The organism is Brevibacillus sp. FW306-2-1A-C05A (assembly GCF_058781555.1).
Window position 1 is genome coordinate 57,672 of sequence record NZ_JBYSWV010000008.1, and the last position, 57,671, is coordinate 115,342.

Here is a 57,671-nt window from a genome sequence, read left to right on the forward strand (position 1 = left end):
GAGGCTTTCCTATGTCTTTCGAGCTTTTGTTTGACCGCTATGCCGATCTCGCTGTAAAAGTCGGCGTCAATGTACAGCCGATGCAAACACTGGTTGTGACTGCTCCGCTCTCCGCTGCTCCGTTCGTGCGCAAGGTGGCGCGCAAAGCGTATGAAGCAGGAGCCAAACACGTACATATCGACTGGACCGATGACGAGCTGACCCGCATGAAATACGACCTCGCGCCGGATGAAGCTTTTGCCGATTATCCGCAGTGGAAGGCAAAAGGGCTGGAGGAGATGGCCGAAAACGGAGCGGCGTTTTTGTACATCAACTCGACCAACCCGGATTTGCTCAAAGGTGTCAAGCTGGAGCGAATCGCGACTGCGAACAAGGCAGCGGGACAAGCGTTGCGGACGTTCCGCAACTACACCATGTCGGACAAGGTAAGCTGGAGCGTGATTGCTGTCCCGTCGCCGGAATGGGCGGCCATGGTGTTTCCTGACTTGCCCGCCGACGAACAGGTGCCTGCCCTGTGGGACGCGATTTTCCGGGCGACGCGCGTGGACACGGACGATCCTGTTCAGGCGTGGCACGAGCATCATGCCACGCTGAACAGCAAAGTAGAGCAACTGAACGCCAAGCAGTACCGCTACCTCCACTACGAGGCGCCGGGCACGCAATTGACCATTGAGCTGCCTGACCGTCACATCTGGATCGGCGGCGGGAGCGTGAACGAAAAAGGCGCGGCGTTCATGGCGAACATGCCGACTGAGGAAGTGTTCACCGCGCCGAAAAAAGACGGCGTAAACGGAACCGTCCGCAGCACGAAGCCTTTGAGCTATCACGGCAATGTGATTGAAAATTTCACCTTGACGTTCGAGCAGGGCAAAATCGTCTCGGTCAGCGCGGAAAAGGGCGAAGAAGCTTTGAAGCAACTCGTTGCGACCGATGAAGGCTCGCACTATCTCGGCGAAGTCGCGCTTGTGCCGCACCAGTCTCCGATCTCGTTGTCCAACATCATTTTTTACAACACGCTGTTTGACGAAAACGCCTCGAATCACCTCGCGATCGGCAGCGCCTACTCGGTCAACATCGAAGGCGGCGCAGCGATGAGCCAGGAAGAGCTGGCAGCCCGCGGCATCAATACGAGCCTGGTGCACGTCGACTTCATGATCGGCTCCGCAGAGATGAACATCGACGGCGAGACAGCGGACGGCGTGCGTGAGCCGCTGTTCCGCAACGGCAACTGGGCGTAAGCCAAATGAGCCGAACGGCACGCTTTCAGCCAACCAAAAAGAGGATCAGGCCCTGTCGGGAGCCATGATCCTCTTTTTGGTTGCCTACGCAGGCGTGATGATCGGATACAGCCTGCCTTGCATGGCAAAGGACGCCTTTCCCGTCTCCTCGGAGACGACGATCACCAGCGCGTCGCTCTGCTCGCTCAGGCCCAGGGCGGCGCGGTGCCGTGTCCCGAGCTTTTTTTCGCCGACGGCAATGTGCGACAACGGCAGGACGTTCGCCGCAGAAACGATCTGATTGTCCCGCACGTACACCGCCCCATCGTGCAGCGGACTGCCCGGAAAAAAGATCGACTCCAGGAGCGAATAGCTCAAAACAGCCCCGATGGGAATGCCCGCCTGCAAATGCTCGGCCAGGGAGTCGTCGCGCTCGATGACGATCAGGGCCCCTTGGCGTTTTTCGGCCAAATGCTGCACGGCAATCGTCAAGTCTATGTATTTTTCCGTGTACGGCGCGAGATAGCATTGCAAGTAAAACGAGGCAGCCACTGTCTCCAGCCGGCTAAATCTGCTGCGTATATGGTCGAACGTACCGAGCAAGCAGCCTTCCTCTTGGTCGAGGGCGAGCAGACTTTGCTCCATCGCCTGGGAAATGCTGAGCAGCTCTTGCTTCAGCTCGGCTTTCAAGGAAGATGAATCGCAGTTTACGTGCACGCAGGAAACCTCTCCCTCCTGTGTTCTCGACTACCCGACTGCTCCTTGCCTTGATTGTTCCCCATCCCGTGCGCTTTCATCCTGCTATCCTCTCGCGAAAGAGCCTGGCGCGCCTCGTCGCAAAAGAAAGCGGGTCAGATGGAGGAAAGCGCCCTTTTTCCCAGAAAAACAGGCGGATTACCCTTCCTTATGACGAGCGGATGCAGCGAATAAAGACGCCCGCCGCTTGCAGCGCCTGGCGAATGCTCTCTGCAAATGCAAGCGCGTGCGCACCGTCCCCGTGGATGCAGATCGTGTCCGCGCGAATCGGCACGTCGACGCCTTGCAGCGACTGCACCTTGCCTTCTGTCACCATGCGCACGACCTGGGCTAACGACTCGGCTTCGTCGGCGATCAGCGCGTCTGGCTGCGTCCGCGGCGTCAGCGTGCCATCCGCCTGGTACGTCCGATCTGCAAACACTTCGTGCGCGGTGCACAGCCCGATTTTTTCCCCGGCCCGCGTCAATTCGCTGCCAGCCAGTCCGAACAGAACGAGCTCCGGATTGACCCGGTAAACCGCCTCGGCGATCGCCTCGGCCAGCGCGGGACGCGTCGCTGCCATGTTGTACAAGGCTCCGTGCGGCTTGACGTGCTGCATGACGCCTCCTTCCGCCTGGACGAACGCTTGCAGCGCGCCAATCTGGTAGACGACCAGCTCGTAGGCGTCCTGGGCGGAGATGTCCATGTTGCGGCGGCCGAACCCGACCAGATCGGCCAGTCCGGGATGCGCCCCGATTGCCACCCGGCTCTCGATGGCCAGCTTCACCGTTTTTCGCATCGTGGAAGGGTCGCCCGCATGAAAGCCGCAGGCGATGTTCGCGGAGCTTACATGCTGCAAAATCGCCTGATCGTTGCCCAGTCGATACGCCCCAAAGCTCTCCCCCATGTCACAGTTCAAATCGACAACCTTCATTTGCTCTGCCTCCATCCCGCGTTGATTTGGATTCCCAGCTTGATTTGTTGCAGCTCGGTTTCTTGCTCGTACAGCGCCTGCTGGGCTTTACGCAAAGACACTTCCTGAAACTGCACGCGATCGCCCGGCCGCAACTGCGCCAAAATCGGCAAGTCAACGGTCGCCACATGGCCGATTTTCGGGTAGCCGCCAACCGTTTGCCTGTCCGCGAGCAAAATGATCGGCTGGCCGTTCGGCGGGACCTGGATCGTGCCCGTAGAGACGGCGGCGGAAATCAGTTCCAGCGGCGACTCCAGCGCAAGCTGCGGCCCTTCCAAACGATAGCCCATTCTGTCGGATTGCGCCGCGAGCTGATACGGCGTCGCGAAAAACTGTCGGCGGCTCTCCTCGGAAAAATAGCCGAACTCCGCTCCGCGCATGACCCGGACGACCGCGTCTTTTTGGTACGGAAAAACATGCTGCGGGACAAACCAGTCCATCTCGCCGCAACCAGCGTTTCGCGCTTTGCTTTTCGCTTGCAACTGCTCTGCGAAAAACAGCGCCAGCTCGCTCGGCTTGCCTGGCTCGAGTCGGTCTTTTTCCCGGAGCGTCCTGCCCCATGCCCCGCCAAAGCCCGCCCGGACATTCGTGCTGCGGCTGCCCATGACGAGCGGAACCTCCCAGCCGCCCGCAATGGCAAGGTAGGCGCGACAGCCTTTTTTGGCATGGGCAAACTTCAGCGTGCTGCCTTTTTTCACCCAGACAGGACGGTTGCTGTGGATGCGCACGCCGTCTATAGCAGGCTGCATGTCCGCTCCACACACGGCCAAGAGCGCATCCTGGTGAAACAACAGCACTGGCCCTTTTACCGTCAGCTCCAGAACGGCGGCGTTCGGCTCGTTGCCGACGAGCATGTTTGCCATGCGCATCGCCAGCGTGTCCATCGCCCCGCCGACGATCACCCCGTGCCGCTGGTACCCGTATCGGCCCAAATCTTGAACGGTCGTGTACAAGCCTGGTGATAGGACTTCGATGCTCATGGTCATGGCCCGATCTGCCCCCATTTCCCGTATTGTTCCTCCGAGATCGGACAGAAGCGAACTCTGTCGCCTGCGCGCAGCAAGCTCGGCGGCTGTTCTTCCGGGCGGAACAGGCGCTCCGGTGTCCGGCCAATAATTTGCCAGCCCCCCGGACTCTCAATCGGGTAGACACCTGTCTGCTCTCCCCCGATTCCGACGCTTCCCGGCGCAATCGCGGTTCGCGGCGACTGCCTGCGCGGGGTGGCAATGCGTTTGTCCAGTCCGCCCAAATACGGAAAGCCAGGAGCAAAGCCGATCATGTGCACGAGATACTCCTGCCCGGAGTGAATGCGGATCAGTTCATCCGGGGTGATGCCGTGATACGCGGCCACATCCAGCAGGTCAGGGCCAAACGCGCCGCCGTAGCAGACGGGAATCTCCACCAGCCGCGGCTTCGTCTGTTCATCCGCGCGAATGTGCACAAGCTGCCCCGCGAGCAGCGCCTTGAACCGCTCGTACGGCATGTCCGCTGCGCGCGGATCGTACCACGCCACCGGATCGTAATACACCGTGACAGACGTGTACCCCGGTACGTATTCGACCATTCCCGGAAGCGGGTGCTCTTCGAAATAGTCGGCGAGCGCCTTTACTTTTTGCTGTGTCGCCTGGTCAATGGCGTCTCCGAGCTTGATGACAATTCCCGAGTCGCCGAGTGGAAAAAACGCGACTTGCTCCAACCTGCTCCCCTCCTATTCCATTTTCGTTCCGATAATCGGCATAATCATTCCGAATTTTAGAGTAAAGGAAAAGAGGAGTTGTCCTCCTCTTCGTATTAGCTGATTTGTCCGCCGCCTTCGACGATGTCTTGCTCCAGGCGCACCGCTGTTTCGATCGCGACTTGCAGTCCTTTGGCGATCGTCTCCACCGACATGCTCGGCTGGCCGGGGTGCTTCGCTGCCTGCTCGGGCAAGTACGGAATGTGGAGAAAGCCGCCGCGGATCGCCGCGTTTTGCTGCGCGAGCGTATGCATCAGTCCGTAAAAAAGGTGGTTGCACACAAACGTTCCTGCCGTTTGGGAAACGGAAGCGGGAATGCCGTTCGCCCTCATTTCCTTGACCATCGCTTTGATCGGCAGCGTGGACCAGTAAGCCGCTGGCCCGCCTTCCACAATCGGGGTGTCGATCGGCTGGTTTCCTTCGTTGTCGGGAATCCGCGCATCGTTAACATTGATCGCCACGCGCTCGACGGTAATGTCCGGCCGGCCGCCAGCCTGTCCAATGCAGAACACGAGATCAGGTTCCGTCTCGCGAATCGCTTGCTGCAAAAGCTCGATGGACTTGCCGAACACCGTTGGCACTTGTCTTGTTTCGATGCGATACCGTTCCGACCGGACGTCAGCCAGTCGCTTGACCGATTCCCACGCCGGGTTGATCGGCTCGCCGCCAAATGGGTCAAAGCCTGTTACCAAAATGGTTTTCATCGTCGCTCTCCCCTGTCCCTGCTATCTGTTTTATGAATCAGCTTCGCCTCGCTCGCCTCCAGCCCAGCGCCGTGGAAATGCGCTCTGCGGCAGCCGTCAAATGGGCGATCAGCGTTGGCAGCCGCTCCTCGGTGAACCGCTCCTGCGGTCCAGCGATGCTGATGCCTGCATGCAGACGACCCATGTGGTCAAAAATGGGCGCTGCGACCGCTACCGTATCGTTTTCCAACTCCGAATAGCTGATCGTGTACCCTTTTTCCCGCGCATCCGCCACTGCTTTGCGCAACTCGTCCCTGTCCGTGATCGTCCCGCGTCCAATCGGCGCAAGCTCCACTTCGCGCAAATACTGCTCTCTTTCCTTTTCTTCCAGAAAAGACAAAATAATTCGCGAACAGGCCCCGGCGTACAGAGGCGATCTGCGCCCGATCTTCGTATAGAGCCGTACCGGGTGTGGCGTATCGAGCTTTTCGATATAGATCGCTTCTTTTCCGTCCCGGACGATGAGATTGACCGCCTCTTCCACTTCGTCCCGCAGGGCGCTCATCACGGGCAAAGCGAGCTGGCGAATATCCAGCCGCTCGGACACCAACTGGCCGAACTGCAAAAACAACAGCCCGAGCGAAAATTTGCCGTCCTCGCCCCTCTGCAAAAAGCCCATTCCTTCGAGCGAGCCGATCATGCGATGGATCGACGTTTTCGGCATGTTCGTCAGCTCGACCATCTCGTTCAAGCTCAATCTGTCGTGGTCGATGAACAGATTGAGCAGCTCCATCGACTTCACGACTGTTTTGTTCTGGTTTTGTATCATGGACTTCTCCATCCTCGCGATCTGGTTGTTTTTGTCCATATTTTATCATTATTGTTGCCAGGAAGAAAAAACAACAGATGGTTTTTGCCTACAGCGAGACGAGATACAAAAGGATGATGTTGAACGCAAGCAAAACGAGCGCTGTCGGGAACTGCACGCGAATGACGTGGTTTTTGTCTTTCAAGTCGAGCAGCGCGGCGGGCACGATGTTGAAGTTCGCTGCCATCGGCGTCATGAGCGTGCCGCAGTAGCCCGCGAACATCCCGATTGCCGCCAGATGGTTCGCATCGACGCCGAACTGGCCGATCAATAGCGGAATGGCGATGCCCGCCGTCATGACCGGGAAAGCCGCGAACGCGTTGCCCATAATCATCGTGAACAGCGCCATGCCTACGCAGTAGGCGAAGACGACCCAGAACAAGGAATGCGTCGGAATAACGTGCGCAACCAGATCAGAGACGACCGTCCCGACACCTGCGCTGGTAAAAATCGTTCCGAGCGTAGCCAGCATCTGCGGCAGCACAGCCGCCCAACTGATCGCTTCCAGCAAGCGCCGCGATTCTTTGACAGGTGTCAACGGGTTGCTTTTGGTCAGCGCCATCCCGACGAGCAGCGAGATCAACGTCGCAAGCCCTAGCGAGACGAGCGTAATGTTTTTCTGGTCGAGCACGAACAGCTCGCCGATTTTCACGTCCTTGAAGCCGAGACTGCCGACAATCGTCAACAGCGGAATCAACAGCGCTGGCACGAACAGCCAGTTGCCCAGCCGCTGGCGGTTCTGCCTGCGCTCCTCAGCGGAGGCTTCGCCGTAGCTTCCCACCTTCAAGCCGCCCAAGCCGACGATCAGCACCATCACAATGACTAAAAGTCCCATGGCAAAAGGCGGGATGATACTGCCGAGCAGCAAGGAAATCCCGTAGAGCGCATAAAAAAGGCCAGAGGTGAAGCGGCGCGGATTTTTCTTGTCCACAAACGTAAACAGGCTGCCGCCAAGCGCAATCAAACCGAGAAATACATAGATCGCTTCCATCGAAATCCACATCGGTTATTCCCCCTTGCCTGTCGATGTGTGCTTGCTGTTGCGCTGTCCCAGCCGTCGGTCCAGCTTGCGGTCGAGCAAAATCAGGCGGATGCTGTGCACGACGAACGCGGCAATCGCGGTCGGAATGGCCCACATCGCCATTTGCAGCGGATCGGACGGAATGTTGTTCTGGTCGAAAAAGCCTTTCATCAATAAAATTGCGCCAATCGCGATAAAGACGTCCTCGCCAAAAAACACGCCGATGTTGTCGGCCGCTGCAGAGTGCGCGCGAATATTTTGCCGCACGTCGTCGGGGAGGTCTTTGCCGTACTTCGCCTCCGCCGCTCCTTCTGCCATCGGCGCGACGAGCGGCCGCACCATTTGCGCATGGCCGCCGATCGAGGTCAGGCCAAACACGGCAGCGACCTCGCGGATAAAAAAGTAGACGTTAATGATGCGGCCTGCCGTGGCGGCCTTGATTTTGGAGACGAGCGCTTCTGCCTGTTCGCGCAGTCCAAAGCGCTCCAATAGCCCGATGACGGGCAAGGTGGCGATAAAAATCGCCATGTAGCGGTTCGTTGTAAACGCCTTGCCAAATTGCTCGATGATCTCATACAGCGGCTGCTTGGCGAGCAGTCCGGTGGCAAGCCCCGCGACCGTCACCACCAGGAGCGGGTTGAGCCGCACGATGAAGCCGATAATCACGATTGCAACACCAATCAAAACCATGTTGGTAGTCTCCTCTCAAATGAGCGCTAATCTAAAGCGGGCGCTTGCGGATGAGGCCGATGCGAATGGTGCCATCTGCCTCGTGCTCCCGGATTTCCTCTATTGCTACTTTCCGATTTTTCATCCAGTCGGCAATTGCCTGGTGGACCACATGGTGGGCGTGTCGGCACGCTTGCAATTCTTTGCCATACACCGTCTCGTCGTTGACCTCTGTCATCAGGTCGGCTGTCACCCACTCCGGGAAACGCTCGATCAGATCATGAGAGTTGCGGTTAATCGGGCTGTCCCGCGTGTAGGCAATGCTTCCGTTCGACAGCTCAATCGGAAAATGCTGCGGGTCAAAGTCATGGCCCCATCTGCGGTATGTGGCGAGCCAATCGACGTTGTCCTGCGCGACAGCCGCGTCCTGGTGCAGCGAAGCGGTGAGGGCTGCGCGCAGCGAAGTGTAGGCTTCGCGCTGCTCGGGGGTCGCCTCTGTCAGCGCGCGCCAGATCGTGTACATCCGCGCGCTCGGAATCCAGTACGAAACCGGGAAGCGCGGCGGGCTGTTGTAGCCGCTGAACGGCTGAATCCATTCGTGCGACGGAATCCCGTGGTCGTCGAGCACGATGTCAGGCGCCCAGCGCTCCCATACTTTCGGATAAATCCGGCTCTCGCCAAACGGCACGCCGCTTTGAAACCGATACTTGGCAAATTCCAGTCCGCATGCGTTGTAGCGGGCGGCGTGGTGCTTCCAGCACGGGTTGTCCTGCGCAAGCTGCGCGTGCAGCGCGGCTCCGTCGACGTTTTCCAGCGGGATGATGACGAGGTTGACCGCCTCCAGGACAGAAGGATCGTCTGCAAGCTGGGCGATCATTTGCAAAGCGGCGTTCGTGCTCGATACTTCGTTGGCGTGGTGCCTTGCGTTGATGAAAAACGTCGGCCTGTACAGCGCGTGCTTGGCCGTGCTCGTCGCAAAGCTGTGCTGCGCTTTTCGGGCGAACAGCTCGACGGCCCAAATCCAGCGGCCGCTCAGCGAAAAATCGAGCGGCACGACCTGTCCGGGCACTTGCTCGCGGTGTTGTGCGAGCCACTGCTCCACATCCTCGCCTGTGAAAACGTCCTCCCAAAGCGACTTTCCCTTGGAAGCTTCTGTAGTAGCCTGCTGCGCGATTGGCTGCTGGTCGGCAGGCTGCGCTTGTGATTGCGCCATGGAAAAGCCCAGCCATGCCTGGCACTGCTCTCTCAGCGTAGCGTCCGCAATCCCTTCGAGCGTAACCGACCAGTCGGTTTCTTTGCGGCAAAGCCCGGTCGCTACCGCATCCCGAAACGGCATCCCCGCAAACGGGCGGATGACCGTCGCCGCGCCGCTCGCGTCGACCGCCGTGATCGCATGCTCCGTCGGAAAGGCGTACAAAGCGATCCGCGCCCACGGCTTGCCGCCCTGTTCGACGTGCATGAACGGCACGATTCCGCCAGGTGCGTCCCACTCCGGGTCCCCGACCTTTTTCCCGTGGTTGTGCATGGCGTGCAACGTGTAAAAGTAAATATCTTCGTGCAGCGCTTCCAGGACGGAGCTGTTCTCCTCCAGATGCGGCAGCTTTTTCTCCACGGCATCCATCCCGACATGGCATTCCAGCCGGGAAAACTTCGGCACGCCAGGATTGCCCCCTACCTGCCGGAAAATCATCGGCAGCACCTGCTCCTGGTACCATTGCCAAAAGCGATACGGATTGGTTGCAAACGGTTTCCTCGCAAGCTCGTTTTGCGTCTGCGCTTCCTTTACCCGGACGCCTGCAAACGGAACGAGCACACGACCGCGCTGCGGCTGATCCGGCATGTACGGCCTGCTCTCTGCCCAGCCTTCCCAGCTCCAGTCGGCAAGCACCTCTTTCGACTCGGCAAAAGCACACACGGAAAACATCGGAGCGGCAGAATCTTCTGCAAGCTGCAGGCGAATGCGTTCGAGCGGAAGCGACAGGCTGTCGGCCAAAATCGCATCAAACGGATACAGCTCCTGCAAAAAGCGGTGAACCAGGTCGAAGTGCTTGTCCGCTGGCCGAAACGCCCTCGCCCGCAGTTCGACGCTGTGCACGTCTTTGAGCTGGACGATTTGCGGCAACACCTCCTGCATGGCCCAGTTCAGCCCCGACTTGTTTGCGTCGCGAAACGCGAACCAGACTTCGACGCCGTAGCGCTCCCCGCATTGCCCGACCAGCTTTTTCGCCCACGCCGCAAACGTCTGCTCGCTCGCCGTGGTCGTCACTTCGATCTCCAAAGCGGCTCCCCCGGAATGTTCGGCATGCTTTTGCACAACGGCCAGCAAATAGTCTTCCATCTCTGCTAATTCGCCCGGATCGCTCCACTCCGCCGTCCAGACAGGCAGCTCTTCCGTAACCGCAAGCGGCACGGGGCCACCCGCTCGTCCACCGCCGCCCACATACTGCTCCCATACTTCTGTGGGGCGGGCCAAATGCTCCGGTACTTCCAGGCGCGCGATCTCTGTGCGCTCCCGCAGCGAAAACGTTTGCAAGCCAAGAGACGCGCGCAACGACAAATCTTGGCTGTCGCTCTTTAAGGCGAACAACCGCTGGCGCCAGCCGAAATGCTGTCCTGCGGAAAGCGGCGCAAATCCGTCTGCGAGCAGCTCGCGCACAAAACCGACCAGATGCAAAGCATCGCTCTCGATCCGCAACTGCTTGCCGTCCTCGAAAAGCTCCATACGGCTCTCTCCATGAGCAGCCGGAGCCGTTTTTGTTTCGAAGACAATCTCAAACCGCCCCGCCTCGTTTTCTTCCCCTGCACACCGCGTCACAGGCGTGCGTACATAGCCCGCAGACAAGGCGAGGCGCGCGCCAAGCTCCACGGCCGCCACCGTCTTCTCCAGCGAGCCATCCGGCATGGACAACAACACGTCCAGCGTCGGCAGCAGCTCCCCGTCGTTTTGCTCGTACAGCCCTTCTGTCGTAAACAGTTCGTGCAGCGAAAAAGTCCGGGAGCGGTTGTTGCCTGGATTGGTCGCCGTCTTTTCGGCGGTCAACGGAGCCGCCGGTTTTGGCGCAATCAAAATCGCGCGCTGATGGCCGAAGCCCGCCTGCTCTATTGCATCTTGCCTGTACTCCCCGGATACGAGCGCGCGTGCCGAAAGCAACGTCATTTGCGGCGATGTGCCTGTAATGACGAGAATCGACTCGTCTTCGCCCTCGCTCACATACAGAATGCCTGCCTCTTTTTCGCCGTTGTCCCGCAGCTTGTGCAGAGCGAGTAGCGCCGCTTTGCGTTCGCCCAAAACCGAAGCAAGCCATGCCTGCTCGTACCCTACGACGATCCGCAAAGTACGCGGCTTGTCCCCCTGTACCGGGAGAGCCTGTTCATCAAGCTGGTCGAAAATGAACAAGTGCTCAAAAATCGGCAGCGGCAAGTCGGTCAGGTGCAAACCGATCCGACTGGCCAGCTCTGCCATCGCGGCAGATTCCCAGCTCGTGCGCTCGGACGGAACCGTGATTTTCGAGACGATTCCGTCAGGGGCGCTGCTCCCTTTGCTGGCCCGAAAAAAGCCGTTCGTACTCCACAGCTCGTCTATCCTCACCTTGCCTCACCCGTCTTTCTCATTTTGTTCCGAATTTCGGAACTACTATTTCATATTCAGTAAACAAATCATAAATTCATAATGCTTAAAAATCAATAGATCATTTTCAAGTTTCAGAAAAGATAATCAGTTAGGAATGGCAGACACGCAGAAAAAAGCAAGCATCTGCTGCTTGCCTGTCCTGTTTGCGCCTGACTAGCCTATCCGGCCACGCTCGCCGTTAATGAATATTTTTTTTCTTGAACCGCCCTCCCGATACGTCGTGAATATGGCCGATCGCGAGAAACGCGGATGCGTCGATCTCCTCCACGATTGATTTGAGCTTGGCTTCCTCCAGCCGGGTGATGACACAGAAAATGACTTTTTTGTCGTCCCCGGAGTAGCCGCCCTCTCCGCGCAAATACGTAATCCCCCGTCCCAGCCTGGCAGACAGCGCGTCCCCGATTTCGTTCGGATAGTCGCTAATAATCCAGACCGAGCGCGATTGTTCGAGGCCGACCATCGTCAAGTCGATCATTTTGTACGCGATATAGTAGGCAATCAGCGAGTACATCGCCCGGTCCCAGCCAAAGATGAAGCCCGCGCTGCCGAGGATGAAAATATTGAAAATCATTACGACTTCCCCGACGGAAAACGGACTTTTGCGCGTCAGCAAAATCGCGACGATCTCGGTGCCGTCCAACGACCCGCCTGCGCGAATCACCAGTCCGACGCCAATCCCGATAATGATGCCGCCAAAGACGGCAGACAGCAGCAAATCGTCGGTCAAGCTGGGAACGTGGTGCAAAAAATTCGTCCCGAGCGACATGACGGCTACCCCAAACAGCGTGGAGATCGCGAACGTTTTCCCGATCTGCTTGTAGCCGACCAACAAAAACGGCAAGTTGAACAGAAAGAGGAAAATCCCCAGCTTGATTCCGGTCAGGTGTGACATCATGATCGACAGACCTGTGACCCCGCCGTCGATGATCTTGTTCGGCACGAGAAAAATTTCCAGGCCGACGGCAACCATCAGCGCTCCGACGATAATCGCAAGCGCCCTTGTGACGATTCTTCGCTTTTTGGCCCGCTTATGGGTAATCGGACCCGTTTTTGCGGCTTCCATCAAAATCATCCTTACCCGTTTTTTTCTTTTCTGCATTCAGCTTTCCCCGCTTGCTCCAAAAATAGCCAGCCTGCTTTCAGCGGCTAGTAAGTCCTGCGGCTGGCTGTATATACGCCCGCTTTCTGACATACGTGTTAGCGAAGGACCTTTTCGCGATCAAACCGTTTGGAGAAGAGGTGTGTTGGCATGGCTCCCTATCCCTCGCTCGGAAAAAGCCCGATCGATCAACTGTTTCTCGCGTACACAGGCTACAGCATCGGCACGGACGGCACTCCGCACTACCAGTTTTGGGAGTGCACCGACTTTTTGCCCTTGCTCTTCCATACCGATCCGGTGACCGGATTGGCGGACGGCGGCATGTTCACCGATTTTCTGTTTTTGGCGCTCGGGATTTTGAATCCGTCGGGGGAAGGCCGCTTTTTGGCGCGCAGCGACAAGGCTCCCGCTGGCTGGAACGAATGGCTGCGCTACATGGATGAGCTGTTCCTTGGCGACCGGAATCTCGACGCGCTCTGCCAGGCGGTGCGTTGCTCGCCGCTGTCGCGCACGAATGTGTGGGTGGCCCTGCCTTACCCGAATCCGCAGCAGTTTGGCGACGACGCCTACCGGATCGAGGCGGTCATCGAGTGGATGTGCCTGTTTCTTACGAGGTGGGCCAAAAAGCCGTGGAACGATTGCCTCTGCCTAAAAGGCTTCTACTGGCTACAGGAAAGCCTGTACTTCCAAGGGCCCAAGCACGACGACCGCCAAGTCATCCGGGCGGTCAACGACGCGATCCACGGCTGCACGCACGCCGGACGGATGCTTCGGAGCATCTGGATTCCGTATCAACAGGCGGCTGGCTGGAACGAGTGGGCACAGCTTGGCTTCGACCTCGCTTTTTTGCAACCGAACTACTACTTCAACCCGAAAAAAAGCGTGGATGCTTCCGCCGCCGCAAGCGAGGCAGCCGGAATGGGCGTCGAAATCGAGTTTGACCTCGGAGTCACCTACGATCGGGAAAAACGCGAGCGGCTGCTGGCGTACTTGCGGGCCGGAGCTTCCGGCGGGACAGACGGGCATGGCAATGCTTTCGGGCCTTTTCAATACGACGCGCCGCTCGCCTGGTACACGGGCGGCTGGTTTTTCGGCAAAAACGGGCGCAAGCAGGCGCTCGTCAGCTTGTACCAGTCAGGCGATCCGCTTTACGACGAGCTTTTCTCCTTTTTAAACGGAATCGCGCCGCCGTAACGATTCTTGCTTTTTCCATTCCCCGACTTTTGCGTTATAATGGAGGGATGACACTTCGTTCGGAGGACCAGAACACATGTTGCAAAGAGAGTTGACACGGGAACAGGCAGTAGCGGCTGGAGAGCAAGTCCTGCAAGGAATGGAGAGTGCGATCATCGAGCGTGGCTATTCGTACTTTTCCGATGGGGTTGTCTTTAATACACGCGTCGAAAACAACCGCATCCTGTGCAGCGATGTGCAAGGCACCCAGGTGTACCACGTCCAACTCGACCTGGAAGATGTGCAGGACAGCACCTGTACCTGTCCGTACACCCGTCTTTGCAAGCATATCGCCGCTACTTTTTTTCAAATGTACAGCGTCTTCGAAAACCCGCGCCACTTTTTATCCAGGGCGCAGCAACCGCGTCGGGTGAGCTTCACTCCCGCCATGCTCATCCCGAGCTATCGGCCAGTGGCAAGCGATTTGCACGGGAATGAGGCCGCCCCCGTTTCCTCCCCGCTGACCGCAGCCAGTTCCGTTTCCGACTGGTGGGCGTTTTTCGAAAGCTGGACGCGCAATTTGTTATCCGCGATGGAATCGTACCGCGCTTCCTCCGAAATGTTTTCCAGCTACCAAAACGTCCAGTCCGTCGCCGCGGGATGGCCACGGGAACGGGCCCAGTTGTTTCACATCCACGCCAATTTGTTTCACCTGCAAAAGTTGCAGCAATACGTCAAGAGCTACCGCCAGTCCAACTGGTATCCGGACTTGGCGCAGACGGCGGAACGGCTGCTCGAGCAGTTGGAGGGGGCCATCTACTTTGCCGATCGCCAGGCATTGTGGGCCGACCATCGCCCGGCGCTCGCTGAAACGGTGACGATCATCCAAAAATGGAAGGAAAACGACACGTCCTCCCTCTACTGGGTCTACGCCTATCGCATGATCTGGTGGTCGCTGCTCACCGACCCGGACTGGATCAAACAAGAGGTGGCGGAGCTGGAACAAGCCATGCAGACGTCGAATGCGCCCGCAGCCGAAAGCGAAAAATACCGCCTGCTGCGCGCCCACTTTTCAGTCATGGAAAACGAGGACGCGCTCGCCCTGCAAGTCTGGAAGCCGATTCGCCGCTTGCCTTTAAGTTTTTACTTGCCCTACATGAAAGCTTTCGCCCGCAATCAGGAGTGGCAGCGCTTTCTGTTTTGGACGGAGGCGCTGACCGAGTTGATCGGGTCGGCGGAGGCCGCACAATATCGCTTGGTCATCGCCATCTGGCAAGAAGCGATGAAGCAGGTCGGCCGCTCCGACGAGTGCGGAGCCATGCTGAAAAACTTCCTGCCGAGCAGCTATTCCGAGTACGCCCTGCATTTGTACGAGGAAAAGCAGTTCAAGCAATGGGTCGATTTGCAAATGTCCTATCAGGTGCCGCTTGCCGACATCTCGTCTGTGCACCTGAAAGAAATCGAGGACGCCGATCCGTCCTTGCTGTATCCGTACTATGTGCGCGAGATCAACCGCCTGATCCGCGAGCGCAACCGCCCCGCCTACAAAGAGGCGATCAAGCTGTTGAAAAAAGCGCGGGCCACTTACGCCAAGGCCGAGCAGGAGTCCGACTGGGAGCGCTTCGTGGACAAACTGTCCGCCAAGCACAACCGCCTGCGGGCATTTCAGGAGGAGCTAAGGAGAGGAAATCTGAACCTATGAACACTGTTACAACCATGGTGCTAACCGCAAAGCTTCTGGCAGACGGCCAGTTCCTTATTGCGGGAGCAGACCCAAGCGGGCAGGCGCTCGACCCGGATGAGCTCGCCGGAGCGCTTTTTGCCTGGGATGAAGCCTCCTACTACGGCACGTTCGTGGAAAAAAACGAGCAAGGCTTGCTGCTCGGCCCGACAGAGGCGCTGGCCTTTTTCGCCTCGCCGCCGTGGCTTTTGCACCGGGCTTATTCCGTCGACAAGCGTTTTCTGGAATACCAGGGCGTCGCCGTGTTCCTGCAAAAAACGCTGGCCGCAGGCGCCATCGTCCCAGACTTTGCCGCATGGAAGCAAGGACGATTCGGCTGGAGGGCGAAGCAGGCCCCGGCTTCGTTTGCGCCCTACGGCAACAGGTGGCTTTCGCATGTGTTGGAGGAAGCTGTCCACGCCTTTGGTGAGGTCGGCCGCGCCTGGGATCAGCTCACTGCCCAGTTTCCGGCGCTGCACGTCATGGGCGACAAGCTGTCCGTCCATTTGCAGGAGACGGAATGGCTGCAATCGATTGGCTGGCTGCCGGATGTGACGCCGTTTCGCACCTGTTTGCAAATTGTCGAGCCTGCGCACGCCGCCAGCGAATGGCTGCTCCAGGTTTATTTGCAGGATCGGGAAGAACCGGATCGGCTGTTTGTGATCGAGCCGCATCAGTTCGGCGCTCCAGACGCGCACACCGCGCGCATCCCTCTGGAATGGAAAGAGCACTGGCGGCGTTTTCAAAGCGACCTGGCCAAATGCCGCGACATTTTCCCTTGGCAAACGTCCGGCGCTGACGAACCGGACGGGCTGCGCACCCAGCTTACCAATGAGGAAGCGTGGCTTTTCCTGACGTCCTGCAGCCTGCAGCTCGTCCAGGCTGGCATTCACGTCTTTTTGCCGGCGTGGTGGGAGCAGGTGCGCAGAGTCAGACCGAAGCTCCGGGCGAAAGTCTCTTCCTCTGTCGGGGCGAGCAGACAGTCTTTTTTGGGCATTTCGCAGGTCATGGATTTCGAGTGGAAGCTCGCGCTCGGTCCTGTCGAGCTGAGCGAGGAAGAGTTTGCGCAGTTGATCCGCCAGAAGCAGCGGCTGCTGAAAATCAGGGGGCATTGGGTGCAGCTCACGCCTGACCTGTTCGCCGAGCTGCAGGAAGCGCTGAAAAAAACGAACGCAAAAAACGGCATGACCTTGCGCGACGTGATGAGCATGCACCTGACCGCAAATGTCGAAGCCGAAGAACCAGCGGACGACGACGATCTCGCTGAACCTTACCCGCTGACGGTGGAAGTCCAGCTCAACGCGCATTTGCTGGAGCTGATGCACCGCCTGCAGGAAACGAAGCACATCCCGATTTTGCCGCAGCCGGACACGTTTTGCGGCACGCTGCGCAACTACCAGTTGGAAGGAAGCTCGTGGATGCTGTTTTTGCGCCAGTTCGGTCTGGGAGCGTGTCTCGCCGACGACATGGGCCTTGGGAAAACCGTGCAGTTTATCACCTACTTGCTGCATGTGAAGGCGACAAAAACCGCCCAGTCCCCTTCGCTGCTCATCTGTCCCACCTCCGTCATCGGCAACTGGCAAAAGGAGCTGCAGCGGTTCGCCCCTTCGCTCAACGTGTTCATTCATTACGGGAATACCCGTCCGAAAAAAGAAGATTTTGCTCCGGCCATCGAGGGGGTCGATTTGGTCATTACGTCCTATGCGCTGTCCCACCTCGACGAACAGGAGCTGTCCTCCATCACCTGGAATACGATCTGTCTGGACGAGGCGCAAAACATTAAAAACGCCTATACGAAGCAAGCGTCCGCCGTCCGTGACCTGAAGGCGTGGCACCGGATCGCGCTCACCGGAACGCCGATCGAAAACCGCCTGAGCGAGCTTTGGTCGATTTTTGACTTCCTCAATCCCGGCTACTTGGGCAGCCTCGGCGACTTTACCCAGCGTTTCGTCCTGCCGATCGAGCGCGACCGCGACCAGGCGCTGATCCAGACGGTGCAACGGCTCATTCAGCCGTTCCTGCTGCGCCGCACCAAGACGGACCCGGCGATTCAGCTCGACTTGCCGGAGAAAAACGAAAGCAAGGAATACGTGCCGTTGACCGCCGAGCAAGGCGCGCTCTACGAAACCGCGATCCAGGACATGTTCGCCCGGATGGAAAACGTCTCCGCCATGGAACGGCGCGGCCTCATCCTCACGACATTGACGCGGCTCAAGCAGCTTTGCGACCATCCCGCGTTGATCTTAAACGAGATCACTACGGCGGATGAAGCAAGCCGCTCGCACAAGCTGGAGCGACTGCTGGAACTGGTCGAGGAAATTCGGCAAAAAAAGGAGCGCTGCCTGATCTTTACGCAATACATTGAGATGGGCAACCTGCTCCAGCGCGTGCTGACGCGCGAAGGCTACGGCCCCGTTTACTTTTTGAACGGCGCCACCAAAAAAGAAAAACGGGACGAGATGATCGCCCGTTTTCAGGATGCCTCCCTCCCGGATGAGGAGCGCGGCGCCATTTTCATTCTGTCCCTGCGCGCAGGCGGCACAGGTTTGAACTTGACGGAAGCGAACCACGTCATTCACGTCGATCGCTGGTGGAACCCCGCCGTGGAAAACCAGGCAACCGACCGGGCGCACCGCATCGGTCAGCGGCGGAACGTGCAGGTGTACAAATTCATTTCGCTCGGCACCATCGAGGAACGGATTGACGAAATGATGGAGCGCAAACTCTCGCTCAGCCAACAGATCGTCGGCAGCGGGGAAGGCTGGATTACCGAGTTGTCGACGGCCGAGCTTCGCGAGCTGTTCGCCCTGCGCCACGACTGGAGCAATACGAAAGGATAGTGTCAGATGGAGCCTGTGAAGGAAACCAAGCCCTCTTCTCCCCCGGCTACAGAACACGAGAGCAAAGACTTGCCCGAAGCGTGGAAACGCTTTTTACAGGCAGTCCAAAGCCAGTTCTCCGCACAAAAGCCGCCATCCGCCAAATAAACCACGCCAAAAAGTCCGATCCGCCTCGCCAGCCGATCGGACTTTTTTTTGTTGCTGTCGCCGCAGCGCGTCAAGCGGTATCCGTCGGCCTGTTCAGCGGCAAATACACTTCGACCTTCGTTCCCTGGTTGGGGGCGCTGGAAAAATGGATGTACCCGTCATGGTACTGAATAATTTTATAAGTAATCATTAGGCCAAGCCCCGTCCCTTTTTCCTTCGTGCTGTAAAAAGGCTCCCCGAGCCGCTTCAATCGCTCTTCGGACATGCCGCAGCCTTTGTCCACAATCTGGATCATGACCTGATCGTGCCCCGAGCGCAGCGCCCGGATGCGTATCGTCCCCCCGTCCGGCATGGACTCCACGGCATTGGAGAGCAAGTGGATGAACACTTGCCTGATCTGGCTTTGATCGCACCACAGACACGTCTCTTCGACATCGTCGATCTCGAGCACCATCTGATGTGCCGGCGCTTCCTCCTGCGCGACCTGCGTGACGCTGCGCAGCAGTTGCGCCAGATTTTGCGACTCAAACTGGTGGGACCTTTGCTGGGTCAAAAAGACAAATTCGCGCAAAATGCTTTCGAGCTGGTGAAACTCGGCGAGCATGATATCAAAGTATTCGCTTTTCCACTGGTCGCGCCGCAGCAACTGCACGAAGCCTTTGATCGAGGTCACCGGGTTTCGGATTTCATGTGCGACTCCTGCTGCGAGCTGCCCGACGACGTCGATCTTGTCCATTTTGCGCAAAAATTCCTCTGCCTGCACCTGCGCCGTACTGTTGCGGATGATGAAGACGATCTGCTCCACCTCGGCCTGCTCGTTTTGCACAGGCGTTCCTTTTGTTTCCAAAATCAGCTTGCTGCCATTGCGGTGCTGGCAGGAAAAGGTAACCGCCCTGGGAAGCTTCCACTCCATAATTTCCTGAAACGTCTGCCAGACGCGTTTGAGCTGTTCGCTCGGCAAAATGGTTTGCAGATGCTGATGCAAAAACACCTCCGGGGATACCTCCAAGACGGTGTGAACGGACGGCGACACGTATGTAACATATCCATGGCAATCAATGACCACGATCATATCCGAAATGTTTTCCGCAATCAGCCTGTATTTCGCTTCGCTTACCCGCTGGGCTTCCTCCGCTTTTTTCAGTTCCGTGATGTCGACACAGGAAGCGATCACTTCCTTCACCCGCCCATCCCGGAAGATCGGGCGCATGACAGCCAGGTAGCAAACGCCGTTGACGACGCCCTCATAGGTGACGTTTTCTTCGCCGCCCCAGGCCCGCTCGTAATGCTCTGTCTTGCGCAGCGCTTCCTTGCGGGGCAAGATGTCGCACAACTCGTTCCCTACGACCTGCTCCGGCGTCAAGCCGATCCGGTAGATCAACTCCCCCGCGCAAAACGTATGGATAAACCGCTCGTCCTGCTTGCGAAATGTAAACGTCATTCCTTGCTGATTGCGCAGCACCTCGCGCAAACAGTTGTGGTTCTCGCCCGCTCCCTGCTTTGCGCGCGCTGGCGCATCGGCAAACGCCTTGCCCTGTGAGCTCATCTTCGCGACAAGCCCCTCTTCCAGCAGCGGCTCGCAAAAGTAATTTCCTTGGGCAAGGTCGCACAGAAGCTCCCCCAACAACTCTGCTTGCTCGCGACTCTCGACTCCTGCAGCCGTCGCCTGCAGGCCCATTGTCTGCGCGATCGCCAATGCGGTTTTGAGCGCAGCCTCTTGCGCAGCGTCGGTCAGCGCTTGCTGGATCAAGGTTGAATCGAGCTTGAGCTTGTCTACAGGAACACGCGATAAATACGGGATTGAAACCGGATCTTTTCCGAACTCGTCCAGACTCACCTGCACACCGAGCTGCTTGAGCTGGGCGAGGACGCCAATCGTACGCTCCATATCGCCCCCGGCCAATTCCGTTATTTCCAGCTCCAAATAGCGCGGCGGCAACTGGATTTCCCGCAAAATCGTCTGGATCGTATCCCCGAATACGACAGACTCGAAAGCATGCGCGGACAGGTTGACCGATACGACCAGCGGCCCGAAGCCGATGTCGATCCATTCCTTGCATTGCGTGCACGCGGCTCGCAGGACCCATTCCTCCAACAAATGAATCACGCCGCTTTTTTTGGCAAGCAGCAGCAATGTCTGTTGCGGCAAAAGTCCCCACTTTTCATGATGCCAGCGAACCAGGGCCTCGACCCCCGTCATCCCTGTTGTTCGCAAATCGAAAAAAGGCTGGTAATAGAGTGTGAGCTGCTGGTTCACAATGGCTTGAAACAGATCTTCATCGGTCTGATTCAGCTCATCCTGGTCGATTGTTTGAATACGAACCACGTCCCTCCTAAAGTTTGTCATCAAACGGGACAGCGACAGCAAGTCCCACAATTCCGAACTATTCTGACACTTCCTCTCTTTCTACTTTATAGGAAGAATGCGCCCCCTGTCCAGAGAAGGAAAAAGCACACCCCCCTCTCCTGGCTGGAGGGGGGTGAACTCATGCCTGCAGCGCCGCCTGGCGACGGGCTGCGCGCTCGTCTTCCTTCAGCCGTGGACAGGTGTAGCAGTACTGTCCATCCCCGGTTTGATAGTACAGGCAGCATTGATTTTTCAGGCGCACCTGCTTGTTCGGGTCACGCATGTCCTCCACCCAGCGCACTTTGACCGCGAACGGATTTTTGGGCAGCCCGAAGCACTCCCCGTCCAGTTCGTCGCAAAGCGCCGCGTAATCGTCGCGCAGCCGTTGGCGGATCGCCTCTTCCCGAGCCTCCTGGACGAAAGTATCGAGATAATAGTTAAATCTCGTCGGCAGTTGGCCCCAAATCATTTTCAGCGGATTGCCAGTCGCATCAGCCAGCACCTGGAACAACGGCCGGAGCGTATGTCCGTAAAACTGCCGATACTGCTCGGCGCGCCAGGCAGAACGCGCTGTGCTTGTGCTCGGACCCTCCGCCTTGTGCCACTCGTCCACGACGAAAGAGAACTGGACGTAGCCATCCTCGTCGTACAGCTCAATCGTCAACTGGTCGAGCGGTGTGCGAATCGCTACGTTCCATACAGACAGCGCGTACTGCAAGCCGAGCGCGAGCCCAGACAGCCAACTGGCCGCATAAGTGCCGACAGGCTTTTGGTCATGTGCCTTGATAAGCGGCGCGTACGTCTGCACCAACTGTTCCGCATGTCTGGCTTTTAGCAGATCGCTTGCCTTGATCGAGAGCAGCGCGTCTGTTCGGTGCGTAGTCGTCAGGTGAAACTGTTCCGCCAAAAACGGTTCATTCCATGTTTGCAAGACTCTCTCCCCCGTTTTTTGATTGAAAAGCTCGCTTCCAAAACGCCTCCGCCAGCGCAAGGACGGGCGCTAGCTGGAAAAAGCGTTTTGCGGCTGCTCCAGATACGAGCCGAACTGCGCCTGATACAGCCGGCTGTAGATGCCATCCTGTGCCAGCAGTTGCTCATGGTTCCCCTGTTCGGTAATGCCCTGCTCTGTCACGACGACGATGCGATCCGCGTTTTTGATCGTCGCCAGCCTGTGCGCGATCACCAGCGTGGTGCGCCCTTGCGACAGCTCCGCGAGCGACTGCTGAATCGCCGCTTCCGTCTCCGTATCGAGAGCGGACGTCGCTTCGTCCAAAATCAGGATCGGCGGGTTTTTCAAAAACATCCGGGCAATCGCGAGCCGCTGCTTTTGTCCGCCAGACAGCTTCACCCCGCGCTCCCCGATAATCGTATCAAGCCCTGTCGGCTGCGCACGGATAAAGTCTTCCAGCTTGGCCCGGCGCGCCGCTTGCCAAATCTCTTCTTCTGTTGCGTGCTGCTTGCCATAAGAGATATTTTCCCGAATGGTGCCGGAGAACAAAAACACGTCCTGCTGCACGATCCCGATCTGGCTGCACAGCGAAGCCAGCGTCATGTTGCGAATATCCAGTCCGTCAATCGTGATGCTGCCTCCGTCAATCTCGTAAAACCGCGGCAGCAGGCTGCACAGCGTCGTTTTCCCCGCGCCGGACGGACCGACAAAGGCAATCGTCTCTCCCGCGCGTATGCGCAAATCAATGTTTTGCAAAACGCGCGAGCCTTGCTCGTACCCGAACGAGACGCCTTTGTACTCGATATCGCCCTTCAGCGCCTCTACCTTGACCGCATCCGGAGCGTCTGCGATGTCTGGCGCCGTATCCATAATTTCTATGTAGCGCTTGAAGCCGGCAATGCCTTTCGGATAACTTTCGATAATCGCGTTGATCTTTTCCAGCGGACGGAAAAAGACGTTCGTCAACAGCAGGAAGGCGACGAACTCCCCGTAGGTGAGAGAGCCTTCGATGACAAACCAACTGCCGCAGATCAGCACGAACAAAATAACGAGCCGCATCAGAATATAGCTGACCGAGGCGTTCTGGGCCATGATTTTGTAGGACAACAGCTTGGTCAGACGAAAACGCTGGTTGTTTTCCGCAAAGCGCTTGTTTTCAAAGCTCTCGTTGGCAAACGCCTGCACGACGCGCATGCCGCCGACATTGTCCTCGACGCGCGCATTGAAATCCGCCATGTCTTCGTACGTAGTTCATTCCCGCATTGATGGCATAAAGCGCAAGCAGCCCAAGACAGGCCCAGACAATCAGCTCCCAGTCTTTGCTCGGCAGAAGCTGATCGACTACCATGTTTACCGCGAGCGGAAATCCCAGCTCCAGAACAGCCACGAAGATCGCACAGGTGAAATCGAGTACGAACAATCCACGATAAGGCCGGTAGTAAGAAAAAAATCTGCGAAGCATCGCAGCAGCACCTCCTTTTTCATTGACAAGCTACATGACACAGCTCCTCACGCTTTTTTTGAAAATCATTTTCATTATAGCTGGATTGGTTGGCAAGATCGATCATCATTTTGCAAAAGAACGCGTCCCTTGCAGTTTGCAGCACGGCTCGTCCCGCTTGCGGCTGCAAAAGGCCACCCCTTTCTGTTTGGACAGATCACGGCCTCTTTTGCCAATATACTTTCGGTCCGCAAAGGGGCACGGCGAATCGCCATAGACTGGACAATCGCCTCCTGTGAAAAAAACGCGATCCTCATCTTCATGGCACAGCTTCCGCATTTCGTCGGAGCTTCGGGGACCATGTACGCGATGCTGGCGGGCACGCTTGCACTCCACCAGCTATTATGAGGGAAACAGGTGAAAACGTGTACGCGATTTCCGGGCAACTGTTTTTCGGTACGATGACGCACTTTGTCGAGCAATTCGATGTTCCAAACGATCTCGGCCAGATTGTCATTGATTTTTCCCGCTCGCATGTCTGGGATATGTCAGCCGTAACCGCCATCTCCAAAGTAGTCGCCAAATACCGCGATGCCGATAAATTCGTGCTCATCACGGGATTGAATGAAGAAAGCAAACAGCTTGTAGATCGGCTTGGAATCACGGTTCCTGCCGGGCATTGACAGACAGCAACTCCCCCTTTTCGCTCCGTCAAAAGGGGTTTTTGTATGCGCCAGACGCGTTGCTTGTGCCCGTTTCGTTTTTTCCTTATTTCATTTTTGCAATAGTACGATCACATTTCTTTATTGGTCAGCGCCAAAAACCAGTGCTAGAATAATCAATATCAAATTTCCGGCTTTTCTACTGCAAAGGTTGTGAACAGAAAGATGGAGTTTTCATGGAAGCGTAATTTGTTTGTGTTATGGGTCGGCGTCTTCTTCTGCAGCACAGCCTACTCGATCTCCATACCATTCTTGCCCATCTTCCTCCATACATCTTTGGGTGTTCACGAGCATTTGGAAGCCTGGTCTGGTATCTCGTTTGGCATTACCTTTTTGGCAAGCGCCCTGATCTCGCCGTACTGGGGTTCGCTCGCCGACAAATACGGGCGAAAACCGATGTTGATCCGATCCGGTTTTAGCCTGGCTTTGTTGTACTTCCTGACTTACTTCATTACAGATCCTTACCTTTTCCTGGTGCTGCGCGTGTTTCAGGGGCTGCTCGCCGGCTACGTGCCTGCCGCGATCGCGCTGGTAGCGACGAATACACCGGAAAAAAACGTCGGGTACGCTCTCGGGGTGATGGCAACCTCTGGAGCCACGGGCGGGATTGTCGGGCCGCTCGTCGGCGGGGTAGTCAGTCACCTCTGGGGAAACGCAGAGGCTTTTCTTTTCTCCGGCTGTGTCGTGCTCGTAGCGGCGCTGATCGCGACCTTCCTCGTCAAAGAGACCAACATGAACCGCTCCGGCAGCCGCTCCAACGTGCGGGAAGACTTGCGGGCTGCCATCGCCAACCGCTCGCTCATGACGATTCTCGGCCTCAGCCTGATGGTCACGATCTCCGTCATGCTCTTGGAACCGCTGTTGACCGTCTACGTGTTGCAGCTCGGGGCCTCGCAGCAGGAAGCCTCGCTCAGCGCCGGGATCATTTTCGCTGCCGTCGGTATTGCCACCGTGATCGCCGCTCCGCAATGGGGAAAACTCGGCGGCAAGGTCGGCTACACGAAAATTTTGTTCATCGGCTTGCTCGGCGGCGCCTTCGGCAACCTGCTGCAATTTTTCTTCACCAACCTGTACGGCTTCGGGGTTTTGCGCTTCGCCTACGGCCTGTTTTTCGCGGCGGTTTACCCTTCGATTAACGCGATGATCGTCAAAGTGACCGAACCCGAGTTTCGCGGCAGAGCCTTCAGCCTGAACCAGTCCGCCAACCAGCTCGCGACGATGCTCGGCCCTGTGCTCGGCGGCGTGCTCGGTGGCGCCATCCCGATCCGCTACGTGTTCATTATCAACGGAATCGCCCTGCTCGCTACCGCCATCCTGATTCGCTCGAAAAAACCGGGCCTGGCCGGGAAGCAAGCCCAACAGCAGTCTTCCGATCCGCAACTGGCTGCGAAATAACGCAGCGCACGCCCAAAAACAAAACTCCCTTTCGCTTCGTCAGACAACGCTTGCCTGGCGGTGGCAAAAGGGAGTTTCTCGTATGGACGATGCCGCTTTTTTCCTGCTTTACTTTTGCTGCAGCGCTACTTTTAACCCGAGCAAAATGTAGACAGACCCGATCATTTTGCCGCTCCAACGACCGATCCAGGAGATGCGTCTGACGAGATGCCCCAGCGGCCGCACAGAGAGGGCGATCAGCGACGTGTAGAAGAAGCCGAGAATGGAAAAAATCAGGCCCAACACAACAAACTGCATCACGGACGCTCCCCGCTCCGGGTGGACGAACTGCGGCAAAAACGCCAGAAAGAACAAAGCCGTCTTCGGATTCAGCACTTCCGCGATGATCGCTTGCACATACGCCTTCCCCGGCGGCAGCGGCGATACTTTTGGCAACTCGGGGTCTGTCGGTTTCTCCAGCAGCGCCCTTATCCCCAGGTAGATGAGATAGGCGGCCCCGGCGAATTTGACGAGCTGGAACGCCCAGGCGGATGTCATCAAGATCGCCGACAAGCCGACAGCGGCAAAAATCGTATGGATGAAGTCGCCTGTCGCGATTCCAAGCCCCGCCATGATTCCCGCACGTCTGCCGCCCTGAACGGTGCGTGTCGCCGTCAGTAGCACGGCAGGGCCGGGAATTAAAAACAGGCCGATCACGACAGCCAAAAACGTGCTCAACGTCGCCAGATCAAACATGTTCTCCTCTCCTTCTTCTCTTGTTTGTCTATGGATGCTCCCATTATAGCGCGCCCTGGCATTCGTGGCGACAAGATCATGTCCGGGCCTCGTCCCCGCCCGGAAAGCGCACCGTGACCGTCGTTCCTTTGCCCAGGCTGCTTTCCAGCGCGATCTGTCCGCCGTGCGCCTCCACGATGCCTTTGGCAATCGTCAGCCCGAGGCCAGCCCCTCCGCGCTCTCTCGCCCGCGAGCGGTCCCCCCGGTAAAAACGCGCAAAAACGTGCGGCAAATCGTCCGGGGCGATGCCTGCGCCGTTGTCGCGCACCTGCAGCTTAACATGTCCGCCCGCTTTTTCGATCGTCACACAGATCGTTCCGTCGGGCGGCGTATGCTTGCACGCGTTTGCCAGCAAGTTTGCCACGACTTGCGCGATTCTTTGCCGATCGCCTGTCATCCAGGCGTCTTTTGGTCCTTCCAACTGAAAGCGAATCTGGTTGCGCGCAAAAGCGACGTGCATCGCTTCGCTGACTTCCTCGGCGACATCCCGCAAATTCACCTGCTCGCGCCGCATCGGCAGGGCGCCTGCCTCGACCTGAATCACCTGATCGAGATCGTTCACGAGCCGGATCAGGCGGAGAACTTCGGCGCGCGTGCTCTCCAAATGCTTAGGCGTCGCCTCCCAGATGCCGTCGATCATCCCTTCTGTCTGGGCCAGCAAGGTGTTGAGCGGCGTACGCAGTTCGTGCGCAATATCTGCGGTCAGCCGTTTGCGCAACTCCTCCTGTTCGTGCAAGCTCGTCACCAGGTTGTTAAAGGCGACGACCAGCGCGGCAATTTCGTCTTGCCGTTCCGGTACAGGCACGCGCACTTGCAGATCGCCCTGCGCGACCTTTTGCGCCGCCGCACTCACCTGCACGACAGGCCGAACCATCGTGCGGGCCAGCGGAATGCACAGCACGACGACGATCACAAGCAAAACCGCCATCGTCCACAGCGCGGTATTTTTATGCGCCCATTGAAAATGGGCTTCCAAAGCCATGTACGCATTTTCGTCATCGTGGCTGATGACAAGCTGCCCGATTTTTCGACCGCCGTCATAAAGCGGAATCGTTTCGGTTGCGCGCTCGGCATGTTCGGCGTGCGTGTCGTGCTCGCCCTCCCGTCCAGCGCCCGGCGCTTGCCCCCATTCGCCCAGCTTTTCCCCCCGCGCGTCGTGCAGCGCAATGTGCAGGCCGAGCACAGACGAGACGGCCTCCAGTCGCAAAAAAGCGGATTGGTCCCACGCCTGGCTGGCGCGGTAGGAGGCGAGCGCCACCTGGGAAATTTCTTCGTTGTGCTGGCTTTTCACCTCGTTTGCGTACATCATGAAATGCTCGTCCATTTCCTTGATCGCAAGCCATGTCGTAATCAGTACGGCACCGACGCCCATCGCCATAAAGGCGAGCGCCAGCTTCATCCATATGCGCTTCATCGCAAACCTCATTTCCTCACCGGGACGTCAAACCGATAGCCCAGTCCGTACACCGTCTTGATGTAGACAGGCTGCTTCGGATCGTCCTCGATTTTTTGCCGCAAATTTTTGACATGCGTATCAATCGTGCGGTCGTAGCCTTCGAAGTCGTAGCCGAGAACTTCGCGCACCAGCTCGTCTCTGCTCCACGTCCGACCGGGATGGCGGGCCAGCGTCGTGAGCAGCCGGTATTCGTTCGGGGTGACGTCGAGCGCGACCTTGTTTTTGAGAATTTTTTTGTCGCGAATCGAAATCGTGAGCTGGCCTGCCTCGAACTCGTCGCAGAGCGCCGAATAGTCGCCGGAGCGCCGCATGACGGCCCGCACGCGCGCCACCAGCTCGCGCGGACTGAACGGCTTCATCAAGTAATCATCCGCCCCGATTTCCAGCCCATAAATCCGGTCAGCCTCCTGACTCTTGGCGGTGAGCATCAGAATCGGGACGCGGGAATGCTTGCGGATGCGCTGGCAAACTTCTTCACCGCTGACGTCCGGGAGCATCAAATCGAGAATAATGCAGTCGACGGCCGCCGAGCTGGCTATCTGGATAGCCTCCCCGCCTGTCATCGCCGTCAGCACGTGATAGCCGTCTTTTTGCAGATAGGAAGATAAAATCTCCAAAATTTTGTGTTCATCGTCTACCAGCAAAATCGTAGACATGTCCTGGCCTCCTTTTGCCCCTTATTCCGACTGGCTGGCCTGTCCCTTCCCGCGCTTCCAGAACAGCAGGAAAACAAGCGCGCCTGCTGCAAGCGCGATCACCAGCCTGAGCTTGTTTTCGCCAAAGTAGACGAGATCGTGCCCGACGAATGTCTCAAACACCATCGAAGGAATTTTGCCCACGAGTGTCGCGAGAAGAAAATCGGCGAACGTCATGTTCGTCATCGCCGCCCCGAGATTGATTACCCCCGAAGGGAGCAGCGGATTGAGCCGCAGCAAGACGACGGCGAGCCCTTTTCGCACCCGGGTCGCCCCGTTAATCGCCGCTACCCATTGGAACGACGCCAGCTTTTTGCGCCGATCGGCTTTTCGAATGACATAGCGGTACAAGAAAAAAGCGATGCCCGCACCGAGCACCTCCCCTGTGAGGGAAAGGAAAAAACCTCCGTACAAGCCAAATACAACGGCATTGGCCGCAGACAAAAAAATGGACGGCAGGACGCCTGCCACGCTGATGGCAATATTCAACAAGATGCTGCCGATTACTCCCAGCATTCCCCACGAGCGAATCCATTCTGCCAAGCCTTCTATATTCGTCAATCCATCCATGTTCGCTTGCGGACTCCCCTCTGTTGCCTGTTCCTTTAAGCCTATACGAAAATTGTGAAGAAATCATGGAAAAAAACAAACAATCGCTCCCGTTCTCTGGAAGCGACTGTTTGCGGAAGGCGGCATTAGCGCCTTATTTCTGCTCGATGGCCACGTAAATATCGACTTGCGCCTGATTCGGGTCGGCGCAGCGCACGCCGTCGTAGCGCTCAAAATCCGAGACGAACGTCCGCTTGACGCCTGACTCCTGCGCCCACGCCTAGATGCGCGCCCACGCCTCCTGAATGATCTCGACCATCGGGCCGACTCTGGTTGTAAAGACCGCATATGTAGCTGCCGGGATCGTTTTCACGGTCAGCTCGGCAGACAGCTCGCCCCCCGCTTCCACCTCAACGCCAACGAGCAACGAGTACGCTCCCTGTTCATCGCTTGCGTAATCCGAGTAGACGCCATAGACGACTCCCGGCTCTTTTTGCCCGGGCGTACGCGCCGGATACCCTTGCTCGTAATAGCGGTGCCACAAAGGCCCGATTTTCCCGTTTGCTCCGCATTCAGCCTCGTTCGTGGTCCGAATTTTCAGACCAGCTACACGCATTTCCCCCAGTTGGACGATCGTCGGATTCATCTGTTTGCACGCTCCTGTTCAAAGAATGGATTACATGCCTAGTATAGCTATCCTACCTTGACACCTGTCTGTCAACGTTTCTGGTCTGTCTCGTAGCATGCCAACATTTTTTTCGCCGTATCCGCGATCCGCTGGCGGATGAAATCCGGCGCCAGCACCTGCACGCTGTCGCCGTAGCTGAGCAGCATGCCTGTCAGCCACTCATCGTCTGCCATCGTCGTGCGGACAGTCATCTCGCCGTTTGGCGCGGTTTCAATCGTTTGCGGATCAAACATGTCTCGTACCCGGACGTGGACACGCGGTGCGCAGCGATACTTCAAAGCGGTCGGCCAGCTCGCGAGCGCTCATCCGGCGTTTGTTCAACAGCATCATGACAATCGCCAGCAATCGTTCTACTTTCAACTCTCGTTCCACCTTTTGGCGGCTCCGCTACCGGCGCTTTCTTACGTGTAAAAAGGAGAATCCGCAGCAAAAAATCCATGCTGCAAATTCTCCTTTGTTCGTTTCTTTCCACTTGAAAACTAGACTAGACGCCCATACGTCTGCGCTGGTTGTTCGGCTTTTTCGTCAACTGGCTTTTCATCGACTGGTTTTTCGCCTTCTGGTTCACAGGGTTGTTCGCTTGGGCCTGTGCCTGCTTCTTTTCCGCCAATTTGCGCTTCATCGCTTCCTGCAGGCTGATTTTTGGCTTTTCCGCTTTTGTTTCCAGTTCGTTTTGGTTTGGCTCCGTCATGCGTAGCAACTCCTCATAGAAATTGGTTATCTTCTATGTATTCTAGTGCAAGACGGGAGGATGTGCCAGTAGGAATCTAACTGTTTTGGGCGCGGAGTTGCATATATTTGACTCCGCTCGCCTGGTGCTTCAAAATGTCCTCCAGCAGCTCTGCGAGATAGGCTCCCGCTTCAATCGGCAAAGTCCCGCCCCGATGAATATTAGAAATAACCGTTCGATCTGATTCTACCGTATGGGCGTCCGGTTTGTAAATCATGTAAGCACTGAGACTTTCTGCCGTCGCAAGCCCCGGCCTTTCCCCGATCAGGGAGATGACGACTTTGCAATTGACGATTTTGGCGACCTGGTCCTGAATCCACACCCGTCCCTTGTGAATGAACACCGGCTTGCCCACGCTGATGTTGCGCATCGCCAATCCTTGCTGCAGGGCGGGCAGCAAATCCGGAATCGTCGCCTCGCAGGCAGACGTGCTCAGTCCGTCGGAGATGACGATCTGCACGTCTTTGCCTTTGTCGCCGTGCTGCTCCAGCCATCTGACCGACTCGTCGGACAGCAGCCGCCCCGAGTCGAGGTTCATCAAATATTCCTGCATGCTCGTCGCCCGCGAATGCAGCTCCGGGAGTTGCAGCCGCTGCAGCCATTCCGGGCTGATCGATTTCATGACCGCATCGTGTGCCGCCGCCTGGTCGATGCGAAACTGCAAATAGCTCGTCGTCTTCATTCTGGTCCCTGCGCGGCCGATCCCGATGCGCGCCGGCGTTCTCGCCATCGCCCGCTCCAATGCTTCCAGATTGTGCGGATTTTCTACGCCGCGCACCTTTTGCTCGGGAAAGTGAATCACTTCCCCCGTCTTTTTGGAAAGCTCATCCATGACCCGCTGGATCAGGTCATCCATGTTGATCTGTTTCATCGTGTGTGCCCTCCCCGCTCGTTAGTCGAAAACCGATAAATCGCCTGCCCGCTCTGTCAGCCGTCCGTTTTCCATCAGTCCCATTTTTTCCAGCCATTTTTCAAATTCGCGCAACGGGCGCAGGCCCAAAAGCTCGCGGTAGCTGGCATCGTCGTGGTAGCTCGTATCCTGATAGCTCAGCATGACGTCGTCGCCGCCGGGCACGCCCATGTAAAAATTCGCTCCGGCAAGCGTCGTCAGCATCCCGGCAATTTCCTGGTCGTTTTGGTCCGCGTACATGTGGTTCGTGTAGGTAGGGGCAATTCCCATCGGCAAACCGTGCAGCTTGCCCATGAACAAATCCTCCAGGTCGGCACGGATCATCTGTCTGCCGTCGTACAGCGTTTCCGGCCCGATGAACCCGGAGACGTTGTTGACCATGAACGGCTTCCAGTGGCGGCAAAAGCCGTACGTACGCGCCTCCAGCGTCTGCATGTCCACGCCTTCGTGCGAGTCCAGCGACACCTCCGAGCCTTGCCCGGTTTCAAAGTACATCACGTTCGGCCCCGAAGCCGTGCCTTTTCGCAGCATCAACTCCATCGCTTCGTCCAGCAAATCTTTGGAGACGCCAAACGCTTCATTCGCCCGCTGCGAGCCAGCCAGGCTCTGGAACATCAAGGAGATCGGCGCTCCGCCGCGCAATGCTTGCATCTGGGTGGTAATGTGGGCGAGGACGCAGTTTTGCGTCGGGATCTCCCATTTTTGCATGAAATCGTGGGACATCTTGAGCAGTTTGGTAACGCTTTCAACCGAGTCGTTGTTCGGGTTGATCCCGATGACGGCATCGCCGGAGCCGTAGGACAGACCTTCCTTCATCGAAGCGAGAATGCCCTCCGGATCGTCAATCGGGTGGTTCGGCTGGCACCGGAACGCCAGTCTGCCCGGCTCGCCGATGAGCGTGTTGCAGTACGCCTGGTGCCTCATTTTTTGCGAAGCCATCACCAGGTCAATGCTCGACATCAGCTTGGCGGTCGCGGCAATCATTTCACTGGTCAAGCCGCGGCTGATCCGGGTAAGCTCCGGCATGCCTGTCGAAAAGGACAAAATGTACTCGCGCAGCTCCCCGACCGTCCAGTTTTTGATTTCGTTGTAGATCGACAAATTCAAATCGTCGTAAATGATGCGGGTGACTTCGTCTTTTTCGTACGGAATCACCGGATTTTCGTAGATGTCCTTGAGCTGCATCTCGCTCAGGACGACTTTGGCCGCCATCCGCTCCAGTGCGGAGTTGGCTGCAATTTTGCTCATCTGGTCGCCAGACTTCTCTTCGCTCGCTTTCGCCAATACATCGCGAACGGATGTGAACTGGTAATGTTCTTTACGGATGACGCATGCCAATTTCATCTCGCTTCACTCGCTTTCTTTGGTAGGGCTTCCTTGCTTTCCTGCCCGCCCGGCACAATGGGAGCGAAAACGGTCATCCTGCTTTTTCGCGTTTCTCCCCGGAAAAAACTCGTGCGGGACCAGCTCGTCGTTGAGCAATCGCGGCCATGCAGATGATGTGACCCAAAATTTGCCTGGTGGGGATAGAAGCGGTAGTTGTTCGAGCGCTCCTTTGCGCTTTTTTTCTCGCTCTTATACGTCAAAAAGACGCTTGAAAAAGGAGACGGCAGTCCGTCTTCGTTCAAGCGCCATTGCTTTTGTTGCGATTCACTTTTCCAGCGAACTTTGTTTTTCCAACAGGATCGTCTCTACTGCGGGCAGCAGCTCTTCCTCCATGACGGGCTTGACCAGGTAGGCGCAGACGCCTTTTGTCTTCGCTTTCGCTACCAAGTCTTTTTGACTGTACGCCGTCAGCAGCAAAATGGAAGCGTCCGATTGCCCTTTGATAATCCCGGTAGCCGTCAATCCATCCATGACAGGCATTTTTACATCCATGATGATGAGGTGCGGGTCCCACAGTTGCGTCAGAGAAACGGCTTCTTCGCCGTTTTTCCCGTCAGCCACAACGTTGTAGCCTTGTTCCTGCAACATCTCGACCAGGTCCATTCGCGTGATGGGGTCGTCGTCTATGATGATAATTCGATAACGATGACGCAATACTCCACCTCCCATCAAAGAGAATGGACGTGCCAACTGCTCACCAAAATGTCAAGCTTGCACCGACGCCGTTGTCGGCTTTTTCGCAGCTTTTTGAATACTTTTATTATATCCATTATTTTTCGCCATTTCTAGCCTGAATCCTGTCCGCTGTTCCCGGCTTCTCTCGCAGGAGAAGCCGGGCGGACGAAGCGTGTTTTGCGTCATCGTCTGCCGCCCTTTTGCCCTTTTGGATACGGGAACTTGCTAGTACTGCCCTTTGTCCCGCTCCTATACCGTACACCGCGTTTTCTTCGGCTCACCTGGACGAGCCATGGCGGATTGCTTACCGGGCTTGCTCCGTCATTTTTTCCCGCAAGTCCGTGACCAGCTCGTGCATCGTTACGCTCTGCAAAATCGCTTCCATCGCATGCTGCGCGCGATGCAAAATCAGCTCCAGGACGAACTGGATATTGGCTCCGACCGGACAGGCAGGGTTCGGCTGCTCGTGGATGTGAAAAAGCTGGCCTTCCTCCACGACCTCGACGGCGCGATATACGTCCAGCAATGTGATTTGCTCCAGCTCTTTCGCAAGCGTTGCGCCGCCCGCCCCGGCCCGGACGTGTACAAGCCCTGCTTTTTTCAGTTGTCCGAGCACGCGGCGGATAATAACCGGATTGGTGTTCACGCTGCCGGCGATCCATTCCGATGTATGGTGAGCATTTGCATCAATGGAGAGCAGAGATAAAATATGAACCGCAATCGAGAAACGGCTGCTGATTTTCATGTCGGTCACCCTTTCGTTGTAATGATTATAGTTACATCCCTGTTTGGAAGTCAAGTTAACCGTTCCGTCACATTTCCGCCTGTGGCGCATTTGTGAATTCTACTATAATTTACGTTGTTATCAGATTCCATATTTTCAATGGGGAGTGTTGCCTGCATGATGCATCCACAGATTGATGTCTCACCAGCAACGGCCTTACTCGATGTACCTGTCCATATTACACTAAGCGGTTTTATGCCGCATCAATTAATCACGCTTCATGCCACCATGACGAACGGTTTGCCGGGCGGAGAGATGTCGGCCTCTTCCCATGCCATTTTCCAGGCAGACGAGAACGGCTTTGTCGATCTTGTGTCCCAGGCGCCTCTGTTCGGCACGTACGAAGGCATTGACCCCATGGGACTGTTCTGGTCGATGAACGTGCAGACGCTCCGCTATTACAGCTCGTATTCCCTCGAAGACTTTCAGTTTACCCCACGCTCCACAGAGATTCACCTGACGGCAGAGGTGAAACAAAAGCCTGTCGCCAAGGCTGTCGTCAAGCGCATCTTCGTCTCACGCGACGTTTCCATCCAAAAAGTCAGGGAGGACGGCTTGGTCGGCCTCTTTTTCAGCAAGCCTCACCCAGAACCGCGTCCTGCCGTGCTCGTGCTCGGCGGCAGCGAAGGCGGAATCGGCTCCTGCTCCCAGTTTGCCGCCCTGTTCGCCTCTCACGGCTATCCGGCGCTGGCGCTCGCCTATTTTCAATGCGATGACTTGCCGACAGACATCCAGCAAATCCCGATCGAATATGTACAGCGCGCCGTCCAGTGGCTGAAACGGCAGTCTACGGTGCATCCCGGGCAAATCGCCGTTTTCGGCCGCTCCAAAGGCGCCGAGCTGGCGCTGGTCACCGCGTCGCTCGAACCGGACATCCGCGCTGTCATCGCGTCCAGCCCCAGCTCCACGGTCAACATCGGCACAGACCGGGCGTTCACGGACGCGGAAACGTTTTCGCCGCAGTCCTCCTGGTCGTTTCGCGGAGAACCGCTCCCGTTTGTCACCTGGACCGAGGCGCAATGCCAGGAGTCCCGCGAACGGCTGGATGCCGGCCGGCGCATCGACCAAATCCACAAAGCGGCCTGGCGTGCCTGCGAGTGGCTCGAAGACGCAGAAATTCCCGTGGAAAAGATCAACGGCCCGATTCTGTTGCTGTCTGCCGACGACGATCACTGGTGGCCCGCCGCCGAGCATTGCGAACGGATGGTCGAACGTCTGAAAGCCAATCAGTTTGCCCACCCCGTCGTTCATCTGCGCTACGCGGATACGGGGCACAGCATTCGTTTTCCGTATATCCCCACCACGCGGACGCAACTGAACGGCGGAACGCCGAAAAACAATGCGCACGCTTCCGAGCATTCGTGGCAGGAGGTGTTGGGGTTTTTGGAGCGGAGTTTTTCATAAGAAGCCTGAGCGAACTGCACCGATGAGCCTTGCCAGTAAAGGAAAGGCAAGGCTCTCTCGCCTCCAAAGTGATCGGCCGATCTCGCAGGTGAGCTTTGCCGCTTTTCGAAACAAGCTTCTTGAGTTTCGCTATAGTAGAATTACTTTACTATCAGCCAGCGCTCGGAGCCAAACAGGAAATTTTTCGGAAAGAAAGCAAGTGATCCTTGGTGGGAAAAGCTAGGATGGATGTCCCTGCCAGACCATTTCCCCAATGAATGAAAGAAGGCCCCATTCGCACGAGGAAAGAGGCCATGATTTTGAAAAGACTGCCTCCGACTCCGCTGCCAGTCTCCTCGTCTTTCTATTATTTTTCCCAATCGATTGGACGTCATCCCGATGCGCTTTTCGTAAAGATGTCGTTTTGCGAAAACCCGCAAGTGGAGGGAGAGCGTCCCCCTGTAAGGATAATCTCCTGACTTCGCCGACATTCTTGACGTGGATTGGCTCCTACTCTGTTCCTTGCAATCTTTTTGTATCAATATGCTTGTATTTGTCTTGATTCCCCTCAATTTCTCCATCGCTTGGCCCCAGTTGAAACCACTCTTTTCCATCATACAAGGTGTAATTGTAGGTCACATTTGGTTCATCCTTGAACACGGCATCCACCGAGTAGGTAGGCATTTTGGAATATTTTGCTTTTATTTCCATTGTGTCTGATTCCTTGTAATGATTTGTTGCCACGAGATAGTGCAGCATTTCCTTTTCTAAGTTGTATAGCTTGAATTGAATATATCCATGTTCCCAGCATGTCCGCCAGCCAGCGCGCTGCCGTTTCAGCCAAAACGAACGCCTTTCGTTTCTGTTGAAAATCCGAAGTCACCCCCATCCAAAAACTTCCCCCGCCCAAACAGGTAAAGCCTACTTCCATGCCGAAGTAGGCTTTATACCTTCGATTGATTGAGAAAGGATGAAGAAGCAAATGGACTGCATTTTTTGCAAAATCGTAAACGGGGATATTCCTTCCAAAAAAGTGTACGAGGACGAGCATGTGCTGGCTTTTCACGACATTAACCCTGTCGCACCCGTACATGTCCTGATGATCCCGAAAAAGCATATCCAGTCGGTCATGGCCATCGAGCCTGAGGACAAGGAGCTGATCGGCCACCTGCATCTGTCGTTGCAAAAGGTAGCCGAAATCATGGAAGTAACCGAGCCAGGCTTCCGCGTCGTGACAAACATCGGACAGCATGGGCAGCAAACGGTTTTCCACCTGCACTACCACCTCATTGGCGGCAGACAGTTGGAGTGGAAGTTCTAGAGCTAGACAAAACCTAAACGTTTCCTTGCGAGACGATGTGGCGGGCAATCCCTTCTCCATGAAATCTGCCGTTTTCGATGAAAATGGCATTGGCGTGGTGGCCCGCCGCAATCACTCCCGCTATGTAGAGGCCGGGAACGTTCGTCTCCATCGTCTCCGGATCGTGCTGCGGAACGCCCGTCTCCTCATCGGTGTGCACCCCGAGCGAATGCAGAAACGTCCGGTCAGGCCGATAGCCGATCAGGGCAAACACGTGGTCGTTTGCAAGCGTGACCAGCCCTTCCGCTGTGTTGACGTGGATGGCGCGCTCTTCAATCGAAGCGACAGTGGCTCCGAAAAACATCTGGATGCGCCCTTTTTTGACCAGGCTCTCGAAGACAGGCCGGGTCCACGCCTTCACTTTGTCGGACAGCTCGGTTCTGCGGCAAATCACCGTCACCTGCGCCCCCGCCCGTTCCAGCTCCATCGCGGCATCGACAGCAGAGTTGTTTCCGCCGACGATGGCGACTTTCAATCCCGCGTATGGGTGCGCTTCCTTGTAAAAGGACGAGACTTTCGGCAAGTCTTCGCCTGGCACGTTCAACCGGTTCGGATTGTCAAAGTAGCCGGTGGCAATGATTAGCTTCTTCGCCTGATACAGATGCGTCTTGGCAAAGCGGTCTGTCGTCGCAACCTGAAAGCCATCCTCCGTCCGCTTCGCTTCGGTCACCGTTTCGTAAACATGAACCCGCAGATTTTCGCGGGAAGCTACCAGCCGATAGTAATTGAGCGCTTCCTGTCTCGTCGGCTTTTCGTTGGCGGTGGCAAAAGGAATGCCGCCAATCTCCAGCAAATCCGGTGTGCTGTGGAACACCATGTACGTCGGATAGCGATATATCGAATGTACGAGCGATCCTTTTTCGATGATGAGCGGATCGAGTCCCGCTCTTTTGCAGGAGATCGCTGCCGCCAGACCACAAGGACCTCCGCCGATAATCAGTACGTCTTCCATTTCTCTTCCGCCTCGCTTTTTGTTTCTCTCACGTTTCAATCTTATCATACCATATTGGAATTCCCCCCAAATCATTTTCCGTGTTTGCTTTGCATACCCGTTCCGTCCCCTTGCCTGCTTGACCGCACCGCCATGATCGAAAAAGCTTCACCCAACCTAGTATGGCTTGGCACATTCGAAAAGCTTGCCTCACCTACTCCATCGTTCTCTTGTCGTACTTTTCCGACCTGATATCCAACACTCTTTCGTTGATCTTGATGTGTGTCCCGTCCAGCCATTCCCCCACTCTTACCAAAAAATGACCAATGAAAGATTGGTTCTGCCTCCTTATACTGGATGTATGATGAAAAAACAAAACATACATATTTGGTTGGTTTCTCTGGCATTTCTGACATACTGCCTCACGCTGGCCGTCGGGGTTCCCGCGTCCACGGCATCTACGAACAGCCTGAAGGATATTGCCAACAGCTACGCCAAAGAGCAAATTCGCTCCTTGCAGAAGGCAGGCGTGATCGCGGGGGATGAAAACGGGTACTTCCATCCGACGCGGCCGGTGACGCGCGCCGAGTTCGTCGCGATGCTCACGCGGACGCTCGGCATCCAGCCTGTGGCGGGCAATATCGCGGCTTATGCCGATGTCCCGAAAAATTCGTGGGCGTACGGGTCCGTACAGGCTGCGGCTGCGCTCGGCATCGCCAACGGGATCAGTCCTACGGCGTTCGGGCCGAAGCGCACGATCTCCCGCGAGGAAGCCGCCGCGTTTTTGGTGCGCGCCCTGGAGCAAAACGTTTCGGCACAGGCGACGCCGGCCGTGCAAGATGCCGCTTCTGTCTCCGGCTGGGCAAAAGCTTCTGTCGCCAAAGCGATCCAGAAAAAATGGCTCGTCGGCTACCAAGGCAGCTTCCGCCCGCAAAAAGCGCTGTCGCGTGAAGAGACGGCCGTGATTTTGCAGCGCATTTCAGATGAGCTGAAGACGCAAAGCACGGCGGCCAAGCCGCTGATTTCGCTCGGCTGGCAATACCAGTCCACGACCGACGAGTTTATCGCGCAGGTCAAGAAAAGCGGTGTCAACACCTTGTCGCCGCGCTGGTACTTCCTGCAAAAAGACGGCACGGTCAGCGACTTGTCCGACGCGGCCCTGATCCACTGGGCACATGCAAACGGCAAGCAGGTATGGCCGCTGTTCGGGAACCGCTTCGACTCCGCCGCCACGCATGCCGCGCTTGCGGATGCGGCAAAGCGGAAGGCCATCGTCCAGAAGCTGTCCGCCTACGTGGACAAGTACCAACTGGACGGGATCAACGTCGACTTTGAAGGCTTTTCCCCGGCCGACCGCAACAACTTCACCCTGTTCATCCAGGAGCTGTCGGCTGCCCTGCACGCCAAAGGCGCTGTCGTCTCCGTCGACATTCCACCCGATACCAAAACCGATTGGAGTGAACCTTACGACTTTGCCAAACTGGCGAAATCTGCGGACTATTTGGTAGTCATGGCCTACGAGGAACATTGGGTGGGTGGCCCGAAAGCAGGCTCAGTAGCCTCGCTGCCATGGTTGAAAAAAGTGATCGTCGACCTGTTGGACAAAGTTCCGGCCCAGAAGCTGATTGTCGGCCTGCCGCTCTATACCCGCGACTGGTATCAGGCAAAAGGCAGCCTGCAATCGACAGACCTGACGATTCCTGCCTCCTACCAGTTGCTCTCCCAGTACAGGGCAAGCACGGTCTGGGATGCGAGCATTGGACAATACCGCTCGACCTACCAAAAGCAAGGCGTAACCCATACGATCTGGCTGGAAGAAAGCCGCTCCATGGGACTCAAGGTCCAGGCGAGTCTGGAGTGGCAAATCCCGGGACTGGCGTATTGGTACGTCGGCTCCGAGTCAACCGACATGTGGACCGCGATCGCCAACGCGATCAAGCTCAAGCAGGTGCGGGCAAAGCTGTCCTGAACGCTTGCTGCTGGAACGGCCACAAAATCGAACGAAACGCCTCCGCTGTCCGAAGACGCTGCGGAGGCGTTTTTGCTATCTCGCTGTACTGGTAGCGTGGTGGGCAATGCCGAACGCCAAAGCAAAAGCCAAACTCCCTCCCTGGCACTGCGGAGGCATTCGGCTTTTGTGGCATGCGCTGCCTAGCGCAATTTTCGCTCCATAAAAATGGCGCCGTCGAGCGGATTGAAGATGTACGGCTCTATTTCATAAAATCCGAAAGCGCGGTACAGCGCCTGCGCGCTGGTCATCCTTGCCAACGTATCGAGCCGCATGTAGTCGTACGAAAGCTGCTCCGCTTTTTCGATAATCATCTGGACCAGCGTTTTCCCGATTTTCAAGCCGCGATACCGATCGCGGACGTACAGCCGCTTCATCTCGCAAATCCGCTCGTCGCTTTTGCGCACGGCAATGCAGCCCGCCGCCTCCCCGTCTACCAAGGCGAGGAGCAGGGCGCCATCTGGTGCTGCGTACTTGCCGGGCAGCGCCTTGCACTCTGCTTCAAAATCTTGAAAGCCGAGATCGAGTCCGAGCGATTCCGTATATTCGCGAAACAGTTGCTTCACTGCCTCGAGCTCTTCCTTGTTTGCTTCGGTCAAAAAACGATACTCCACCATGCTTTCTCCACCCTTTCCTCTCTGTAGCTCCGCTGTGCCTATTTTTTGATGTTGTGGACGATGTACGTCAGCAAATCGTCGCCTTGCCACAAGGAATCCAGCGATTCGTTGCCCAGCTTGGCGCTCACGACCTTGAGCACCATGTCGTGGCGGATGTATTCCTTCGCCAGCAAAATCAGCATCGGGTCGGTCGTCTGAATGGCCTGCGGCACTCGCCCGTCCAAAAAGCTGCCGATCAGCACCTCTTTGTCGTCCTGAATGACAATCGTCAGCCTTTGGCCCATCCTCTGCCGCTCAATCGAGGACGAGTCCTGGCGGTGATAGAAGGCGTGCCCGAACGAAGGCGTTTCCTGGTCGGCAAACAGCAGCGAAAACATTCTGACTCCTTGGGCAGCCGCTTCCTCGGAAGCCTCGCGCAATTCGTCCAGCTCCTCTTCCCACGCCGACAGCCACACCTCTTCTTTTGCCGAGCGCAGCAAGCTCTGCATGGCAGCCAAGATGTTCGCCCGCTCCTCCATATGCTGGATGACATGAACCTCGACCGGCTTTTCAATGACTTGCAGCACTTGCTCCAAATAGTCAATCGTTTGTTCGTGCTGCTTTTTCAGGTTGGTCATCAGCTCTTTGATCGGCACGGGACGATAAGTCGGCGGCTCCGTCCGCAGCTCGACAATCGCCTGCTTGCTCACCAGCTTGGCAATGACCGCATACACCATCGAGCGCGGCACGGCACTTTTTTTGCTGATCTCGTACCCGTTTAAAAGCGGCTCCTTCAGCAGCGTCATGTACACCTTCGCTTCATTTTTGGAAAAACCGATTTCCTCAAACTTGTCCAGTAACGGTTCCATAGCTACTCCTTTTTAGTAGTAATAGATATTACAACTATAAAAGAACGCGCGCTGCAATGCAATATCGTTTTGCTGATCGGCAATCGAGATTCACGGAGGCCGCTTCTCAAACGGTCTGGAATCATGCCCGCCTGCGATCTGCTCTGTCACAGAACCGATCCTTTTTGCGTTTGCTTCGTATGTTATCGTAACGAGATCGTCTCGCTTCGGAGGTGTTCCATGGGTTATTTCTCGCTTGCTTGACCATTGGCTTTCGTTCGAGCTGCTTTCGCCAGTGGCGACAGTCCTGCTACTGCTCTATTGGGGACGACTTCATGGCGGTTTCATTAGAAAAATTCGCTGCGCCAATGGCTTGGCGAGCCTTCGTTGCCCTTATACTGGAACAATCTTATCAATGCCTTATCTGTACAAAAAAACCGTCGCTTTGCACATTGCGCAAAGCGACGGTTTCGTCTCGTGTGTGATGCTATTCGTTTAGCCGACTTGCTGCAGCAGCTTTCCCCGCAGTTTGGCGAGCATGTCTTCGGTCATTTTGTCCAGATCGTACTCTGCTTTGAAGCCCCATTCGTTCATGGCGGCGGTCGCGTCGATCGAGTTTGGCCAACTGTCCGCGATCGCCTGGCGCACCGGGTCTACCTCGTAGGAGAGGGTGAACTCCGGAATGTGCTTGCGGATGGCAGCCGCTACATCTTCAGGCTCGATGCTCATTGCCGTTACGTTGAACGCGTTGCGGTGAATCAGCTTGGAGGCGTCGGCTTCCATCAAGGTGATGATCGCGTTCAAGGCGTCTGGCATGTACATCATGTCCATGTACGTGCCTTTGCCGATGTAGGACGTGTACGCGCCTTCCTGAATCGCCTTGTAGTAGATGTCAACCGCATAGTCGGTCGTGCCTCCGCCTGGAGGAGCCACGTACGAGATCAGGCCAGGAAAACGAACGCCACGGGTGTCTACGCCGAATTTTTGATAGTAGTAATCGCACAGCAGCTCGCCGGACACTTTGTTCACCCCGTACATCGTCGTCGGGCGTTGAATCGTGTCTTGCGGCGTGTTGTCTTTCGGCGTGGAAGGCCCAAAAGCGCCGATGGAGCTTGGGGTGAAAAACTGGCAGTTCAGCTCGCGCGCAGCCTCCAGCGCATTGACCAGCCCGCCCATGTTCAGGTTCCAGGCGAGCAGCGGCTTCGCTTCGGCTGTAGCCGACAGCAGCGCAGCAAGATGCATGATCGTATCTACCTTGTGTGCTTTTGCCAGCTCGAACATGCGGTTTCCGTCTGTGACATCCAAAATCTCAAATGGCCCGGACTGTACCACAGGATCGTCTTCTTTTTTGCGGATGTCGGTCGCGACAACCTGATCGGCTCCGTACACTTCGCGCAGCTTCATGATGAGCTCCGAGCCGATTTGTCCCAATGCTCCCGTTACTAAAATCTTTTTCATGACAGGATCCCCATTTCTTTCCCAACTTTTTCATAGATGCCAAGGGCGCGATCCAGCATTTCCTTGGTGTGGGCAGCCGTCGGCATGTTGCGCACGCGACCTGTTCCTTTTGGCACGGTCGGGAAGACGATTGCCTTGGCGTACACACCTTCTTCGTACAGGCGTTTGCTGAATTCCTGCGTCTTTTGTTCGTCGCCGATGATGCAAGGCGTGATCGGTGTTTCGCTGTCCCCGATGTTGAAGCCAAGCTCCTTCAAGCCTTTTTTCAGGTAGTGGCCGTTATCCCACAGTTTGTCGTGCAGTTCGGTGCTGCTTGTCAAAATGTCAATAGCGGTAATGCAAGCCGCCACATCTGCTGGCGTCAGCGCCGTCGAGAACAGGAACGGTCTGCTGCGCACTTTGAGCCAGTCGATCAGCTCCTGGCGTCCTGCCACGTAGCCGCCGACTACCCCGATCGCTTTGGAGAGCGTACCGATCTGGAAGTCGATTTTGTCAGACAAGCCAAAGTGTTTGACGGTTCCAGCGCCTTTGCCAAGCACACCCGAGCCGTGGGCATCGTCTACATAGGTGATGAGGTCAAATTCTTCGGCAACCTCCACGATTTCCGGCAGTTTGGCGATATCGCCGTCCATCGAGAATACGCCGTCCGTAATGACCATCAGTTTTTTATATTTGCCGGACTCTTTTGCTTCCTTCGCTTTGGCGCGCAGGTCGTCGATGTCCGAGTGGTTGAAGCGAATAATTTGCGCACGCGAGAGACGGCAGCCGTCGATAATCGAAGCGTGGTTCAGTTCGTCGGACAAAATCGCATCGTCCTTGTCCATGACGGCAGAGATGGCTGCCATGTTGCAGTTAAAGCCGGACTGATAAGCGATAGCTGCTTCTGTATGTTTGAAGGCAGCGAGTTTTTCTTCCAGCTTCACGTGCAGATCGAGCGTACCATTGATGGTGCGCACCGCTCCTGCCCCGACTCCGTATTTTTGCGCAGCGGCAATCGCGGCATCTACCAGGCGCTGGTCTGTCGCCAGTCCCAGGTAGTTGTTCGAGGACAGGTTAATCAGTTCTTTTCCCGCAATGGTGATGACAGGGCCGTTTGCGCTTTGCAAAGGATCGATGACGTTGTACAGACCTTTGCTTTTCAAATCAGCCAGATTTTCATGTAAAAAGTGCTCCAATGTTTTGCTCGCCAACGAGAATCCCTCCAGCATCCAGCCATCGGGCCTTACACCTGTCCGATCGGGGAAGTAATTTCCACGAAAACAAATGTACACCCTATGCGGACATATTTTTCTTGTATAAATCGCATGAAATCAACCTTATTTACTGATAGGTTACCACCATTTACTCGAAATGTCCATATGACAAAGACATAAATGGCGGCGCTTTCACCAAAAATGCCTAATGCGCTCTTTCATAAGTTCTCCTTTTGCTGCGATCTTAGACAAAACAGCGGCGATGATCCCGGCGGCTTAGAAAATTTGGCTGTGTGGTGTCGTGGCATGATGATTCGAAAATGACGTTGTGGGGCCTTTGGCTTTTAAAAGCCTCCTTCATCGGGGCTTTGGTGTGGCGAGGAAAGAGACGAAATCGCTGTAGCTTCTTGGGCTCCCTGCTGGGGGTATCACTGCCCGGCTCCGGGGAAAAAGCGAAACCGCGTCCAAAAGTGGTTGATTCAGGTAGCCTCTCAGAGTTGGACGCTAAAAGCGTGTTTCGCTTTTTTCCCGGAGCCTCGGTTGGGAACCCAAAGAGCTTTCGCGGATTTCGTCTCTTTCCTCGTCAGGGGCTAAGGGGGATGGTCTTTGGGACTCCTACCGAGCAGGAGGGGAAAAAGGAAAACACGCTTTTAAGCGTCAACGTGAACCTACTTCTTTTGAATCCTCTACTTTTGACGCGGTTTTCCTTTTTCACCGGAGGCGGACAGTTCCCGCTCCCCCGCTAGAGGCCCAAGTACCTGTAGCGCTTTCTCCTGTTTCCTCCCACCACTATCGCGACGATCAACCGTATTCCAAGCTGCCAGTCCGCCTTGATCCCCGCAGCCCGTAACAAAAACCTCATTCTCGCCTAAATATAAACCACCTTAGCTGCACCAAATCGCCAAGCAATCGCTAAAAACCTCTGTCCCCAAAGGCCCAACGCTTGCTTTCCCCCTACACTCGAAGTCCCGCTATGTTGCACGACTACTGGATAAGAACAAAAAAACCACGCCCCCTTTATCAGACGGAGCGCGGCCCTGGACTACTTTTTGACTTTTTCCGATTTGAGAATGCCTGGCTTGCAGTCCGACGTGCGGACAAAGCCGTCGCCTTGAAACCGATGGGTCATCAGCGACTCGACCGGCTGCCCCAGGCGAAAATGCTGATCGACCAACAGCCCCGCATCTTCTGGCGTCACGTTCTGGTACCAGATGCCTTCCGGATAGACGATCACGACACAAGCATCCTCACATCGTCCGTTGCAGCGCGTCCGGCTTGTATGTACGTAATCATCCAGGCCCGCCTCCGCAATCGCTTCCCGAATCGCAACGGTGACCTCTTCTCCCCCGCTGCGCATACAGCTTCCGCCATTGCAGAGCAAAACATGGTGGCGCGTCCGCGACAAATCCCATGTAGCCACTCTACATCCCTCCCAGCCAAAAAATCGTAATCATTACGTTTTAAACACCTTCCTACTATACCTGCTTCCCATCATGACTGTAAATAGCGCAATTTGCAATTCCCAGAACGTTGCCTTTTTGCTAGAATATATGTTCGTACACAACGATTACAAAAATGACGGGTGGTGGATCACATGTCCGTAACCAAACAGCGGGATGCCTTGCAGTTGCTCCAGACAGTCGGATCGTTTCCCTGGTATGTAGAAAAATTTATCGACCACAAAAAAACGAAAAAAAGCTCGCCTTCCACCTTGCTTGGCTATTTGCGCGACATCGCCTTTTTCTTTCGCTGGATGATGACCGAAGGCTTGACCACGGCAACAGACATCAAGGACGTGTCCCTCTCCGACTTGAACGAGCTGAAAAAGGAGACGGTGGAAAGCTACATCTTATATTTGCAGGAGTCGCACTTGTACGAGCGCTCCGCCCTGCTCACCAACCCGACGCGCAGCGCGAAAAAAGAGTACAGCGACCGGACGATCAGCCGAAAAATTTCCAGCTTGAAGTCGTTGTTTCATTATTTGGCTGCGCTGGCTGAAGATGAAAACGGCGACGCGTATTTGAAGCGCAATGTGCTGGCAAAAATCGAGCTGGATGCGACTGAGCTGACGCCGCTGGCCCGCGCTCACGCCATCCGCGCAAAAATTTTGATCGACGAGGAAATTTACCAGTTTGTCGACTTCGTTTACAACGGCTATTTGGCCCACTGCAACACCGAAAAGAAGCGGCAGTACCACCTGCAAAACCGCGACCGCGATACCGCCATGATCGCGCTGATCCTCTCCGGCGGCTTTCGCGTCTCCGAGATCGTCAGTCTGGACTTGTCCGACATCGTGATGGAAAAAAACCAACTGAAAATGGTGCGCAAAGGAAAAAAAGAGGACGCTCCCTTTTTCAGCGACTGGGGCAAGGAGCATTTGGCCCGTTACCTTGCCTTGCGCGACAAATACCATCCTGCCCCGCAAGAAACGGCCGTTTTCCTCGCCGTATCGCCAACGAAGCCACACGGCCACCGCATCGAAATCCGCTCCGTGCAAAAGCTGGTCAAAAAATATGCGAAAGCGTTCGGGATTCCCGATTTGTCCGTACATAAGCTGCGCCACAGCTTCGCCACGCAGTTTTTGCGGCTGAACCCGGACCCGCATCAGTTGCAAGCCCAGCTTGGGCACTCGAAAATCGAAACGACGATGCAGTACGCCCACGTCCTGGAAGACGCGCTGGAAAAAGCGGTCAACCGCACGACCTGACAATGCGAACAAACAAACATGACCAATCAGCTTTCGCCCCTGCGCCATAGCTGATTGGTCGTTTTGCTTTCTGTGCCGTTCATGCTCCTGTGCTCCTACAACCCGGCTGATCGTTGCAGACGTTTGGCAATCTCGATAAAATCTTCGCGCGACACGCCCGGCGCAAACTCCTCCGGCAACTCATCGAGGTCTGGAACCGGGCCGCCATCGGGAACGCCCTGAATGACCTCGGCTGTGCCGCCGTCCGGCAATGGACCGCGCCAGATCAAGGCGATATCCTGGTAATCCTGATAGCTGAACGTAAACAGCTTGCGGTTCAGCCCCATGGCAATGTACGGATGGGTGGCGTCAAACTGGTCATTGTCGAGATCGGGGATGGGGAGCATTTTCGTCAGGTCTACCCCTGTGGCGATTTCCAGCGCTTTGGCGTAGGCGACGATGTGCACGCCGCCTCTGACCAGCAAGTAGCCGATCATGGCTCTCGCCGTCGGGTGATCGGTCATCTGGTACACCCTCATCTTGTGCGTCCGCGCCCCGCATTCGAGGAAAAAGTTGTGCAACAGATCGAGGACGAGGTTGCCGCTGGTGAAAACGTAATCACCCGTCCACGATTTTCCCATGGAATCCCCGGGCAGCGCAGTCTGTGCCGAAGCAATGAAATGATACGTATTGCGTTTGTTCAAGCCGTTGGACAGCGGTGTCGTATCCGGATCACCTGGCCGGGTAATGCCTTTCATGCACAAATTGATCGCATTGGACACCAGTTCGACGTGTCCTACCTCTTCCGCCGTAATGCTTGCGACGAGGTCGTAAAACGGCTTCAGCTTGCGCTTGCCGCGAAAATTGAACGATTGGTACAAGTAGTTGTTCAATGTCGACATCTCGCCAAAACGACCGCCCAATAGCTCCTGGACGGCCGCAGCGGCGTTGGCGTCTCCGTATTCCGGCTCCGGAAGCTCGATAGCCAATCTATTGATCCGTGTAAACAACGCGATTCCCTCCCCCGTCATACTCCTACCTTTACTGTTTTATGTCGGGGCAGGGTTGTATCATGCCATTAACCCGGCATGACCCAGACGATTTGCTGGATGCGCACCAAAAACGTAGAGCCGCCCACGCGCAAAGCCACGTGATCCGGCATGACGTTGACGACGTTGCCACGGAGGTTTCCCTGGGTCGTTTGAATGACGACATCACGCTGTACCACGCCGAGCAAGGTTTGATACAGAAACGGGTCGATCAACGTCGACATCGAAGGGGTGTTCGATCCCGACTGGGGTTGGTAAGGATACGCACTCATGACGTTCTGGCCTCCTTCCTGTAGTTCCTCACTTTACCTTATGCAGCGCGTGGCGCTTGGGTGAGTGCACAGGCTGTCCGGGATGGTATCACAGGCCCGTGGCGATTGATGTCGATGGAGCGTGTACTGCGTCGCCGTGCGACTTTTGTCCGCTCGAGCAGCGCATGCAACGCCTCCCTTGCAATCCGTGACGCTCCATCAGCGTCATGCACCGCGTCACCCCATCCGAACCGACTGGCAGCATACCCCACGCCGTCATGCGCCGGAAGCGGACAGCATGGCGTTGCGCGCAAGGTCTGTTTCACAACCTGTCAGCCCGCTTTTGACCCAAACGAAAAAAGTCCCCTGCCCTATCGACAGAGGACACTCTTCGCTTGTTACTGCTTCAAAGCTGGCTTCAGCCCGCTCTGTGCCTTGACCACGACTTGCTCCTGCTTCGCCTGCTTGAGCGTCTCCTGGTCGATGACGTGCAGTTCGGCCATTCGGTCCAGCACCACCTGCTGACGCGCTTTGGCCTTTTCCCAATGCTTTACGGGCGAGTAGGCCTCCGGCGCTTTCGGCAAAGAAGCGAGAATCGCGGTTTCTCCCATGGTCAGCGAGGTGGAGGCGCCAACGCCCGGCGCTGCGACCGGCTTGCCGAAGTAAAACTCGGCCGCTTCGCCGATGCCGTAGTGCCCATGCCCGAAGTAGATGACGTTCAGGTACATTTCCAGCAGTTCTTTTTTGCTGTAGCGCTGCTCCAGTTGCAAGGCGATCGCCATTTCCTTGATTTTTCTGCCCATCGTTTTGTCATGGGTCAAAAACAGGTTGCGGGCCAATTGCATCGTGATCGTGCTTCCGCCCTGCACGTAGGCGCCTTCCCGCACATCTACCCAGATCGCGCGGGCCAGACCGTACGGGTCCACCCCGGGATGTTGCATATAGCGATGGTCCTCAATCGCGACAAACGCCTTCCACACGTAGTCGGGCATCTCATCCAGCTTGACGTAGACGCCCTTTGCCGGATGCTGGACAGCCGCCAGCTTCTGCTCGTCAATCCACAGGTTTCCTGCCCAGGTGAGCAACAGCGGGGCCAGAATCGCCGCCACCAGCATCGCGACAAGCACGATGCCCGCTCTTTTTCTCCAGGAAACGCTCCGTTTTTGCGAGCGCTCCCTGGCCGTTGCTGCTGTTGCTGTATATGGTTTCGCATTTCCTCCTACCGGAACGGAAAGCTGGTTCATGCCGCATTCCCCCTTGCCTTCTCTGACAACTCCATTGTAGGGAATGCGCATGTTTTCTCCCATCGAATCCACTTACAGCAAGCTTACAATTTCGTAAGGCGCACGTTTTGTTTAAGAGCGGAGCGTCTTCGCTTCCTGCTGGCGCAGCTCGATGCGCCTGATTTTGCCGGAGGTCGTCTTCGGCAGCTCCTGGACAAATTCGATCTTGCGCGGGTATTTGTACGGGGCTGTCAACGTTTTCACGTGATCTTGCAGCTCCGAGACGAGTCCGTCGGAAGGGGCATGGCCCTTTTTCAAAATAACAAACGCTTTCACAACGTGTCCGCGCTCGGGATCGGGGCTTGCGACCGCCGCACATTCGGCTACTGCCGGATGCTTGACCAGCGCGTCCTCCACCTCGAACGGCCCGATCGTGTACCCGCCGGAAATGATGATGTCATCCGAGCGGCCCTCGAACCAGATGTAGCCGTCCTCGTCCATGCGGCCCTGGTCGCCGGTGACGTACCAGTCGCCCCGGAACGCTCGCGCAGTGCGCTCAGGATCGTCCAGGTACCCTTTGAACAGCGCCACGAGGTTGCGGTCGATCGCAATATCCCCGACCTTGCCGACAGGCAGCTCGTGGCCCTCCTCGTCGATAATCGCGATGCGCACGACCGGCGAAGGCTTGCCCATCGAGCCGGGCTTTGGCTCCATGCCGACGAAGGTCCCGACCAACAGCGTGCTTTCCGTCTGTCCGTAGCCGTCGCGCACCGTCAACTGGAACTCGCGGCGGAACGTATCAATCACTTCGCGGTTGAGCGGCTCCCCTGCCGAGCATGCCGAGCGCAGCGCTTGCAGCTTGTACTCGCCCAGATCGGATACTTTGGCCATCAGCCTGTACTCGGTCGGAGTCGCGCAGAGGACGGACACCGGGTATTTTTGCAAAATCGCCAAATAATTTTCCGCAACGAACCGCCCTTTGTACACAAACGCCGTCGCTCCCATCCCCAATGTCGAGACGAACGGACTCCAGATCCATTTGGCCCAGCCAGGGCCTGCTGTCGCCCACACCAGGTCGCCTTCGCGCACGTCGAGCCACTGCTTTGCCGCCACCGCCAAATGCGCGAACGGCCAGCCGTGGACGTGCATAACCCCTTTCGGACCGCCCGTAGTCCCGGACGTATAGGACAAAAATGCCAGTTCGTCCGCATCCGTATCTACTGCCGTAAATTCCTCGGCCTGCCCTTCCATGATTCCCGCCAGGGCTACCCAGCCTTCTTTCCCTTCGCCTGTCGTAATGTAGTGCGCCAGACTGGGACAATTGCCGCGGGTCTGATCGACCTCGTCCAGCACGCCCTCGAAGCTGATGACAGCCTTGGCCTTGGCGTGGTTCACCCGGTACTCGATGTCCTTGTAGCGCAACATTTCCGAGCCGGGCAAAATGACCGCGCCCAGCTTCAGCAAAGCGAGGTACAGCCCGTAGGCGAGCGTCCCGCGGGAGACGAGCACAAGCACCCGGTCCTTTTCCCCAATCCCGACGGAACTAAGCGCATTCGCGATCCGGTTGGAATAGCGGCGCAGCTCCTCATAGGTCAAAACTCGTTCGTTCCCTTGCTCGTCCAGCTCCCAGACAGCGCGTCTCTCCGGATTTTTTCTGGCCCACTCATCCACTTGTACGGCGAAATTGTATTTTGCTGGCATGTTCAATTGCAAGTGAAACACCCCCACGCTTTTTAAGTATGTAGAATATAGAAGTTCTACATTTTCTCAATATTTCCTCTTTACTGTCTATTCTAACAAAAATTTATCCGTGGAGCATTGCAAAAATTGGCAAGCGCCGCACCCGTAACAATTCGCGGCGTTCTGCGTCAAACATAACAAAGGCTCTCATGCACACGAGCACGAGAGCCGACTGAACGGTGTTTACCGTATGCAGTTAGGGGAGCCTTTAGCGGCTACAGGACGCGTTTGATTTTGACCACGCGCTTCTCCCAGTTCGTTCCGTCGAACTTGGAGTACGTCACGCCCGGGCTGCCGTACGTGTGCAAAATTTTGCCGTCTCCGGCGTAGATCGCCACGTGCGTAATCCGGTCAGAAGAGCTGTTGACAGAAGCCTTCATGAAGACCAGGTCGCCTTTTTGCAAGTTCTTCTTGGACACAGTCGTCCCTACGGTCGATTGCTGGCGGGAGTCGCGCGGCAACGTGATTCCCGCTTCCTTGAAGACGCGCTGGGTAAAGGACGAGCAGTCAAACGTCTTGGTCGTGCTGCTGCTGGAGCCGTATTTGTACTTCGTGCCCATGTATTTCTCGCCGATCTTGATGACCTTGTCGGCCAGATTGCTTGCCGGTTGCTCCGGCTTGCTGCCGGAATTGTCGGAAGAGCTTGTCTCATCCAAAATGCGGCGTGCGCCGACGAACTTATTGCTGTATTCCGAATAGCTTTTCAGGACGACGGCATCCTCGCTTTGAGAGGAGTAGACAAATTGGTCATTGCCTATGTATATGCCCATAAATGTGGGGCTTCCTTTTCCATTGGACGAGAAGAACACCAGGTCTCCCGGCTCTACGCTGTTTTGGGAGACTTTTTTGCCTGCTTTGGACAAGCTCGAAATCGTGCTGCCAATGGAAATGCCGATTTGCTTGTACGTGTACGTAGCCAGCTCTGCAGACCCGAACTGTTTTGAACCTTTTGCTTTATATTCATAATCTTTCCCAATCAAAGATGTCGCGATCTGTACAACATCAGACTGTTTCGAATCTTGCGTCTTAGCGGCCGCCTGTCCAACTTGACCACCCATTAACAGGGACGTACTCAGCATGACTGCTACTGTTGACTTCATTACCCAATCTCGTTTCGTCACTTTCTTTTCCTCCTTGTCATGTTGTGGCACCCGTCGTGGGCACATGGACAGATTACCCCAGGAGGAAACGGGAGGATAAGACCGTAAAATTTACCAATCATGGAATTAGTAGCATCGGACTAATCAGAAAACAAGGCGCACAACAGGCCATTCCTGCCTTTTAGTTCCATAGAACCAGACGCAGTTGAGAATCGGTTTCAATGGCGCTTTTTCAAACAAAAACCCATCTTCTGCCTGATCCTGTCAGAAGATGGGTCTTTTCACCCGGCATAACTGCCCGTTTTTATTTCAGTTTGGCCGTAAACTGGCCCCACTCTTCGTCGCCCCATTTGAGGGTCAGCACATCGCCATCGGCGACCGGTCCGACACCCGCAGGAGTCCCCGTGTAAATCACATCGCCCTGACCCAAGCCAAAATGCTCCGCGACGTAAGCAATGATCGTCTCCAGATCAAAAATCACATCGCGAATATTTCCCCGCTGCACCTGCTCGCCGTTTTTGAGCAGGGAAAAGTCTGTCTGCTGCATCGCCGCAAGCCCTGGAAACGGGTGAAACGGCGTCAAGATCGCGGAATGAGGGAAGCCTTTGGCAAGCAGCCACGGATGGCCTGCACTCTTCAGCTCGCTCTGCACATCGCGCAAAGTAAAATCAATGCCAAGGGCGATCTTGTCGACCAGCTCGGCAAGCGTGCAGCCCGGTTCATACGGCCGTGCCAGATGCACGACCAGCTCCGCTTCATAATGAAGCTCTCCGCGCGTCCCAGGCAGCTCGATCTCCTGTCCGTTCGTCACAGCCAGAGCGTGTGTCGGCTTGGCAAAAATCATCGGTTTTTTCGGTACGTCGTTCCCCAGTTCGGCCGCATGCAGCCGGTAATTGCGGCCCACACAGTAAATATTGCGGATCTGTTCCATTTTGTCCTCTCCTTATGAAAGCTTGTCGCTCCCATTTACTATATCATGGGAAAGAGGACGAAAAACAGCCGGTCAATACTCGTCAAAGCAGTTGTCATAGCCCGGCCAGAGCCTGGCGTTGCCGCGCGCCTCCACTTCAAACACTGTATCGCAAATCGCTTCCAGCGCGCTCTCCAAATCCGTCTCCTCCTCCGAGCTCCACATGAACCCGTAACGAAGGCGCACGACCTGCTCTTTTTTTTCGCAGAGGACAAACGCGAGCTGCGGGTGCTGCTCAATGACCGCTCGGCGCGCCTGAACGGTCGCGTCCAGCGAAAACAAGCCATCCCATTCCGAGATGACATAGGTGGAAGTTACCTCGATCCAAAGTGCGGAGGAATCGTTTCTCCTGCGAAAGACAACCGAGTCCTCCCGATAAAATCCATACCCCGAAGGAAGGGCGCCCTGGAGTCTGAATGCCATCCCGACAGGCAAATCTTCCGGCTTTAGCGCTGCGACAAGCCGACCAGGCAAAAGATAGTAGCCATCCTCCTGGCAAGAGCTCAAAGGCTCGCCCATGACGACCACGCGCTGATTATGCGGGTCACCTGTCACCTGTACGTACATCACGGCACCTCCTTTTCACACAGTATGGTCAGAAATGCCTGCCTCAAAACCAAATAACGTTTCAGCGCATCCATTATTTTACATTTATAGCAGACAAAAAAACAGGAGGTACATCCCAATTTGATGTCCCCCTGCTTTTGCGTTGTTGTCATGATGCGCGGACGATGGCGATGACTACATCGTTTTCGTTGTACGCTTTCGCTTTTATTTTGACAGGAAAGTCGTACGGGTTCTGGAACTGAAAATCGAGGACGCCGTAAGCTACCGTTGCGTCCTGGCCTGCCGGCACGTAGCCCACCGACTTGCTGTGATTGTGCCGCTCCACGATCGTCATCCCGGCTTCCGCTGTCGCATTGTACAGCGTGCTGGATACTTGGCAAATCCCGCCGCCGAAGTCGTCGACAAGCTGCCCGTTCAAGATCGTCCCTGCCTTTTCCCAGCCGTCTTCCTCTATGTTGGAATTGCCTACTTCTTCATTAAAAGAAAAAACAGCTTGCGGCTTGATTTTTTCCTGGTTGATCTTTTTCAGCGCCTTCTTGATATTGTGCTTGCGCGCGTCAGAGCTGCCTTCCATCGTCGTATGGTAAAAGCCGAGGACTTCTTTGTCTTTGATGTCCATTTTGTCCAAAAAAGCTTCGCGCTGCTCTGCAGGGGAAAGCTCTGCTGTGCCCAGGGCAGATGCAGGTGTGGGAAGGACTGCCGTACACGCTGAAAACAGGAAGGCTGTTGTCACCACACTGATGCCTATGAACCGGAATTTGTTCATGCTCCTCTACTCCCTCGCTTTCATTCGTGCTGTCTCTTTTTTTCGGCTCGCGCAAAAAAGCTTGCGAATGCTGCAAGCCTGCAACGTGTCGATCACAATGCTCGCCACTCTACTGTATCCCACGCTTGACGCGGCGAGCAACCCGCAAATCTTGGACAGTTTTCAAGGAACAGGTGAGCAGCCGGACGGTGGACATCCGCCTGGGCTTTTTCTGGCGCAAAAAGGCAGACCGTCCTTGCTGCTGCGGTCTGTCTCTAAGTCGCCATTCTGCATCGTTCTCGCCGATCACGCCGAGCGCCCCGCCCGGTTTTTCTCGTTTTCTTCTGGACAAAATGGCGCTATGCTTCACGCCAGGTCAGGAACAGCCTGCGGTGTTTCAGGCATGAAGCTTTTATTTTTGAAAATGAAATTCATTATCATCATTCTGATTGTAGCGAAAAAAAGAAAGTTCTTCAACCTTCCTTGGTCGAAAAACTTTCTTTGATCGCTCGTCCTGCCTTGCAACCAAAGGCAACCGCTCATCTACTCGACTCGCTCGCGAGCTTGACGGCTTCAGCCATCACAAAATCTCCACATACCCCTCTGTTCCGTGCACGCGAATGCGTTGCCCGTCTTTTATGAGACGGGTGGCGTTTTCCACGCCGACAACGGCCGGCAAGCCGTATTCACGCGCGATTACTGCCCCGTGGGTCATCAGTCCGCCCACTTCGGTGACCAGACCTTTGATCGATACAAACAAAGGTGTCCAGCCCGGGTCAGTAAAGGAGGTGACCAGTATATCCCCTTCTTCCAGGTTCGCCTCTTCCATGTGTAAAATGACACGCGCCCGCCCCTCGATCACTCCGGCAGAAACAGCAAGACCTGCAAGCGCATTGGCGGGCAAGCTTTCCCGCTTGTACTTGCCCGCAATGATTTCACCATCAGACGTGATGACACGCGGCGGCGTCAGCTTTTCGAAAAATTGGTAGTCTTCTTTTCGTTGGCTGATGACCTGCTTGTCCAGCTTGTTCGTGCGCACCACTTCGTGAAACTCTTCCAAAGTGAGATAGTACACGTCTTCTTTTTCGCGAAGAACACCCGCTTGTACGAGTTGTTCGGCTTCTTTCAGCAAAGCTTGCTTATAGACGAAGTAGCGATTCACGATGCTGTATTTGGGATATTCGCGATAACCGATGAAGTTTCGGATGCGGTCGATCATTTGTTTCGTTTCTTTTGCTTTTTGTTCCCCGTCCGGCAATTGCTTTACTCGCTCGATGATCTCTTGTTCTTTTTTAAGCGCTTCCTGTCGCCCTTGCTCAAATTTCCGCTTGCCAGCGTTCGGCTCAAAGTTTTTGATGTTGCCCAAAATCATGGGGACGAGCGTGAGCGGGTTTTCACTCCAACGCGTTCTCGTCAGATCAATTTCTCCGGCACAGCGCATTCCGTATTTTTCGAGATACGCCTGGATCGCGTCATGCGCTTCCTGTCCGCCATCCAGTTTGAGCAGTTCCTCCCAAAAGTGATCTGCTTGTGCGTGCTGCAAATAGTCAATGACCTTTGGATAAGGGCGAATCGCATCAGCGACATCAAGGAGCGCCAGCCCCATTTCCGACGTAATGTTGTTTGGCACCGATTGGGAAAGCGTGTCTGCTACGTTTTTTTCACCCAGCCACTCGTTCATTTTTTTGTTGATCCATGCCGAAGCATTCAGCGCAGCCATAATCACGCCCAAGTTTTTCGAGACAAATAACATCTGCTTTAACTGCTGGATGTCTTCGAGAATAAAGGAAAACAAATCAGGCCCGGATTTCGTTTGGATGGTTTGCTTTACCTGTTCGAGCGCGTTTTGATTGCGCGCAATCAACTCAGCGACGATGGCCGGATCGTCTTCGATCGGTGTTTCCAAACTGGCGGGCAGCCTGCCTGGATTGCTGTTGCCGGGGGACTGTTCTTTGTCATCTGTTGGTGACAATCGGATAAAATCTCGCTCGATGATCGTCAGCAGCGCGTCTTTTATGAGCGGGTCGGATTGTCCCAATGTATTTATCAGCATTTGCCTGCTGTCAGGTGTAGCGAGCATCTTTGTCACATCGACAAACAGCCTGCCACCGGCTTTGTGCATGGGGGCATTCGTCGTCAACAGAAAAACAGACATGCCCAAAGGCTTCATCGGGTCGGTCATCATTTGCTGGTGGCCCACCGATACGTAGACGTGATTGTCTTGATCGGTCGCTTCCGGGATGGGGTACAAAGTCGTAATCGGACGGCTCTGGACAATGTAAAACGTATCGTCAGCCAAACACCATTCGATATCTTGCGGGCAGCCCAAATAAGCTTCGATCTGTCGGCCGATGCGTGCCAGTTGCAAAATTTGCGGGTCGGTAAGAGTTTGCGCCTTTTGCCGCTCAGGCTCGATCTGCTCCGTCTGCGTCCCGCCTTCTTTTCGTCCGTAAATCGCCAACGTTTTGGTTGCGATCCTTTTGTCGACGATGTCCCCGTCCTTTACTCGATAACAATCGGCGGATACGAGGCCAGAGACGAGTGCTTCGCCAAGTCCAAAACTGGCGTCGATAGACAGCAGCTTCCGGTTGGCTGTAATCGGATCGGCGGTAAACAAAATCCCGGAAGCGTGAGGGAAAACCATCCTTTGTACGATGACGGATAAAGAAACATGGCGGTGGTCAAATCCGTTTTGCATCCGGTAAATGACCGCGCGATCCGTAAACAGCGACGCCCAGCATTGGCTCATATGCTGCAAAATGGCTTCTATGCCGATGATGTTCAAATAGGTGTCCTGTTGACCAGCAAAAGAAGCGTGCGGCAAATCTTCCGCAGTCGCACTCGAGCGCACGGCATAAGCGTGTTCCGCTCCAAAGCGGGAGAGATAGTGCGTCACGGCTTCGACCACATCGGCGGGAATTTCGGCTTCCCTGATAATTTGCCGAAGCTGCCTGCTGATTTCACCAATTGGCTCCCGGTCTTCTGCGCTCAGCCTCGCCAGTCGATCCAGCAAAGCATGATACGTCTCGTTTTGTTCGATGGCTTTTTGATAGCCCGCTGTGGTCATACAAAATCCTTCCGGGACTTGTATGCCGGGGATTTTCGATAGCTCCCCCAGATTGATCCCTTTGCCGCCAACGAGCAACCGCGCTGTTTTTTCCATTTCCTGAAAACCGAGGACCAAAGCACTCATTCCGATCTCCCCTAACCATTCCATTGTGAAAAAGCATTTGACAGGTGTTTGTGCGGGTGATACAATTAAAGTGTAAGATGAGATACCATTAACCATAAAATTGAGCACAGTCGTGTGCTCTGATTATATCATCGTGTCTTTTTAGGCGCAATCAAAAAGAACCTGGGCAGTTTTGCCAGGTTCTTTTCATTCATGCCGCTCCAAGCTGAAAAGCATATAAAAAAACCTGGAACGCGTCCAGGCAATCTGTTAGAGAATGCGAATGTTGGAACAATCACGACTGTTCAAATCTCAATCGCCTTTGCTATTGTATCATAAAGACTAGACATGTCAAAGAAATTTCTAGGACTGGCCCGCC

The 57,671-nt window shown here is 55.8% G+C and carries 50 protein-coding genes and 3 pseudogenes; 12 read left to right on the forward strand and 41 right to left on the reverse strand.

The annotated features are described in order from the left end of the window. The first annotated feature begins 11 nt into the window (after window positions 1-11). Window positions 12-1,238, forward strand: a complete 1,227-nt coding sequence (locus AC3WJN_RS08135) for an aminopeptidase (protein WP_005835300.1) — start codon at window positions 12-14, stop codon at window positions 1,236-1,238. Window positions 1,239-1,322: 84 nt separating this feature from the next. Here the strand turns inward: AC3WJN_RS08135 and cdaS are convergent, their stop codons facing one another. The 10 genes from cdaS to AC3WJN_RS08185 all read right to left on the reverse strand — a co-directional run bounded on the left by cdaS (window position 1,323) and on the right by AC3WJN_RS08185 (window position 12,595). After that, window positions 1,323-1,934 (reverse strand): sporulation-specific diadenylate cyclase CdaS, encoded by a 612-nt coding sequence (gene cdaS / locus AC3WJN_RS08140; RefSeq protein ID WP_005835302.1) that lies wholly within the window; start codon window positions 1,932-1,934, stop codon window positions 1,323-1,325. Between the two features lie 187 nt (window positions 1,935-2,121). After that, window positions 2,122-2,886: a LamB/YcsF family protein gene (locus tag AC3WJN_RS08145; protein ID WP_005835304.1), complete on the reverse strand. Its 765-nt coding sequence runs from the start codon at window positions 2,884-2,886 to the stop codon at window positions 2,122-2,124. Next, complete coding sequence (locus AC3WJN_RS08150; protein WP_007783584.1) at window positions 2,883-3,929, reverse strand: 5-oxoprolinase subunit C family protein; 1,047 nt, start codon at window positions 3,927-3,929, stop codon at window positions 2,883-2,885. Before AC3WJN_RS08150 ends, AC3WJN_RS08145 begins: the two co-directional genes overlap by 4 nt. Next, window positions 3,908-4,621, reverse strand: a complete 714-nt coding sequence (gene pxpB / locus AC3WJN_RS08155; RefSeq protein WP_005835308.1) for a 5-oxoprolinase subunit PxpB — start codon at window positions 4,619-4,621, stop codon at window positions 3,908-3,910. Before pxpB ends, AC3WJN_RS08150 begins: the two co-directional genes overlap by 22 nt. A 95-nt stretch (window positions 4,622-4,716) precedes the next feature. Beyond that, a complete protein-coding gene (gene pcp, locus AC3WJN_RS08160) occupies window positions 4,717-5,364 on the reverse strand; it encodes a pyroglutamyl-peptidase I (RefSeq protein WP_005835309.1) in 648 nt (215 codons plus the stop codon). 37 nt (window positions 5,365-5,401) lie between these two features. After that, window positions 5,402-6,172: an IclR family transcriptional regulator gene (locus AC3WJN_RS08165; protein WP_007783581.1), complete on the reverse strand. Its 771-nt coding sequence runs from the start codon at window positions 6,170-6,172 to the stop codon at window positions 5,402-5,404. 88 nt (window positions 6,173-6,260) lie between these two features. Continuing rightward, window positions 6,261-7,214 carry a DUF979 domain-containing protein gene (locus AC3WJN_RS08170; RefSeq protein ID WP_007783579.1) on the reverse strand — a complete coding sequence of 318 codons (954 nt, stop codon included), beginning with the start codon at window positions 7,212-7,214 and terminating at the stop codon, window positions 6,261-6,263. Between the two features lie 3 nt (window positions 7,215-7,217). Next, on the reverse strand, window positions 7,218-7,922 hold the full coding sequence (locus AC3WJN_RS08175; protein WP_005835315.1) for a DUF969 domain-containing protein: 705 nt from the start codon (window positions 7,920-7,922) through the stop codon (window positions 7,218-7,220). A gap of 31 nt (window positions 7,923-7,953) precedes the next feature. Next, window positions 7,954-11,490, reverse strand: a complete 3,537-nt coding sequence (locus tag AC3WJN_RS08180; RefSeq protein ID WP_310669947.1) for a M14 family metallopeptidase — start codon at window positions 11,488-11,490, stop codon at window positions 7,954-7,956. 220 nt (window positions 11,491-11,710) lie between these two features. Further along, complete coding sequence (locus AC3WJN_RS08185) at window positions 11,711-12,595, reverse strand: YitT family protein (protein WP_007783572.1); 885 nt, start codon at window positions 12,593-12,595, stop codon at window positions 11,711-11,713. Between the two features lie 186 nt (window positions 12,596-12,781). Here AC3WJN_RS08185 and AC3WJN_RS08190 point away from each other — a divergent pair, with 186 nt between their 5' ends. The 3 genes from AC3WJN_RS08190 to AC3WJN_RS08200 all read left to right on the forward strand — a co-directional run bounded on the left by AC3WJN_RS08190 (window position 12,782) and on the right by AC3WJN_RS08200 (window position 18,364). After that, complete coding sequence (locus AC3WJN_RS08190) at window positions 12,782-13,825, forward strand: DUF4855 domain-containing protein (protein ID WP_007783569.1); 1,044 nt, start codon at window positions 12,782-12,784, stop codon at window positions 13,823-13,825. Window positions 13,826-13,901: 76 nt separating this feature from the next. Continuing rightward, window positions 13,902-15,506: an SWIM zinc finger family protein gene (locus AC3WJN_RS08195; RefSeq protein ID WP_005835321.1), complete on the forward strand. Its 1,605-nt coding sequence runs from the start codon at window positions 13,902-13,904 to the stop codon at window positions 15,504-15,506. Then, window positions 15,503-18,364 carry a DEAD/DEAH box helicase gene (locus tag AC3WJN_RS08200; protein ID WP_005835323.1) on the forward strand — a complete coding sequence of 954 codons (2,862 nt, stop codon included), beginning with the start codon at window positions 15,503-15,505 and terminating at the stop codon, window positions 18,362-18,364. The genes AC3WJN_RS08195 and AC3WJN_RS08200 overlap by 4 nt, the downstream gene beginning before the upstream one ends. Window positions 18,365-18,581: 217 nt before the next feature. On the opposite strand, the gene AC3WJN_RS08205 is transcribed toward AC3WJN_RS08200, so the two are convergent. From AC3WJN_RS08205 to AC3WJN_RS08215, 3 genes and pseudogenes are all read right to left on the reverse strand, one after another. Next, window positions 18,582-20,837 (reverse strand): EAL domain-containing protein, encoded by a 2,256-nt coding sequence (locus tag AC3WJN_RS08205; protein WP_007783559.1) that lies wholly within the window; start codon window positions 20,835-20,837, stop codon window positions 18,582-18,584. Between the two features lie 160 nt (window positions 20,838-20,997). Next, on the reverse strand, window positions 20,998-21,789 hold the full coding sequence (locus AC3WJN_RS08210) for a (2Fe-2S)-binding protein (RefSeq protein WP_007783556.1): 792 nt from the start codon (window positions 21,787-21,789) through the stop codon (window positions 20,998-21,000). Between the two features lie 69 nt (window positions 21,790-21,858). Beyond that, window positions 21,859-23,269: pseudogene (locus AC3WJN_RS08215) on the reverse strand (ABC transporter ATP-binding protein). A 285-nt stretch (window positions 23,270-23,554) separates the two neighbouring features. Between AC3WJN_RS08215 and AC3WJN_RS08220 the strand changes: the two are divergent. The 3 genes and pseudogenes from AC3WJN_RS08220 to AC3WJN_RS08230 all read left to right on the forward strand — a co-directional run. Next, window positions 23,555-23,653: pseudogene (locus AC3WJN_RS08220) on the forward strand (SulP family inorganic anion transporter); the annotation flags it as partial. A gap of 20 nt (window positions 23,654-23,673) precedes the next feature. After that, entirely contained in the window at window positions 23,674-23,931 is a 258-nt protein-coding gene (locus tag AC3WJN_RS08225; RefSeq protein WP_005835339.1) for an STAS domain-containing protein, read from the forward strand. 204 nt (window positions 23,932-24,135) lie between these two features. Then, entirely contained in the window at window positions 24,136-25,365 is a 1,230-nt protein-coding gene (locus AC3WJN_RS08230; protein WP_007783547.1) for an MFS transporter, read from the forward strand. Between the two features lie 108 nt (window positions 25,366-25,473). Here the strand turns inward: AC3WJN_RS08230 and AC3WJN_RS08235 are convergent, their stop codons facing one another. The 12 genes and pseudogenes from AC3WJN_RS08235 to AC3WJN_RS08290 form a co-directional block, all read right to left on the reverse strand. After that, window positions 25,474-26,100 (reverse strand): LysE family translocator, encoded by a 627-nt coding sequence (locus AC3WJN_RS08235; RefSeq protein ID WP_005835343.1) that lies wholly within the window; start codon window positions 26,098-26,100, stop codon window positions 25,474-25,476. Window positions 26,101-26,176: 76 nt separating this feature from the next. Next, window positions 26,177-27,553 (reverse strand): sensor histidine kinase, encoded by a 1,377-nt coding sequence (locus AC3WJN_RS08240; RefSeq protein ID WP_005835345.1) that lies wholly within the window; start codon window positions 27,551-27,553, stop codon window positions 26,177-26,179. Window positions 27,554-27,561: 8 nt separating this feature from the next. Beyond that, window positions 27,562-28,251 carry a response regulator transcription factor gene (locus AC3WJN_RS08245; protein WP_005835347.1) on the reverse strand — a complete coding sequence of 230 codons (690 nt, stop codon included), beginning with the start codon at window positions 28,249-28,251 and terminating at the stop codon, window positions 27,562-27,564. Window positions 28,252-28,272: 21 nt separating this feature from the next. Next, a complete protein-coding gene (locus tag AC3WJN_RS08250; protein ID WP_005835348.1) occupies window positions 28,273-28,860 on the reverse strand; it encodes a TVP38/TMEM64 family protein in 588 nt (195 codons plus the stop codon). 259 nt (window positions 28,861-29,119) lie between these two features. Then, entirely contained in the window at window positions 29,120-29,485 is a 366-nt protein-coding gene (locus AC3WJN_RS08255; protein ID WP_007783541.1) for a GyrI-like domain-containing protein, read from the reverse strand. A 71-nt stretch (window positions 29,486-29,556) separates the two neighbouring features. After that, complete coding sequence (locus tag AC3WJN_RS08260; protein ID WP_005835352.1) at window positions 29,557-29,760, reverse strand: helix-turn-helix transcriptional regulator; 204 nt, start codon at window positions 29,758-29,760, stop codon at window positions 29,557-29,559. A 25-nt stretch (window positions 29,761-29,785) separates the two neighbouring features. Continuing rightward, window positions 29,786-29,887, reverse strand: a pseudogene (locus AC3WJN_RS08265) (HTH domain-containing protein); the annotation flags it as partial. Between the two features lie 124 nt (window positions 29,888-30,011). Continuing rightward, the gene (locus AC3WJN_RS08270) at window positions 30,012-30,218 is read right to left on the reverse strand and encodes a hypothetical protein (RefSeq protein ID WP_005835356.1); all 207 of its coding nucleotides are present in this window, start codon (window positions 30,216-30,218) and stop codon (window positions 30,012-30,014) included. 76 nt (window positions 30,219-30,294) lie between these two features. Further along, entirely contained in the window at window positions 30,295-31,128 is an 834-nt protein-coding gene (gene eutC, locus AC3WJN_RS08275; RefSeq protein WP_005835358.1) for an ethanolamine ammonia-lyase subunit EutC, read from the reverse strand. Between the two features lie 21 nt (window positions 31,129-31,149). Continuing rightward, window positions 31,150-32,511 carry an ethanolamine ammonia-lyase subunit EutB gene (locus tag AC3WJN_RS08280; protein WP_007783529.1) on the reverse strand — a complete coding sequence of 454 codons (1,362 nt, stop codon included), beginning with the start codon at window positions 32,509-32,511 and terminating at the stop codon, window positions 31,150-31,152. 306 nt (window positions 32,512-32,817) lie between these two features. After that, a complete protein-coding gene (locus AC3WJN_RS08285) occupies window positions 32,818-33,207 on the reverse strand; it encodes a response regulator (protein ID WP_005836508.1) in 390 nt (129 codons plus the stop codon). Between the two features lie 325 nt (window positions 33,208-33,532). Continuing rightward, window positions 33,533-33,973, reverse strand: a complete 441-nt coding sequence (locus AC3WJN_RS08290; RefSeq protein ID WP_005836512.1) for an Rrf2 family transcriptional regulator — start codon at window positions 33,971-33,973, stop codon at window positions 33,533-33,535. Between the two features lie 156 nt (window positions 33,974-34,129). Here AC3WJN_RS08290 and AC3WJN_RS08295 point away from each other — a divergent pair, with 156 nt between their 5' ends. Continuing rightward, window positions 34,130-35,416: an acyl-CoA thioesterase/bile acid-CoA:amino acid N-acyltransferase family protein gene (locus tag AC3WJN_RS08295; protein ID WP_007783523.1), complete on the forward strand. Its 1,287-nt coding sequence runs from the start codon at window positions 34,130-34,132 to the stop codon at window positions 35,414-35,416. Window positions 35,417-35,905: 489 nt separating this feature from the next. Here the strand turns inward: AC3WJN_RS08295 and AC3WJN_RS08300 are convergent, their stop codons facing one another. Further along, on the reverse strand, window positions 35,906-36,268 hold the full coding sequence (locus AC3WJN_RS08300; protein WP_309478737.1) for a DUF3139 domain-containing protein: 363 nt from the start codon (window positions 36,266-36,268) through the stop codon (window positions 35,906-35,908). Window positions 36,269-36,377: 109 nt separating this feature from the next. Between AC3WJN_RS08300 and AC3WJN_RS08305 the strand changes: the two genes are divergently transcribed. Next, window positions 36,378-36,716 (forward strand): histidine triad nucleotide-binding protein, encoded by a 339-nt coding sequence (locus AC3WJN_RS08305; RefSeq protein WP_005836518.1) that lies wholly within the window; start codon window positions 36,378-36,380, stop codon window positions 36,714-36,716. Window positions 36,717-36,729: 13 nt separating this feature from the next. On the opposite strand, the gene AC3WJN_RS08310 is transcribed toward AC3WJN_RS08305, so the two are convergent. Then, window positions 36,730-37,707 (reverse strand): YpdA family putative bacillithiol disulfide reductase, encoded by a 978-nt coding sequence (locus AC3WJN_RS08310; RefSeq protein ID WP_007783520.1) that lies wholly within the window; start codon window positions 37,705-37,707, stop codon window positions 36,730-36,732. A 343-nt stretch (window positions 37,708-38,050) separates the two neighbouring features. Here AC3WJN_RS08310 and AC3WJN_RS08315 point away from each other — a divergent pair, with 343 nt between their 5' ends. Then, on the forward strand, window positions 38,051-39,655 hold the full coding sequence (locus AC3WJN_RS08315; RefSeq protein WP_007783518.1) for an S-layer homology domain-containing protein: 1,605 nt from the start codon (window positions 38,051-38,053) through the stop codon (window positions 39,653-39,655). Between the two features lie 182 nt (window positions 39,656-39,837). On the opposite strand, the gene AC3WJN_RS08320 is transcribed toward AC3WJN_RS08315, so the two are convergent. From AC3WJN_RS08320 to AC3WJN_RS08340, 5 genes are all read right to left on the reverse strand, one after another. Then, window positions 39,838-40,311, reverse strand: coding sequence for a GNAT family N-acetyltransferase (locus tag AC3WJN_RS08320; RefSeq protein WP_005836525.1), 474 nt, complete (start codon window positions 40,309-40,311; stop codon window positions 39,838-39,840). A gap of 38 nt (window positions 40,312-40,349) precedes the next feature. Further along, on the reverse strand, window positions 40,350-41,159 hold the full coding sequence (locus AC3WJN_RS08325) for a TrmB family transcriptional regulator (protein ID WP_007783515.1): 810 nt from the start codon (window positions 41,157-41,159) through the stop codon (window positions 40,350-40,352). Window positions 41,160-41,633: 474 nt separating this feature from the next. After that, a complete protein-coding gene (locus AC3WJN_RS08330; RefSeq protein ID WP_007783510.1) occupies window positions 41,634-42,596 on the reverse strand; it encodes an L-threonine 3-dehydrogenase in 963 nt (320 codons plus the stop codon). Then, complete coding sequence (locus AC3WJN_RS08335; RefSeq protein WP_007783508.1) at window positions 42,593-43,804, reverse strand: glycine C-acetyltransferase; 1,212 nt, start codon at window positions 43,802-43,804, stop codon at window positions 42,593-42,595. Before AC3WJN_RS08335 ends, AC3WJN_RS08330 begins: the two co-directional genes overlap by 4 nt. A gap of 1,027 nt (window positions 43,805-44,831) precedes the next feature. Next, window positions 44,832-45,209 (reverse strand): (2Fe-2S) ferredoxin domain-containing protein, encoded by a 378-nt coding sequence (locus AC3WJN_RS08340; protein ID WP_005833471.1) that lies wholly within the window; start codon window positions 45,207-45,209, stop codon window positions 44,832-44,834. Window positions 45,210-45,383: 174 nt separating this feature from the next. Here AC3WJN_RS08340 and xerS point away from each other — a divergent pair, with 174 nt between their 5' ends. Then, a complete protein-coding gene (gene xerS / locus AC3WJN_RS08345; protein WP_005833472.1) occupies window positions 45,384-46,496 on the forward strand; it encodes a tyrosine recombinase XerS in 1,113 nt (370 codons plus the stop codon). A gap of 95 nt (window positions 46,497-46,591) precedes the next feature. Here the strand turns inward: xerS and AC3WJN_RS08350 are convergent, their stop codons facing one another. The 8 genes from AC3WJN_RS08350 to AC3WJN_RS08385 form a co-directional block, all read right to left on the reverse strand. Further along, entirely contained in the window at window positions 46,592-47,485 is an 894-nt protein-coding gene (locus tag AC3WJN_RS08350; protein WP_005833473.1) for a manganese catalase family protein, read from the reverse strand. A gap of 68 nt (window positions 47,486-47,553) precedes the next feature. Then, a complete protein-coding gene (locus tag AC3WJN_RS08355) occupies window positions 47,554-47,796 on the reverse strand; it encodes a YuzF family protein (protein WP_005833474.1) in 243 nt (80 codons plus the stop codon). Between the two features lie 377 nt (window positions 47,797-48,173). Then, window positions 48,174-49,019, reverse strand: coding sequence for a transglycosylase domain-containing protein (locus AC3WJN_RS08360; protein ID WP_051998912.1), 846 nt, complete (start codon window positions 49,017-49,019; stop codon window positions 48,174-48,176). A 111-nt stretch (window positions 49,020-49,130) separates the two neighbouring features. Further along, window positions 49,131-50,711, reverse strand: a complete 1,581-nt coding sequence (locus tag AC3WJN_RS08365; protein WP_007783498.1) for an acetate--CoA ligase — start codon at window positions 50,709-50,711, stop codon at window positions 49,131-49,133. Between the two features lie 242 nt (window positions 50,712-50,953). Continuing rightward, window positions 50,954-51,859 (reverse strand): C40 family peptidase, encoded by a 906-nt coding sequence (locus AC3WJN_RS08370; protein WP_007783494.1) that lies wholly within the window; start codon window positions 51,857-51,859, stop codon window positions 50,954-50,956. A gap of 283 nt (window positions 51,860-52,142) precedes the next feature. Next, window positions 52,143-52,769 (reverse strand): fumarylacetoacetate hydrolase family protein, encoded by a 627-nt coding sequence (locus AC3WJN_RS08375; RefSeq protein WP_005833478.1) that lies wholly within the window; start codon window positions 52,767-52,769, stop codon window positions 52,143-52,145. A 72-nt stretch (window positions 52,770-52,841) separates the two neighbouring features. Continuing rightward, window positions 52,842-53,375, reverse strand: a complete 534-nt coding sequence (locus AC3WJN_RS08380; RefSeq protein WP_007783490.1) for a hypothetical protein — start codon at window positions 53,373-53,375, stop codon at window positions 52,842-52,844. A 148-nt stretch (window positions 53,376-53,523) separates the two neighbouring features. Beyond that, window positions 53,524-54,141 carry a VanW family protein gene (locus AC3WJN_RS08385; protein WP_007783484.1) on the reverse strand — a complete coding sequence of 206 codons (618 nt, stop codon included), beginning with the start codon at window positions 54,139-54,141 and terminating at the stop codon, window positions 53,524-53,526. An 85-nt stretch (window positions 54,142-54,226) separates the two neighbouring features. Here AC3WJN_RS08385 and AC3WJN_RS08390 point away from each other — a divergent pair, with 85 nt between their 5' ends. After that, window positions 54,227-54,625: a hypothetical protein gene (locus AC3WJN_RS08390; RefSeq protein ID WP_157179534.1), complete on the forward strand. Its 399-nt coding sequence runs from the start codon at window positions 54,227-54,229 to the stop codon at window positions 54,623-54,625. A gap of 75 nt (window positions 54,626-54,700) precedes the next feature. On the opposite strand, the gene ppsA is transcribed toward AC3WJN_RS08390, so the two are convergent. Further along, a complete protein-coding gene (gene ppsA, locus AC3WJN_RS08395) occupies window positions 54,701-57,313 on the reverse strand; it encodes a phosphoenolpyruvate synthase (protein WP_007783482.1) in 2,613 nt (870 codons plus the stop codon). Window positions 57,314-57,671 lie beyond the last annotated feature (358 nt).

Excerpts from the sequence above, each read along its gene's own strand:
- AC3WJN_RS08290 (WP_005836512.1), bottom strand. The coding sequence starts at position 33,973 with ATGAAAATCAGCAGCCGTTTCTCGATTGCGGTTCATATTTTATCTCTG.
- AC3WJN_RS08150 (WP_007783584.1), bottom strand. The coding sequence starts at position 3,929 with ATGGGGGCAGATCGGGCCATGACCATGAGCATCGAAGTCCTATCACCA.
- AC3WJN_RS08305 (WP_005836518.1), top strand. The coding sequence starts at position 36,378 with ATGGACTGCATTTTTTGCAAAATCGTAAACGGGGATATTCCTTCCAAA.
- AC3WJN_RS08330 (WP_007783510.1), bottom strand. The coding sequence starts at position 42,596 with ATGAAAAAGATTTTAGTAACGGGAGCATTGGGACAAATCGGCTCGGAG.
- AC3WJN_RS08270 (WP_005835356.1), bottom strand. The coding sequence starts at position 30,218 with ATGACGGAGCCAAACCAAAACGAACTGGAAACAAAAGCGGAAAAGCCA.
- AC3WJN_RS08190 (WP_007783569.1), top strand. The coding sequence starts at position 12,782 with ATGGCTCCCTATCCCTCGCTCGGAAAAAGCCCGATCGATCAACTGTTT.
- AC3WJN_RS08135 (WP_005835300.1), top strand. The coding sequence starts at position 12 with ATGTCTTTCGAGCTTTTGTTTGACCGCTATGCCGATCTCGCTGTAAAA.
- AC3WJN_RS08245 (WP_005835347.1), bottom strand. The coding sequence starts at position 28,251 with ATGTCTACGATTTTGCTGGTAGACGATGAACACAAAATTTTGGAGATT.
- AC3WJN_RS08230 (WP_007783547.1), top strand. The coding sequence starts at position 24,136 with ATGGAGTTTTCATGGAAGCGTAATTTGTTTGTGTTATGGGTCGGCGTC.
- AC3WJN_RS08170 (WP_007783579.1), bottom strand. The coding sequence starts at position 7,214 with ATGTGGATTTCGATGGAAGCGATCTATGTATTTCTCGGTTTGATTGCG.
- AC3WJN_RS08175 (WP_005835315.1), bottom strand. The coding sequence starts at position 7,922 with ATGGTTTTGATTGGTGTTGCAATCGTGATTATCGGCTTCATCGTGCGG.
- AC3WJN_RS08355 (WP_005833474.1), bottom strand. The coding sequence starts at position 47,796 with ATGAGTGCGTATCCTTACCAACCCCAGTCGGGATCGAACACCCCTTCG.
- AC3WJN_RS08250 (WP_005835348.1), bottom strand. The coding sequence starts at position 28,860 with ATGGATGGATTGACGAATATAGAAGGCTTGGCAGAATGGATTCGCTCG.
- AC3WJN_RS08380 (WP_007783490.1), bottom strand. The coding sequence starts at position 53,375 with ATGTACGTACAGGTGACAGGTGACCCGCATAATCAGCGCGTGGTCGTC.
- ppsA (WP_007783482.1), bottom strand. The coding sequence starts at position 57,313 with ATGAGTGCTTTGGTCCTCGGTTTTCAGGAAATGGAAAAAACAGCGCGG.
- AC3WJN_RS08260 (WP_005835352.1), bottom strand. The coding sequence starts at position 29,760 with ATGTTTGATCCGCAAACGATTGAAACCGCGCCAAACGGCGAGATGACT.
- AC3WJN_RS08335 (WP_007783508.1), bottom strand. The coding sequence starts at position 43,804 with ATGCTGGAGGGATTCTCGTTGGCGAGCAAAACATTGGAGCACTTTTTA.
- AC3WJN_RS08325 (WP_007783515.1), bottom strand. The coding sequence starts at position 41,159 with ATGGAACCGTTACTGGACAAGTTTGAGGAAATCGGTTTTTCCAAAAAT.
- AC3WJN_RS08185 (WP_007783572.1), bottom strand. The coding sequence starts at position 12,595 with ATGGAAGCCGCAAAAACGGGTCCGATTACCCATAAGCGGGCCAAAAAG.
- AC3WJN_RS08195 (WP_005835321.1), top strand. The coding sequence starts at position 13,902 with ATGTTGCAAAGAGAGTTGACACGGGAACAGGCAGTAGCGGCTGGAGAG.
- AC3WJN_RS08200 (WP_005835323.1), top strand. The coding sequence starts at position 15,503 with ATGAACACTGTTACAACCATGGTGCTAACCGCAAAGCTTCTGGCAGAC.
- AC3WJN_RS08240 (WP_005835345.1), bottom strand. The coding sequence starts at position 27,553 with ATGAAGCGCATATGGATGAAGCTGGCGCTCGCCTTTATGGCGATGGGC.
- AC3WJN_RS08145 (WP_005835304.1), bottom strand. The coding sequence starts at position 2,886 with ATGAAGGTTGTCGATTTGAACTGTGACATGGGGGAGAGCTTTGGGGCG.
- AC3WJN_RS08255 (WP_007783541.1), bottom strand. The coding sequence starts at position 29,485 with ATGAATCCGACGATCGTCCAACTGGGGGAAATGCGTGTAGCTGGTCTG.
- AC3WJN_RS08310 (WP_007783520.1), bottom strand. The coding sequence starts at position 37,707 with ATGGAAGACGTACTGATTATCGGCGGAGGTCCTTGTGGTCTGGCGGCA.
- pcp (WP_005835309.1), bottom strand. The coding sequence starts at position 5,364 with ATGAAAACCATTTTGGTAACAGGCTTTGACCCATTTGGCGGCGAGCCG.
- AC3WJN_RS08360 (WP_051998912.1), bottom strand. The coding sequence starts at position 49,019 with ATGAACCAGCTTTCCGTTCCGGTAGGAGGAAATGCGAAACCATATACA.
- AC3WJN_RS08320 (WP_005836525.1), bottom strand. The coding sequence starts at position 40,311 with ATGGTGGAGTATCGTTTTTTGACCGAAGCAAACAAGGAAGAGCTCGAG.
- AC3WJN_RS08375 (WP_005833478.1), bottom strand. The coding sequence starts at position 52,769 with ATGGAACAGATCCGCAATATTTACTGTGTGGGCCGCAATTACCGGCTG.
- xerS (WP_005833472.1), top strand. The coding sequence starts at position 45,384 with ATGTCCGTAACCAAACAGCGGGATGCCTTGCAGTTGCTCCAGACAGTC.
- eutC (WP_005835358.1), bottom strand. The coding sequence starts at position 31,128 with ATGAAACAGATCAACATGGATGACCTGATCCAGCGGGTCATGGATGAG.
- AC3WJN_RS08235 (WP_005835343.1), bottom strand. The coding sequence starts at position 26,100 with ATGTTTGATCTGGCGACGTTGAGCACGTTTTTGGCTGTCGTGATCGGC.
- AC3WJN_RS08280 (WP_007783529.1), bottom strand. The coding sequence starts at position 32,511 with ATGAAATTGGCATGCGTCATCCGTAAAGAACATTACCAGTTCACATCC.
- AC3WJN_RS08295 (WP_007783523.1), top strand. The coding sequence starts at position 34,130 with ATGATGCATCCACAGATTGATGTCTCACCAGCAACGGCCTTACTCGAT.
- AC3WJN_RS08315 (WP_007783518.1), top strand. The coding sequence starts at position 38,051 with ATGAAAAAACAAAACATACATATTTGGTTGGTTTCTCTGGCATTTCTG.
- AC3WJN_RS08165 (WP_007783581.1), bottom strand. The coding sequence starts at position 6,172 with ATGATACAAAACCAGAACAAAACAGTCGTGAAGTCGATGGAGCTGCTC.
- AC3WJN_RS08385 (WP_007783484.1), bottom strand. The coding sequence starts at position 54,141 with ATGAACAAATTCCGGTTCATAGGCATCAGTGTGGTGACAACAGCCTTC.